Raw genomic sequence first — 42,211 nt, forward strand, 5'->3', positions numbered from 1 at the left:
TTCTTAAACAATAAAAACCCGCGCATCATGCACGGGTTTGGCGGATATTTTGTGATTAGGGATGCGGTTTATTGCCGAAAGGGATCACAAATGAAGCTCACCGCAGGTAAAACGTAAGGCCGGCTGCGCGTCGGCGGCCAGCCACGTCGGACCGTCGAGGTCGGCAAAGCGCACCAGCGGCGCCAACGGCAGCGCGGCGGCGATAGCGCGCGAGGTGCACAGCATGCAGCCGAGCATCAGCGCGAAGCCTTGCGCTTTGGCCTCCGCGGCCAGCGCCAGCGCCTCGGTAAGGCCGCCGGTTTTATCCAGCTTGATATTGACCATGTCATAGCGCCCGCGCAGCACCGGCAGGTCTTCGCGGGTATGGCAGCTCTCATCAGCGCAGATCGGCAACGGGTGGATAAAGTTATCCAGTGCCTCATCCTCACCAACCGGGAGCGGCTGCTCCAGCATCGCCACGTTAAGATCGGCCAACAGTTGGCAGCGCGCGGCCAGTCCGTCGCTGTGCCAGGATTCGTTGGCGTCAACAATCAGCGTGGCCTCCGGCGCCGCTTCGCGAATCGCCACCATCCGCTCGCAAATAAAGTGGTTATCGAGTTTCACCTTTAGCAACCGGGCACCGCTTGCAAACAGCGCCCGCGCACTGGCTGCCATCTGTTCCGGCGTGCCGATGACGACCGTTTGCGCCGTCGTGACCGTCGCTGGCAAGATAACGCCCAATTGTGTGACAACGTCACTTCCATTAAGCGCAGTTTCCAGACTCCATAACGCGCAGTCCACCGCATTACGTGCGGCCCCTGCCGGCAGCAAATGATTGAGCTGCTCGCGCGTGATGCCGTGCTCGAGCTGCTCGCCGATTGCCATAATCTGCGCCATCACCGAAGCGATGCTCTCGCCGTAGCGCGGATACGGCGTGCACTCGCCAACGCCTTTTACGCCATCTTGCTCAAGCTCGACCACCACGACCTTTGCTTCGCTGCGGCTACCGCGCGCAATGACAAACGGCGTATGCAGCGGCCAGGCCTCTTCGAACACTCGCAGCTTTCTCATCTTGGCTCCTTTCATTCAGGCACAAATAGGGTTTGCCGTGTTAACGCCTGTTGTCATACACTAGGGTCGACGTTAACTATATGTAAACAGGAAGATAATCATGCCGCAAACCGTACATTTCCAGGGCAATCCCGTTGCTGTTCAAGGTTCTATCCCACAGGCGGGCGATAAAGCTCAACCGTTTACGCTGGTGGCAAAAGATCTGTCGGACGTCACCCTCGGCCAGTTCGCTGGCAAACGTAAAGTTCTTAACATTTTCCCGAGCATCGATACCGGCGTTTGCGCGGCATCTGTGCGTAAATTCAACCAGTTAGCGGGTGAACTGGCTAACACCGTGGTGCTGTGCGTATCCGCTGACCTGCCGTTCGCCCAGTCACGCTTCTGCGGCGCGGAAGGCCTGAGCAACGTCGTCACCCTGTCCACCCTGCGTGCGCCGGAATTCCTGCAGACCTATGGCGTCGGCATTGCCGATGGCGCGCTGAAAGGCCTGGCGGCACGTGCCGTGGTGGTGATTGATGAAAACGACAACGTCGTATACAGCGAGCTGGTGAACGAAATCACCAACGAGCCGGATTACGATGCTGCACTGGCAGCACTGAAAGCGTAATACCGTTGTCCTGACCACAGCGTGGTCAGGACAATTTCTTATCCCTCAGCCTCTTAGACTATATGATTTGCGGTACTGGAGGGGGGTTTTTGCCATATATTTTCGAAAACTGGTGATAAACCAGGCATACTCCGTAAATCCCGATTGCTCCCCCACTTCTCTGACCGACAGCACGGCGCTGCCGGGTCAGTGTGGGAAAAGTGTTACTCTTCGCCCTTCTTATTGCTCAGGCCATATTCCCGCAATTTGTTCGCAATCGCCGTGTGCGATACGCCCAGACGCTTGGCGAGTTTACGGGTACTTGGATAGCTGCGGTAAAGCTGAGTCAGCACCGAGCGTTCAAAGCGGCGGGTAATATCGTCCAGCGAACCTTCCATCGCCTCTTCGCCGACCGCGGCGCTTGAAACGTCATGGTCCGGCAGCAGCACGTCCTGCGGACGCAGCTCGTAGCCTTCCAGTTGGGTCAGCGCACGGTAGACCGCATTCTTCAGTTGGCGAACGTTACCCGGCCAGCCGTAACGGGTCAGCACGGTGTTAAGGTCGGTAGACAGCTTCGGCCGCGAAATCCCTTGTTCATCGGCAAAGCGCGCGACAAACAGTTCGGTCAGCGGCATGATGTCCTGCGGACGATCGCGCAGCGGCGGCAAGTTGAGGGTCAGCACGTTAAGGCGGTAGTAGAGATCTTCACGGAACAGCCCTTTTTGCACCAGCTCCACCAGATTTTTCTGCGTCGCGCAGATAACGCGCACGTCAACGTGTACTTCGTGATCTTCACCAACGCGGCGGAAAGTGCCGTCGTTAAGGAAGCGCAGCAGTTTGGTCTGCATACGCGGCGACATTTCACCAATTTCATCCAGCAGCACCGACCCACCGTTGGCCTGCTCAAAGAACCCTTTTTTGCCGTCGGCAGCGTCGCCAAACAGCTCGCTTTCCACCGCGTCTTCCGGAATGGAGCCGCAGTTCAGCGCCAGATACGGCTTCGCCGCACGCGGGCTGGCCAGATGGCAGGCATGCGCCAGCAGGTCTTTGCCGGTGCCGGTTTCGCCGACGATCAGCAGCGGCGCGGTGAGCAGCGCCAGCTTGCGCGCCTGATCCACCACCTGACGCATCCGCGGGCTTACGGCGACAATCTGACTGAACGCGCTGACGTCCTGCGTGGTCATGGTTTGCAGCTGACGGCCCATGCGTAGCGTAGAGCGGAGCATCACTACCGCACCGGCCAGAATACGCGCGTCATTCTCACCGTTGAGATACACCGGCGTGGCCTCCAGCAGGAAGTTTTGCCCGTGGATCACCACATGTTCAGCATGTGACTCCACCGTATCGCTCTCCAGCCAGCGCTGGAAGTTGAAGCCGCTAATCAGTTGCGCCACGTTATGGTTGCGCATGCGCTCCTGGCTAAGACCAAACAGCTGGCAGCTTGCCGGGTTAGCGCGTTCAATTTTGCTGCGCGTGTCCAACGAGAGCACCGGCTCCGGCATCGCTTCCAGCAGCGCGCTCAACGCCAGATGTTCACGCTCTGAGGGCATCCACGGCACGGTGCGGACGTCGGTGACGCCAGCAATACGGCGGATCTCCGCCATCAGGCTGCTGAAGCTGGCGAAATCCAGCTCCGCGAAATTCAGGTAGATTCGGCCAACAGGGTCGATATCGATACCGCGCAGGTCAATACCGCGCAGTACCAATAAATCGAGCAGTTCACGTGTCAGACCGAGACGGTCTTCACAAAAGACTTCAAGACGCATGTGGGGGTTCACCCTTATAAGCCAAAGACGTATGAATCATAAGACACTTATTCGCTGGCGTGAAGATGACTGTCAACAATTATTGACAGTATGGCGGAAAAATAGCCGTTGCGCCGTAAAGTTATGCGTTCAATTAATAAACCGTACCCAACGGTCCCCTCGCCCCTTCCTGTCTCTTATACACAAATTCGTGGGACAGGCCTAATATCTGTCAGTAAGGTGAAGGGTTCCGTTCACTTTACGTCAGGCGGAACATGAGATCTTTTCACCGGTGAACGGGCCAAGGGGGGCGGCCGCGCCCCCCTTGACAATCCCCGCGGCCCCGCAGGGAAATCGGTGCTTCGCACTGCGCTCACCTACGAACTCCAGCCTGTGGCACGGCGAAACTCGACATCCTGTCTCGGTTCGCCTCAGTCCGCCATCCATGGCGTCCTGACCTTGTCTTCCATTCTCCGGCTCGCCGATTTCCAGCGGGGACTCATCGGTTTCAGTAGCTCTGGTTTTTGCTGTTAACTAAAAGACCGCACTGGTGTTGGTGGCGTCTAAATCGCCGAAGCGTTCCCTGAAGGCCGGGGCAGCCCACAGGGATGTGGGCTGAGGGCGCGGCTTTACAGGGATGTTACCTCGCGCCCGACCCGAAAGCCGTAAGGGATAAGCTGAGGGAACCGCGTAGCGGCGATTTTGCCGCCAGAGCCCGGGGGTGCAGGGGGCGGCGGCGACTGGCCGCCCCTTGCGCGCGCCCTGCGCCCGTGCAATTTATATGGCGAGAGCAGAATAAGGAGCGCAACGGAGTGATAAATCCCAAAACATATCCCTCTGGCTGCTCACTATCATCAGGGATTTGTGTATAAGAGACAGCGCCCCTTCGGGTAGAAGGGGCCAATTGCGCCTGGGGGAAAGCGTTACCCCATCCGGTGTTCGCCGCGCTCCAGCGCCGTACGATCAAAGAAGCGCTGAATCACCCCGCCGGCCATAAACGCCGCACGGTCGGACATGTGTGCAATCACATCCGCATCGTGGCTCACCAGCAGATAGGTCATGCTGTGTTCCAGCTTTAGGCGATTGAGCAAATTGAGGATCTCTGCCTGCACCGACATATCCAGCGCCGACGTAGGTTCATCGAGCAGCATAATTTTGGGCCGCACCAGCAGCGCTCGGGCAATAGCCACGCGCTGGCGCTGGCCGCCGGAAAGCTGATGAGGATAGCGGCTGGCGGCATCTGCGGGCAAACCCACCTGCTCCAGCGCCGTCTGCACCCGTGCTGCAATATCCGTTTCGCCGTGAATTTTCAGCGGTTCGGCCAGCGTGCGCCACAGCGTATGGTTCGGGTGCAACGACGCGTACGGATCCTGGAAAACCATCTGCACGTTACGGCGTCGTTCTCCCTGGAAACGTGATCCCGGCGTAATGCGCTGACCAAACAGCGCGACGTTACCGCGCCACTCGCGCTGAAGCCCGGCAATGACGCGTAAAATCGTCGATTTGCCGCAGCCTGATTCACCAATCAGGCTAAAGGTCTCTCCCTCATCGACGTGAAAACTGGCGGCAGACACCGCCGTTTTTTCACCAAAGGTCACCTGTAGCGCCTCAAGATTAACGATCGCCATGTGCTGCCTCCGTAAAATTCTGCGTGCGGTCCAGCGTCGGCAGCATCTGCCCGTAAGTTTGCGCGTTCGGGCGACAGGTCCATAGCGTGCGGGTATAAGGATGCGTCGCCTGTGGCAGCTCGCGGGCCGCCATCTCATCAACGCCGTTGCCCTGATACATCACCAGCACCCGATCGCAGTGCTGGGCCACCAGCGGAAGATCGTGGCTAATCAGCAACATCGCCATATGCCGCTGCTCGCACTGGGTCACCAGCAGCTCAAGGATCTGGTTACGCAACCGCGCGTCCAGCGCCGAGGTCGGTTCATCGGCAATCAGTACCTGCGGGTCGTTGATCAACGCAATGGCGATCATCACCCGCTGCCCCATGCCGCCGGACAGTTCGCCCGGATAGCGGCTCAGCACGCGTACGTCCAGCCCCATCGCCAGCACCGCGGCTTCAATTTTCTCCTGTCGTTCACGGCGGCTCAGTCTCTGATGCAGCGTTAACGCTTCTTCCAGCTGTGCATAAACCGTTTTCACCGGATTCAGCGCGTAGCGAGGATCCTGCAACACCATCGCAATATCGTTACCGCGCAGTGCGCGCCAGCCTTTAGCGTCCAGCGACAGCACATCGCGCCCCAACACGTTGAGACGCTTAGCGCTAACGATGCCGGGTTTGCGCACCAGCCCCATCAGCGCACGTGCGGTCATCGATTTGCCGGAGCCGGATTCTCCCACCAGCGCCAGCCGCTCGTTGCCGAGGGTAAAGCGCATCTGGTTGACGACCCGTGCGCCGGGATAATCAATATTCAGCCCTTCTACGGAGAGTCGTGGCTCAGTCATGTTGCGGCTCCAGTACGTCACGTAAACCATCACCCAGCAGGTTAAACGCCAGGCTGGCGATCAGAATCGCGGCCCCTGGCGCAGCGGCAATCCACCACTGGTCAAATATCACCTGCATGCCGTCGGCTATCATCGCGCCCCACTCCGCCATCGGCGGACGCGCACCCAGGCCGAGGAAACCGAGCCCGGCGGCGGCCAGAATGATCCCCGCCAGATCCAGCGCCAGCCGCACGATCGCCGATGGCAGACACAGCGGCAGAATATGGCCCACCAGCAACCGCAGACCACGAATGCCCATCATCTCAGCGGCGGCCAGATAATCGCTGTGCCGCAGGCGCTGAATCTCGCTGCGTGCCTGACGCGCGTAGGCGGGCCAGGTAGTTAGCGCCAGCGCCAATGCGCCGTTGACCAGCCCGGGGCCAAGCATCGCCACAAAGGCAAAGGCCAGAATCAACCGCGGCATCGACATCACCACGTCGGTAAAGCGCATCAGAATGCGCTCCAGCCAGCCGCCGTAATAGCCGGAAAGAATCCCTATCAGCAGCCCTACCGGCAGCGTAATTACCGTCACCAGCGCAACCAGCCCCAGCGCCGGACGGGTGCCGTAAATCAGCCTTGAGAGCAGGTCGCGCCCGTAGCTGTCGGTGCCCAGCCAATGCTCGGCCGAAGGCATTTGCAGGCGCATCGCGGCGTCCTGCCAGTTCGGATCCATTGGCGCGAGCCACGGCGCGAAAAGCGCAATCAGCAGCAGTAAAGCGATAACCATCAGCCCGCAGAAGGCCGCAGGGGAACGCAACAGACGGCGTAAAAATAGCGAAGCTGGCATCAGCGAACCCTCGGGTCGGTTAGCCGCACCAGAACATCGGTGAGGTTATTAATCAACACAAAACAAACGCCGATCAGCAGCGTTCCTCCCATAATCGCCGCCGTATCGCCAGCAAACAGCGCCGTCGTCAGATAGCGGCCAATGCCCGGCCAGGAGAACACCGTCTCGGTCAGCACGGCGCCTTCCAGCATTGAGGTATAGGCCAGCGCAATCACCGTCAGCAGCGTACCGCGGATGTTCGGCAGCACGTGGCGAAGCAGAATGCTCATCTCCCCGGAGCCCTTCGCGCGCGCCAGCAGAATGTACTCTTTGTTCATCTCGCTCAGGCAGGCGGAACGCGTGAGGCGCGTGATACTCGCGAGCGAATAGTAGGCCAGCAGCAGCACCGGCAGCACCAGATGGCTGAAGGCGTTGCGAAACGCCTCTTTGTCGCCGGAAAGCCAGGTATCAATCAGCGCGAAACCGGTTTTCGGCTCGATGGTGAACTGATAAATATCGTCCAGCCTACCGGGGCCAGGGCTCCACTGTAGCTTCGCGTAAAACAGCGCCAGCATCAGCAGCCCAAGCCAGAAAATCGGCACCGAGTTGCCCAGCAGCGTGAGCGTGCGCACGGCGAAATCCCACGGTGAACCGGCATAGCGGGCGCAGAGTACCCCGGCGATCACGCCGAAAACCGCGCCGATAATCAGCGCCAGCGTCGCCAGTTCCAGCGTTGCCAGAAACGCTGCCAGCAGATCGTGCAGCACCGGCTGCCCGGTCGCGCTGGCGGTGCCGAGATCGCCATGGGCCAGATTGACAAGATAGTGCCAGAACTGTACGGGCAGTGAGCGGTCAAGACCAAGCTGGTGACGCACCTGATCGTAGGTCGATTGACTGGCGTGATCGCCAACAATTTGCAGCACCCGGTCGACCGGAGAGAGCGCAGAGAGCGCGAAAGTGACCAGCAGCAGCCCCAGCAGGGTGAGCGCCAACGTGAGCAGGCTTTGCAATAGCGCCGACAGTAAACGCCGGGTGCCTTGCGCGGTGGGATTCGGTAAAGCGGCGGGCATGAGTATTCCGTATATCAACGATAAAACGAACGGCAGCGGCCCGACGAGTCAGGTCGTCGGGCCGCTGAAGCGATGGCGTTACTTAGTGACGCGGTCGTACCAGACCATATCGGCGTTAAGCCCCTGCTGATAGCCTTTCACGTTATCGCGAACCACAATCTGAGTTTTTCCCTGATCGATAAAGACGTACGGCGAATGACGCTGGAGCTCTTCCTGCATTTTTTTGTACAGGTCGAGGCGTTTCGCGGCATCCGGCTCGGCCACCGCCGCCAGCATCGCTTTGTTCAGTTCAGGGATTTTCCAACTGTTCAACCCGGCCACGGTGCTGGACTTACCATCGTTATAGGCGAAGGCGCTGGCGTTAGAGTGAGCATCGAAGTAATCCGGGATCCACAGGCGAATCGCCGCCTGATGCTGTTTCGCCCGCACCCGAGCGTAAACCTGGCTGCCGGCGGCAGGCAACAGCTCGACCTTCACCCCGCCCTGCGCAAAGCTCGCCTGCATCGACTGCGCGATGGTGATAAACGGCGGTTTATTTTCCACATCGAGGGTAAAGTGCGCGTCTTTGATGCCCGCTTTAGCCAGAATCTCTTTCGCCTTCGCCGGGTCAAATTTGAACGGCGTGTTATCCAGCGCGCCCGGGAAACCGACCGGCAGGAAGCTCTGATGCACGAAGTACTGGCCTTTAAGGAGATCTTTAGTGATGCCGTTATAGTCCACCAGCCAGCGGGCCGCTTCCCAGAACGCCGGGTTGGCCAGCAGCGGGTTGGTACTGTTGCCGGTGTTGAACACCAGGTAGTTTTGCTCGGCGGAAGGAATACTCAGCACCTGCAGGCCCGGTTTGCCCTGCAGAGCGTCAATCTGGTCAGCTCCCAGATCGCGCGCCACGTCGGCGTCGCCCTGCTGAATCAGCAGACGACGGGAGGCCGGATCGGGCACGTTTTTGATGATCACGCTTTTCAGCTTCGGCGCGCCGGTCGGCGAGGTTTCGTTCGCTTCCAGGACGATCGCCTGATGCGGTTGATAGACGCGCATTTTGAAGGCACCGCTGCCCGCCGAGTGCATTTTCAGCCACTCGTTGCCGAAGTCGCTGCCTTTGACGTTGGCGGCCACCAGCTTCTCATCCACAATCGAGGCAATCGGCGTGGACAGAATATTCAGCGCCACCGCCGGGCTGACGTCGGCGGTCCAGCTGAGCTGCAGGGTATGGTCATCCACTTTCTTCAGCTGGCTGGCGATGTTGTCCGGCTGCCAGCCGAGGACGTTGAGAATGAATGCCGGTGATTTGTTCAGCGTCACGGCACGGGTGTAAGAGAAGATGACATCTTCCGGACGCAGCGGGTTGCCGGAAGCAAATTTCGCGTCGCTTTTCAGCTTGATGGTCAGCGTTTTCGCTGCCGCATCGGCCTGCCAGCTTTCCGCCAGAATCGGCGTAATTTTTGCTGGATCGTTGCGGTCTGGCTGCACCAGACGCTGATAGAGGCTCGGCACCGTCTGGATGCTGGAGAGCTCGTTGGCCTCCGCCGGGTCGAGGCTGACAATATCGTCCAGCCCCTGAGCCACTACCAGCGTGTTCGGTGGGGTGGCGGCATACGCGGAGGCTGACAGCGCGGTCAGCACAAATAACGGCAGCAGTTTTCTGGTCATCGGACTTCCTGAGAGTGATCATGCAGTTGACGGTATCCGCTAAGTTAGCGCCGCATGTCACTTTCAGTAAAGTTAAGTATAGATATACCTTATGCCATTTTGGCATAAGGTTATTTATCTTCGCTTATTGATCCGACGTCGCTGCTGTCTTGCCTTTCTGCACCGTGGTCTTCAACTGCCCCACCAGCTCACGACGGAAATCGCCAAGACGCGGTTTGTCGTTATCGATCCACGGCAGCGGACGGCAAAGCTCCATCGCCTTGATGCCTAAACGCGCGGTCAACAGCCCGGCCCCGATGCCCTGCGCCGCACGCGTGGACAGACGTGCCGCCAGATCCTGCGACATCCAGTCCATGCCAATCTCACGCACCAGTTCGCTGGCCCCGGCAAAAGCGATATTAATCAGCACCAGACGGAACAGGCGCAGGCGGCTGTAGTAGCCCAGCTCAATGCCGTACAGGTTGGCGATGCGGTTGATCAGGCGCAGGTTGCGCCAGGCGATAAAGCCCATGTCCACCAGCGCCAGCGGGCTGACGGCAATCATCAGCGTCGACTCCGCCGCCGAACGGCTGATTTCACGACGCGCCTGAGCATCCAGCACCGGCTGCACCAGATGCGCGTAGAGGCTCACCACCTCGCGATCGCTCTGGGTTTCGTGGATCGCCGCGTACCAGCGTTGAAGCGCCGGATGCGACTGCTCCAATCCGGCCTGACGCGCCAACCCTTCGCAGAACGCACGCGCCTTACCCACACCGTGGCTGTGCATCAAGGTCCGCGCTTCATCGCGTTCCTGCGCGCGCTGGCGTAACCGCCATAGCCTGCGCCATTCGGTGGCGACCGAACCGACACCCGCACCCACGATAAGCGCGCCAGCAACGCAGCCGCCCAGCGCGGCCCAGTCCTGGGTTTGCCAGGCGTTGACCGTCCACTGCACGCCCTGCGCCACGACGCTGGCGCCAAACAGCGTCAATCCAGCGGTCACCATTTTGCGCCACAGGCTACGTTTTGGCCGCAGCGCCGCTTCCACGGTGGCTTCGGCCTGACCTTCCTGCTCACCGTCAGCATCGAGCGCGACGGGAGCAAATTTTTCCGCCGCATCCCCCTCAAACGCCTGTGCGGTTTTAAACTGTTCCGGCTTGACGTCGTCGAGCGGCCCGTCAAAATCGATTCGCGGTTTAAATGAGTCGGTCATCGCAGCTTATCTCCAATTAAAAACTCCAGCGCGGCATCCAGACGGATATGCGGCAGCGGCTGGTCAACGTCCATCGTCTGCGGGCGGAAAGCCTCAAACTGGAAGCCCTGTTTATCCCAGAACGCCTGCCCCGGCAGACGCGCTGGCACTTCGCCTGGATAGACGGTCAGCGGCTGACCGTCACTCAGTCGGTGTCCACGCAGCGCCGGAATCTTCTCGCCGTTCACCTCAATCAACCCGCTTTGCGTTGCCTGTACTGACGCCAGCCCCAGACAGTCCATGGTGATGCCTTCAAAGGCGGCGTTCTGCCAGGCGTCCTGAATCAGCTGTTGCAGCAGCGACACCATGTTGCCGTGCTGATCGACGGTAACGTGATCCGCCTTGGTGGCGGCAAACAGCAGCTTATCAATCACCGGCGAGAACAGGCGGCGGAACAGCGTGCGCTGACCGTAGTGGAAACTGTGCATCAGTTGCGTTAGCGCCAGGCGCATGTCGTTAAATGCCTGCGGCCCGCTGTTCAGCGGCTGCAGGCAGTCCACCAGCACAATCTGGCGGTCAAAACGCAGGAAGTGATCTTTATAGAAGCCTTTCACGACCTTTTCGCAATAGTAGTTAAAGCGTTCGCGCAGCATCCCGGCGTTGCTGTGTTTATCGGCCTGCGCCAGTTTCGCCTCTCCCACGCCGTCAACGTCCGGCCACGGGAAAAATTGCAGCGCCGGCGCGCCGGCCATATCGCCGGGCAGCACAAAGCGCCCCGGCTGAATAAAATGCAGCCCTTCCTGTTTGCAACGGTGCAGATAGTCGGTCCAGGCTTGGGCGATTTCCGCCAGCCGATTTTCATCGGCCGGTGCCAGCGGATCCAGCCCGGCGCACAGCTCGCGCCATTTGGCCGACCATTCGCCACGCTGGCCATTCAGCAACCCCGTCATCTGCCGCGACCAGGTCAGGTAATCCTGATTGAGCATCGGCAGGTCCAGCAGCCACTCGCCGGGATAATCGACAATCTCCAGGTACAGCGTGGACGTCTCTTTAAAGTGGCGCAGCAGCGAGTCATGAGATTTATAGCGCAACGCCAGGCGAATTTCGCTCACACCGCGCGTCGGCGTTGGCCATGACGGCGGCTGGCCGTACAGCTGAGCCAGCCCTTCATCGTAGGTAAAGCGGGGAATGCCGAGGTCACGCTGGGGTATACGTTTCACCCCCAGCAGGCGTTCTTCGCGCACCGCGCTCAACAGCGGCAGCCGCGCGCCGGTATGCACGTTCAGCAGTTGATTCACCAGGCCGGTGATAAATGCGGTCTTGCCGCTACGGCTCAGGCCGGTAACGGCAAGACGAAGATGCCGGTCAACGCCACGGTTGACCAGCGCATTGAATTCATTTTTGAGTCGCTTCATTGCTTATCAGACACTCCTGTCAACGCCGATAGCGCTATTTTGCCATGGGGAAATAGCGTTTAGCGAGGCGCGACAGCAGCGGTTCCAGCGCCACCGCCAGAAACATCTTCAGTGGTCGACGGGCGACGGACTTCACCGCCCACCCGGCAACGCCTGCCGGGCCATAGCGCAGTGCGGTCAGCAGGGCAAGCTTGCCGACGATTTTCAAACCGGGTTTCACCTTCTGCCCTGCCCGCTGCCATTTATTGCTCATTATTCACCTCTGTATCAGAGCTGACGGAAACGGCTGCGCAACGTAAAGGTATCGGACGTCACATAGCGTTCCATCTCGCGTAACCGCTGTTCACCGGCGGCCAGTTCCGCATCCACCGCATCCAGCAAATCGCGGCTGGAGGGCTGATGCGGGTTGTTCATCACCCCTTCCGGCATCGGGTCAAGGGCGAAGGTTAAAATCACATAGGCGACAACGACAAAGAAAAAGAGTCCAAACAGCATCGCCAGCACGGTAATAATACGAATCAGCTTCACCGGCACGTCGAGGTACTCGGCAATACCCGCGCAGACCCCTTTCACCATGCCCCGCTGCGGGATTCGCCACAGCTTTTTGTTAAAATCCAGCGCCATTATTTGTCCCTCCAGTTCGGATGTTCAGCATCCAGAATGGCTTCCAGCGCCTGAATACGCTCGCGCATCCGCTTTGCGTCATCGGTTAACTGCATCAACCGCTGCTGCTCGCCCTGTGACAACTCGCCAGAGCGGGAGCGATTGCTGTAGTGCAGCCACAGCCAAATCGGCAATACAAACAGGACAAATAACGTCAGGGGAATGCCGAGGAAAAGCGCGCTCATAGAAACTCCTTATATATTATGAGCAGCGGCACGGTGGGTGCCGCCGGAATCATTATTGGTTGTCCTGCTTCATTTTGGCTTTCAGCGCGGCTAGCTGCTCGCTGATTTCGTCATCGGCCTTCAGTTCGGCGAACTGCTGGTCCAGCGACGGTTGTTTGCCAAAACGATGGCTTTCCGCTTCAGCTTCCATATGGTCGATGCGGCGTTCAAAGGATTCAAAGCGAGCCATCGCTTCATCCAGTTTACCGCTGTCCAGCTGACGGCGCACATCGCGGGACGAATTCGCCGCCTGATGACGCAGCGCGAGAGACTGCTGACGGGCGCGAGTTTCGCTGAGCTTATTCTCCAGCTCGCCAATCTCTTTCTTCATGCGTGCCAGAGTTTCATCCACCAGCGTGACTTCATGTTCCAGCGTATCGATAACATCGGTCAGCTTCTGTTTTTCAATCAGCGCTGCGCGTGCCAGATCTTCTTTATCTTTACGCAGCGCCAGCTCGGCTTTCTCCTGCCACTCTTCCTGCTGCGCCAGCGCGCGTTCGACGCGGCGAGTCAGATCTTTCTTTTCCGCCAGCGCACGGGCGGAGGTGGAGCGCACTTCCACCAGCGTGTCTTCCATTTCCTGGATCATCAAACGGACCAGCTTCTGCGGGTCTTCCGCTTTTTCCAGCAGCGAGTTGATGTTGGCGTTCACGATGTCGGCAAAACGAGAAAAAATACCCATTGTTCAATCCTCATAGTTCTGTGTTTCGGGCTTAGCCCTGCGTAATGACTATTACAACTTCCGTGCCAACTTTTTATCTTATTGATTATAAACGATGTGATTGAATTTTGTGCCGCAAACGCCTACAGTGAAATGGCGAATTACACCAACAAGTGGCGAATTTCATCATGGCAGATTACAAAGACACCCTTCTCGGCGAGGCCAACCGTTTTATTGAAGTGCTGGAACAGGTTTCCCGCCTCGCGCCGCTCAATAAGCCGGTGTTGATTATCGGCGAGCGCGGCACGGGTAAGGAGCTTATCGCCAACCGTCTGCACTACCTCTCCTCCTGCTGGCAGGGGCCGTTTATCTCGCTCAACTGCGCGGCATTGAACGAAAATCTGCTCGACTCTGAACTGTTCGGCCACGAAGCCGGGGCCTTTACCGGCGCGCAAAAACGTCATCCGGGTCGCTTTGAACGTGCAGACGGCGGTACGCTATTTCTTGATGAGCTAGCCACCGCGCCGATGCTGGTGCAGGAAAAGCTGCTGCGGGTGATTGAATACGGCGAGCTGGAGCGCGTCGGCGGCAGCCAGCCGCTGCAGGTTAACGTCCGCCTGGTGTGCGCCACCAATGCCGATCTGCCTCAATTAGTGGAAGAAGGCGCTTTCCGCGCCGACCTGCTCGACCGGCTGGCCTTTGATGTGGTGCTACTACCGCCGCTGCGCGAACGCCAGAGCGACATCATGTTGATGGCCGAACATTTCGCCATTCAGATGTGCCGCGAGCTGAAGCTACCGCTGTTTCCTGGTTTTACCGACCGCGCCCGCGACACCCTGCTGCACTACCGCTGGCCGGGTAATATTCGCGAGCTGAAAAACGTAGTCGAGCGTTCGGTTTATCGCCACGGTTCCATCGACGAACCGCTGGATGACATTATTATCGATCCGTTCCGCCGCCAGCCCGCCATCGCCGACGAACCCGCAACGGAAATCACGGGCCCGGCGTTACCGTTGAACTTACGTCAGTTCCAGCTAGAGCAAGAAAAAGACCTGTTGCAGCAGAGTCTGCAACAAGCCCGGTTTAACCAGAAAAACGCCGCCGAACTGCTGGGGTTAACCTATCACCAACTGCGGGCGTTATTAAAAAAACACGCGCTGTAAACTTGCACGACCGTCTGGTGCTTTCATTCTGAGAGCACCACTCCTGGCTAATCCATTGTCTGATTTCAGACACACGGTATTCATTAACCTTTCGCGATAACTGCCTTACCATTTTATCCCCGTAAATCGCAAAGAAAGGCAAATGGAGTGAGCGAATTATCAATTCAGGAAACACATGAACAGAGCCTTGAGGTTACACGGCAAGTTCTACAGTCTTTTGGATGGTTCGGGATTTCTGTTGGCGTGCTAAGTGATGCGGAAAAAAGAAGACTGCAAAATGGTATTGAAACGAGCGTACTGAACTGGCCTTGGGCAATGGCACATTATGGCGGAAGTGCCGATGAGGGGATTTTAGATATCACGTTAAAAGTTTCTGACCACGCCGAACCCGACGGTTTGCATGCTGTAATCATTTGTAGATTTGACCCGCGCCGCGACGAGTTTGCTATCTGCATGTTAGAAAACCTCATCAACGACCAGACGACAGTATTGACGGGCAACGTATTAACTATCGCTCTCGTGTACGCAACAACCTTTTGTGACATGAGAGAGATAGAAGATGTCGGGATTCAAGACCCATCAGATGAAGCAAAACCGCGCTACCGCTCATATGGCTTTGCCGAAGACTTTACCCGGTTAAATCGAATGTCCTCCACCGTAGTGGACGTCAAACAGCGAATAAAAAGCAAGGTTCAGGCTATGGAGAACACCTTTGATGAATAATGCTGACTCCCGGCACTGTTTGTTATGTAATCAGCATTGGTGTAAAATTATAGGCAGCGGCAACTTGCCAGCGAGGAGGCGATATGACCAAACAACATAAGAAAATCGATAAAAACAAAGCGATGACCGCCGCCAAAAAATCGCTGGATTTCTGGACGGCAATTGATGGTAGCAAACTTGCTACGCTCGGCCATCGCGAAAAAGAGATGGATATCATCGGACCGACAAAGAAAGTTAAATTCGTAAATTACGGTTAGCGCACTCGTTTTTTAAAAACAATTAAGGCTCCAAATGGAGCCTTAATTGTTTTTAAAATCAGTGACAGAAAGCCGGAAGCATCAGTTTTTACGGCGACGCGGCAGCATCAGCGCGCTAACCGCAATGGCCCCCAGGCACAACATGCAGTTAAACCACAGCGCGTATTGTGCCGCTTTTGCCATGCCGTAGGGTAAAAACAGCGCGTAGAGTGATGCCGTCATCGCCAGGCCAAACGCGCCGCCCAGCGAGCTGCCCATTTTGTAAATCCCGGAGGCGACGCCCACCTTATTTTCCGGCGCGCTGGTGACGGCGGTGTCGGTGGAAGGCGTGGCGTAGCAGCCCAGCCCCAGGCCAAACAGGACGTTACTGAAAAAGACGGTCACGATATAGGTCCAGGTGTCGAGGAAAGTACAGGAGATCAGGAAAATCCCCGTCATCGCAATCGCCGGGCCGCCCATCATTGGCAGCCTTGCGCCGTAGCGTTGCAGCAGTTTCTCCCCCACCCGAATCATCAGCAGCACGGTCACCAGATAGCCAAGCGTCATCATGCCCGTCTGGAACGGGCTCAGGTGCCGCCCCTGCTGGAGCCAGATGCTGGTGATCATCATCGTGCCAATCGCGCCGTTCAACATCAGGTTCGACAGCACCGCCGCACTATAAGCGCGATTTTTAAACAGCGCGAAATCGATCAGCGCCGCCTCTTTTTTACGCATTCCGCTGCGCACAAAAAAGGTCATCGCCACAATAGCGCCTGTCAGCATCGTCAGCGACAGGCCGCTGGTCCATCCCCAGTGGTGACCTTTGGAGATAAACAGATTGAACAGCACCAGCGCCGCCACGAGGCTCAACAGGCCGCTGAGATCCATTTTATGCTGCACCGCGGTGGCGCTGCGACTCTCCGGGGTGCCGCGAATCAGCCAAAATGCTGCAAACGCCGCCGCGATGGAAAAGACAAAGATCCAGCGCCAACCCAGGCCAGTAGCGATCGCGCCACCCACAAACGAGCACAGGCCGCTGCCGCCCCACGAACCGATCACCCAGAAGCTGATCGCCCGCTGTCGCGCGCGCCCTTCATACCACGTTTTAATCAGCGCCAATGTCGCCGGCATGATGCAGGCAGCAGACAGTCCCTGAATTACCCGCCCGGTCAGGAACAACAGCGGCCCCTGAGATACCACCAGCAGCGCGCTACCCACCATGCTTAACGCCAGGCCAATCAGCGTCAAACGTACCCGGCCAAATTTGTCGGCCAGCCCACCGCTGGCAACCACAAAGCAGCCGCTGAAGAGTGCGCTGAGGCTCACCGCGAGGGTGAGCGTCTCCAGCGAAATATCGATACTGTTTTTCACTACCGGGACTACGTTAATCACCGACTGAGCAAACAGCCAGAAGGTCAATACGCTCAACACAATCCCCGCCAGCAGCCGGTCGGTGCCGACATACTGCGTTTCACTCAACGTCACGGTACTCATGGCTCGCCCTCATGTTGCGCGCGTCATTTATCCACGCAGATAGTGTTCCGTCAGGCCGCACCACAGCGCCGCCCCCGTCAGCAGGATGTTGTCGTTAAAGTCGTAGCCCGGGTTGTGAACCATGCAGCGGTCTGGTTCATCGCCCGCGCCGATGGTGAAATAGGCGCCGTTAGGGTTCTGCTCGAGCATAAACGCGAAGTCTTCGCTGCCCATAAACGGATTCACCGTGCCGATAGACTCCGCGCCGAACAGCGACGTCGCCACATCGCGCACCATCTGGTTTGCCTGGGGATCGTTTTTGAGGACCGGACTGCCGTTGACGTGGGTGAGCGTGGCGGTGGCGTTGAAGCTTTCCGCCTGCGCCACGGCGATGTCGTGAATACGTTGCAGTACGGTTTCACGGACCTGTTCGTTGAGCGTACGCACCGTCAGCTTCATCAGGACTTTATCGTTGATGATATTTGGCGCATGCCCCGCCTGAATGCTGCCAACGGTCACCACCACCGGGTCAAACGGACTGATATTGCGTGAGACGATGGTTTGCAGCGCCAGAGTGATATGGCAGGCAACAACGGTGGCATCGACGGTATGCTCCGGCACCGCGCCGTGGCCGCCCACGCCCTGCACTTCGATGTGCAACGTGTCGGAGGAAGCCATCATCGCACCGTCGCGCAGGCCAATTTTGCCCAGCTTCTGCCCCGGCATATTGTGTAAACCAAAAATGTGGTCGCAGGGGAATTTGTTAAACAGACCGTCTTCCAGCATCACCCGGCCACCGTACAACAACTCTTCCGCCGGCTGGAATATCAGGTGCAATGTGCCGTTAAACTGACGGGTGCGCGCCAGGTACTCCGCGGCATACAGCAGCGTAGTGGTGTGACCGTCGTGTCCGCAGCCGTGGAAACAGCCATCCGTTTCGCTGGCCCACGCTTTGCCGCTGCGCTCCTGCATCGGCAGCGCATCCATGTCGGCGCGCAGCCCCAGCGTTTTGCCGCCGTTACCCACTTTAAGCGTCCCCACCACGCCGGTCCCCGCCAGCCCATAGTCCACTTCATAGCCCCAACTGCTTAGCAGCTTCGCCACTTCGGCGCTGGTTTTGTGCTCCTGAAAACCAATCTCCGGCTGCTGATGGAAGCGGTGGCGTAGCGCGATAAATTCGGCTTCCTGACTCTGCAATGCTTCAACGATAGGATGTGTCATTTTTGTTATCCCTTTATTGCTCCACAGTGATAACGTCGAGTTTATGACGTCGGAGCGGTCACAAAAGGCGCTTTTTTGTTTTATATTGACGGAAAATGTAATGACTATTTTTCATACGGTTTAGTTATGACAAAAAACAGACCGTTATTTTTTGTCTTCGCTGGAGGGCGGAAAGGTGGCGCAGCAAATCAGTGATTTTTCTGTGGTGGTGCAGGACATTCGTCAGCAGGCATACAACGAACAGCAGACGTTAACGCTGATGTGGCTACTGCATGGCGAGGTCGTGCTGGAAAGTGCCGACGACACGCGTACGCTGCAAACCAACGCGCTGGCCATCATCAATCCCAACCAGCGCTGGCGTTTGCGCGGCGAACAGGCCAATGCGGTGATGACGCTGATGATAGCCAGCAGTTGGCTAACCCGGCTGGACGCGCATTTTTTTGCCTTTGATTATCAAGTTCCACACCCCACGATGGAGCACGAAGGACGGCTGCGCAGCCTGATGCGCCAGCTACTGGTTAGCCATGTGATCAACCCTGAAAACACCTCCCGGCTGGAGGCAAACCGCTGGCTCAGCGAAATTGCCCTGCTGTTGGCAACCCATTTTCAGCAGCCACGCAAAACGGGCGCATCACACAATAATGAGTCCACATGGAGCCACCGTATCCGCCAGGTGGTGACGCGGATTGAGTCACAATACAGCCAGCGCCTGTCGCTTGCTGAAATCGCCCGCGGCGAGCGGGTGTCGGAAGCCTGGCTTTCACGTTTGTTTCACAAAGAAGTCGGCGTCAGTTTTATGCAGTACATCACCGCGCTGCGTCTGGAGAAAGCCGCCGAACAGTTGTTGACAAGCACTTTACCGGTACAGCGAATTGCCCAGCAGCAGGGGTTTGCCAGCGCGCGCGTAATGAGCGATCTGTTTAAGCGCCGCCACGGCATGACGCCGCGCCAGTATCGTCAGCAGTCGACCACGGTGGCCCGTAACCGCACGCGCGAGAACCCGCCCGACCGCACGCTGCCGGTGGCCGCCGAGACGCTCTATGCCCTGCTCAATCACACGGGCAAACAGGACTGGGAAAGCCCGCCACCGCTCCAGCAGCCGCTCCAGGCGCGGCGGATTGTCCTCGACACGCTGCCGTCGCGTCGCGTGCCGCTGCGTCATAGCCAGCTCATTATTACGCTGCGCGAACTTGATGATTTGTTGCGTGAAGATGTCCGCCAGTCGCTGATGACGCTCCATGCGCAGATACCTATCCACGGGATCGATATCCATGAACCTTTCCTGAGCAGCCGTTTGTTCAGCGACGGCTGGGACGATCCGCAAATGGTCGGCTACGCCTGCTGGTACCATTTACAGCAGGTTTTTACTTTCCTTGCCCGTATGGGATGGCAGGTACTGCTCCACACCAGCCTGACCACGCGTCCCGATCTACTGCGGCAGTTTTTACGCCTTGCCGCGCAGCACTTCCCTCCGTCAACGCTGGCAAGCTGGCAGTTCGTCTGGCACTGGTCGCCACAGGCGAGCGCCGAGGTCTGGGCACAGCAAAAAGCGGCGATCCGGCAATGGTCGCCGGACTCGCAGTTGGGCATCTGCCACCGCTTTACCGTTACCGATGACGATACCGTAGACGACGCAATCCTCACCTCCCCGCTGCTGAGAGAGGCCGATTTTCTCGCCTGCTCGGCCAATGCCAACGAGCGTTTCCACCAGCAGCCATTCGACCGCACCCGACTGGCCGCCGCCGAAAACGACCCGGTACAGAAGGTGCGCCAGATCCAGCGCGCTCTACGCCAGCGCCAGCTCGCGTTACCCCTCTGGCTGCTGTCGTGGAACACGCTAACCGGCTCAACCCGGCGTACCAACGGCGAGTTCTTCCGCGGCGCGCTGCTGATGAATAACCTGCTGGGGCTGGCCGATCAGGTACAACTCACCGGCTTCTGGCTCAACTCCAGCCAGCAGGGTGAGGCGCGTAGCAACGGCACCTTCGATACCTCCAGCCTGGCGCTCTTCTACCATCACGGGCTGACGCGCCCCATCTACTGGGTGCTGTGGCTATGGCGACGCTTACAGGGCGAAGTGTTGGTCAACGATAAAAACGTGCTACTGCTGCATCAGCGCGGTCGCTACCAACTGCTGCTGCGCAACCCGGTGGTGTTTAATCCGTGGTTGTCCAGCGAAGAGGCTTTTATCCAGCGGTTTCGTCAGCAATACCCGGTGCAGCTTCAGGGGCTGAACGGTAAGTGGAAAATCAAACGCCACCTGTTCGATCAGCACAATGGCGCGCTTTTCCCGCGGCTGGAGGCGATAGAAAGCAGCAGCGGCCCGGACGAGGAGAGCTGGACATGGCTGGCGCACACAACCCGGCCCGCGCTCAGCGTGCGCGAAGAAACGCTGGAGGAAAGCTGGCAGGTGGTTGAGGCGCTGGAGAGCAATGCGCTGGTGTTATACGAGTTAACCCCACTGAGTTGATGACTTTTAAAGCAGTTGCACGCAGACATTTGTACCTGGTAGCCGTAAGTGCGATACACTTTGCAGATCAATCGAAAAAACAATGAAACTATGCGCCTGAATTTGTCACCTTTCCTGGCAGCGTTGGGGTTAATCTGCAGCCAGGCGATGGCCGCGCCGCAGCCGCTCGCCCCACCCCATGCCGACATTCGCGACAGCGGCTTTGTCTACTGCGTCAGCGGGCAGGTCAACACGTTTAACCCGCAAAAAGCCGGTAGCGGGCTGATTGTCGATACTCTCGCCGCCCAGCTCTACGACCGCCTGCTGGACGTCGACCCGTACACCTATCGTCTCGTGCCTGAGCTGGCGGAAAGCTGGGAAGTTCTGGATAACGGCGCAACCTACCGCTTCCACCTGCGCCCTAACGTACAGTTTCAAACCACCCGCTGGTTTAAGCCGTCGCGCGCGCTGAACGCCGACGACGTGGTATTTACCTTCGAGCGCATTTTCGATCGCCAGCATCCGTGGCATAACGTCAACGGCGGCGCGTTCCCCTATTTTGACAGCCTGCAGTTCGCCGACAGCGTGAAGAGCGTGCGCAAACTTGATAGCCACACGGTAGAGTTTCGCCTCAATCGTCCGGACGCCTCGTTCCTCTGGCATCTGGCGACCCACTACGCATCGGTGATGTCGGCGGAATACGCTAATCAGCTCACTAAACAGGATCGTCAGGAACAGCTCGACCGCCAGCCGGTGGGAACCGGGCCGTTCCAGCTCGACGAGTACCGCGCGGGGCAGTATATTCGCCTGCAACGCCATTCCGCCTTCTGGCGCGGCACGCCGCTGATGCCGCAGGTGGTGGTCGATTTGGGCTCCGGTGGCACCGGCAGGCTGTCCAAACTGCTGACCGGCGAGTGTGACGTGCTGGCCTGGCCTGCCGCCAGCCAGCTCACCATTCTGCGCGACGACCCGCGCCTGCGTCTGACGCTGCGCCCGGGGATGAACATCGCCTATCTGGCCTTCAACACCGACAAGCCGCCGCTAAATAATCCGGAAGTGCGCCACGCGCTGTCGCTGGCGATTAATAATCAGCGTTTAATGCAGTCCATTTATTACGGCACCGCAGAAACCGCGGCCTCTATTTTGCCTCGCGCCTCCTGGGCTTACGATAACGAGGCTAAAATTACCGAATACAACCCGAAAGAAGCGCGTCGACGTTTACAGGCATTGGGGCTGGATAAATTGACGCTGCGCCTGTGGGTGCCAACCAGCTCTCAGGCGTGGAACCCGAGCCCGCTGAAAACCGCCGAGCTCATTCAGGCGGACATGGCGCAGATTGGGGTGAAGGTGATTATCGTACCGGTAGAAGGCCGCTTCCAGGAAGCACGGCTGATGGACATGAACCATGACCTGACGCTCTCCGGCTGGGCTACGGACAGTAACGATCCGGACAGCTTCTTCCGTCCGCTGCTGAGCTGCGCGGCCATTACCTCGCAGACCAACTTCGCCCACTGGTGTAACCGTGAGTTTGACAATGTGCTGCGCAAAGCGCTGGACTCGCAGCAGCTGGCCTCACGCATTGACGCGTACGATGAAGCCCAGCAAATTCTGGCGCGCGAGCTGCCGGTGCTGCCGCTGGCGTCTTCGCTACGCCTGCAGGCCTATCGTTACGATATTAAAGGGCTGGTGCTGAGTCCGTTTGGCAACACCTCATTCGCCGGCGTGTCGCGGGAAAAAGAAGATAAGGTGCAAAAACCATGATTATTTTCACCCTTCGTCGCCTGTTATTGCTGCTGGTTACCCTCTTTTTCCTGACCTTTGTCGGCTTCAGCCTGAGCTATTTTACGCCGCACGCGCCGTTGCAGGGCGCGTCGCTGTGGAACGCCTGGGCCTTCTGGTTTGACGGCGTCATGCACTGGGATTTCGGCGTATCGAGCATTAACGGCCAGCCGATTTCCGAACAGCTGCGCGAAGTGTTTCCGGCGACCATGGAGCTGTGCATTCTGGCGTTTGGCTTTGCGCTGCTGATAGGTATTCCCGTTGGCATGCTGGCGGGCATCACCCGCAATAAATGGCAGGATAAAGTGATCAGCTTCTTCGCCCTGCTCGGCTTCTCGATTCCGATTTTCTGGCTGGCGCTGTTACTGACCCTCTTCTTCTCGCTGACGCTGGGCTGGCTGCCGGTTTCCGGGCGCTTCGATCTGCTGTATGAAGTGAAAAGCGTCACCGGCTTCGCGCTGATTGATGCCTGGCTCTCCGACTCGCCGTGGCGGCATGAAATGATTATGAGCGCTGTGCGCCATATGGTGCTGCCGGTGTTAACGCTGGCCGTCGCGCCCACCACCGAAGTGGTGCGCCTGATGCGTATCAGCACCATTGCGGTCTACGACACCAACTACGTGAAGGCAGCGGCCACGCGCGGCGTTTCGCGTCTGACCATTCTGCGTCGCCATGTGCTGCACAACGCGCTGCCGCCGGTGATCCCACGTCTGGGGCTGCAGTTCTCCACCATGCTGACCCTGGCGATGATCACCGAAATGGTCTTTAGCTGGCCGGGGCTGGGGCGCTGGATGATTAATGCCATTCGCCAGCAGGACTATGCGGCGATCTCCGCCGGAGTGATGGTGATTGGCGCGCTGGTGATCATTGTGAACGTGATATCCGATATTTTGGGTGCTATGGCTAACCCGTTGAAACATAAGGAATGGTATGCCTTACGATAGCGTCTACCTCGAGAAACGCCCGCCGGGTGCGCTGCGCACCGTGTGGCGCAAGTTCTATGGCGACACCACGGCGATGATCGGCCTGTACGGCTGCGCCGGGCTGGCGGTCGTGTGCATTCTGGGCGGCTGGTTTGCGCCCTACGGTATCGATCAGCAGTTCCTCGGCTATCAGCTTCTGCCGCCGTCATGGTCGCGCTACGGCGAAGTCTCTTTCTTTCTCGGTACCGACGATCTGGGGCGTGATGTGCTGAGCCGTCTGCTTAGCGGTGCCGCGCCCACCGTCGGCGGCGCGTTTGTTGTCACGCTCGCCGCCACCGCCTTCGGGCTGGTGCTGGGCGCATTTGCGGGATCAACCCGTGGCCTGCGTTCGGCGGTGCTGAACCATATTCTCGACACGCTGCTGTCAATTCCGTCGCTGCTGCTGGCGATTATCGTTGTCGCTTTTGCCGGGCCGCATCTCAGCCACGCGATGTTTGCCGTCTGGCTGGCCCTGCTGCCGCGCATGGTGCGTTCAATCTACAGCATGGTACACGACGAGCTTGAACGCGATTACGTGATTGCCGCCCGCCTCGACGGCGCCACCACACTCAATATTCTGTGGTTTGCCATTCTGCCGAACATTGCCGCCGGGCTGGTCACCGAAATTACCCGCGCGCTATCGATGGCGATCCTCGATATCGCCGCGCTGGGTTTCCTCGATCTTGGCGCGCAGCTGCCGTCACCGGAATGGGGCGCGATGCTCGGCGATGCGCTGGAGCTTATCTATGTGGCGCCGTGGACGGTGATGCTGCCGGGCGCGGCAATCATGATTAGCGTGCTGCTGGTCAACCTGCTGGGCGACGGTATTCGCCGCGCCATTAACGCGGGGGTGGAGTAATGCCGTTACTTGATATACGCAATTTAACCATCGAATTTAAAACCAACGAAGGCTGGGTGAAGGCCGTTGACCGCGTCAGCATGACGCTGGCCGAAGGCGAAATTCGCGGCCTGGTGGGGGAATCCGGTTCAGGCAAAAGCCTGATCGCCAAAGCGATTTGCGGCGTCACCAAAGATAACTGGCGCGTCACCGCCGACCGTATGCGTTTTGACGATATCGACCTGCTGCGCCTGTCCAACCGCGAGCGGCGAAAACTGGTCGGCCACAACGTCTCCATGATTTTCCAGGAACCGCAGTCTTGTCTGGATCCTTCTGAACGCGTGGGCCTGCAACTGATGCAGAACATTCCCGGCTGGACCTTCAAAGGCCACTGGTGGCAGCGTTTTGGCTGGCGCAAACGTCGCGCGATCGAACTACTGCACCGCGTCGGCATTAAAGATCACAAAGATGCGATGCGCAGCTTCCCGTATGAGCTGACGGAAGGCGAATGCCAGAAGGTCATGATTGCCATCGCGTTGGCTAACCAGCCGCGCCTGCTGATTGCCGATGAGCCAACCAACGCCATGGAACCGACCACCCAGGCGCAGATCTTCCGTTTGTTAACCGGCCTCAATCAGAATAACAACACCACCATCCTGCTGATTTCTCATGATTTGCAGATGCTGACCCACTGGGCGGATAAGATCAACGTGATGTACTGCGGGCAAACGGTAGAGACCGCGCCGAGCGAAGAGCTGGTGACCATCCCTCATCACCCGTATACCCAGGCGCTGATCCGCGCGATTCCGGACTTTGGCCGCTCAATGCCGCATAAAAGTCGCCTGAATACCCTTTCCGGCGCCATTCCCCTGCTGGAACAGCTGCCGATGGGCTGCCGTCTGGGGCCACGTTGCCCGTACGCGCAGCGTAAATGTATTGAAACCCCGCGTCTGACGGGAGCGAAGAACCACCTGTTCGCCTGTCATTTCCCGCTGAATATGGAGAAAGAGTGACATGGTCGAAACGCTGCTTGAAGTGCGCAACCTGAGCAAAACCTTCCGCTACCGCACCGGCTGGTTCCATCGCCAGACGCTACAGGCGGTGAAGCCGCTGAGCTTTACCCTGCGTGAAAAGCAAACGCTGGCGATTATCGGCGAGAACGGTTCGGGCAAGTCGACGCTGGCCAAAATGCTGGCCGGGATGGTGGAACCGACCACCGGCGAACTGCTGATTGACGATCATCCGCTGGAGTTCGGCGACTACTCATTCCGTAGCCAGCGCATTCGCATGATTTTCCAGGATCCGAGCACCTCGCTGAACCCACGTCAGCGCATTTCGCAAATCCTTGATTTCCCGCTGCGTCTGAACACCGACCTTGAACCCGAGGCGCGACGTCAGCAGATTATCGATACCCTGCGCCTGGTCGGCCTGTTGCCGGACCACGTCAGCTACTATCCGCACATGCTGGCGCCGGGGCAGAAACAGCGTCTGGGCCTGGCGCGTGCGCTGATTTTGCGCCCGAAGGTCATTATCTGCGATGAAGCGTTGGCCTCGCTCGATATGTCGATGCGTTCGCAACTGGTAAACCTGATGCTCGAACTGCAGGAAAAACAGGGTATCTCGTATATTTACGTGACTCAGCATTTGGGCATGATGAAGCACATCAGCGACCAGGTGCTGGTGATGCACCAGGGGGAAGTGGTCGAGCGCGGCAGCACCGCCGACGTGCTGGCCTCCCCGCTGCACGACTTAACCAAACGGCTGATTGCCGGTCACTTTGGCGAGGCGCTGACCGCCGATGCCTGGCGTAAAGACCGCTGATCGCCGCAATCACCATCAAGAGAAGGATGATTACGCTATGGGTTTTCTTACTGGCAAACGTATCCTGATTACCGGTGTCGCCAGCAAACTGTCCATCGCCTACGGCATTGCCCAGGCGATGCACCGCGAAGGGGCCGAACTGGCGTTCACGTATCAGAACGACAAACTGAAAGGCCGCGTGGAAGATTTCGCCGCCTCGCTGGACTCGCACATTGTGCTGCCGTGCGACGTGGCGGAAGACGCGAGCATTGAAGCGCTGTTCAGCGAGCTGGTAAAAACATGGCCACAGTTTGACGGTTTCGTTCACTCGATTGGCTTTGCTCCCGCCGACCAGCTCGACGGCGACTACGTCAACGCCGTCACCCGTGAAGGCTTTAAAATCGCCCACGACATCAGCTCATACAGCTTCGTGGCGATGGCGAAAGCCTGCCGTGGGATGCTGAACCCCGGTTCAGCCCTGCTGACGCTTTCCTACCTCGGCGCAGAGCGCGCCATCCCCAACTACAACGTGATGGGCCTGGCGAAAGCTTCGCTGGAAGCTAACGTCCGCTATATGGCTAACGCCATGGGGCCGGAGGGGGTTCGCGTCAATGCTATCTCCGCAGGCCCGATTCGTACGCTGGCCGCCTCCGGTATAAAGGATTTCCGAAAAATGCTCGCCCATTGCGAAGCGGTTACGCCGATTCGTCGCACCGTGACCATTGAAGACGTCGGTAATTCCGCCGCGTTCCTGTGCTCAAACCTGGCCGCCGGTGTTTCCGGTGAAGTACTGCACGTTGACGGCGGCTTCAGCATTGCCGCCATGAACGAGCTGGAGCTGTAGCCCCGATTCCAGGCCAGATAAGCGCAGCGCCATCAGGCAAATTGGCGCATATTGCCGGATGGCGGCGTAAACGCCTTATCCGGCCTGGAGCCCCCTCCCGCCTTTGTTATTCCAGTCAGTTATTAATTATCGCCGAACAATATTTTCTCCCTCGTCACGCATGCGCCAGGATATTTATCCATAACGATCCGGCAACATCTCCTTCGACGCTGCTGGCTCGCCACCTTCAGATCAAGGAACTCCCATGGAGCCACGCCGCGTTTCCGGCAAAAACCACTGGTATCACGAAACCCAGTCGAGAACCCAACACAGCGACGTGATGCCGCTGGTTCCTGAAGCTGCGCACGTTGACGACCGTTTTTTACTCGACCTCGTCCTGCCTGATGCGCTGCTTAATGCCAATCAGCGCTGGCTGAACGCTGGCCGTAAGCTGGCTAATTTACTGTTCCCGGATACCGTTCCGGTGAATCGTCTGCGCACGTTCAGCGATTACGACCGCCTGAGCACCGCCCTGACCGTGGCGCAGGTTTCCGGCGTTCAGCGGCTGTGTAACCACTATGCCGCGCGTCTCGCCCCTCTACAGGGGCCTGACTCATCGCGAGAAAGTAACCGTCGGCTGGCGCAAATGACCGAATACGCACGTCAGCTTGCCAGCTCGCCGTCCATCATCACCCCGCGTGCGCGCCAGCAACTGGACGGCGTAGGGCTCACGCTGCACGACATCATTCTGATTAATCAGATTGTGGGCTTTGTCGGCTTCCAGGCCCGTGTCGTCGCCCTCTTCCAGGCGCATCTGGGCTTTCCGGTGCGCTGGATCCCCGGCATGCCGGTGCAGGAGGATTCAGACGCCGATCGCTTTAGTAATGAAAGCGCGCAGTGGCACACCGATCTGGAGGTTATCGAAGCCCACCAGGCCAACACCCCGCAGGGTGAAGCGCTCTCCCGCTGGCAAAATCTGCCAGAACTGCACGCGCTGGCGCCGGTGCTGGCGCACGAGGAGACGCTGTTGGCCGGGTTCGGCGAACTCCTGGATGCCCTGACGTTTACGCATCCGCTGCTGCCGCTGTCGGCGCTCATTCCCGCGCGCATCAACGGCAGCGTGAGCTGTTTCAACTACAACAGCGGATTATGGCAGGGCGCCAGCGGCCTACCCGAGGCGGTACGCAACGGTGAACGGGCGATTCTGGCGTGGAGCCACCATTTCCCCTGCGAACGCGCGCTCGCTCAGGCCACACAGTTACTGACCCGCGCGCCGGACCGCTTTAGCGCCGCGCAGCTGAACCCGCTTATCGAGCATGGGCTATCGACGCCTGACGCTATCACCCTGCTCACCTGGAGCGCATTGAGCGGTTGGTTAAATCGCCTGCACATCGCGCTCGGAGCCGCACAACAAGTTACGTAAAAGGTGAAACAGCGCTTGCTGCGTCCTATGGATTCGCGTAAAAATGACAGCCGCTCTTTTGGCCACGAAAATAGATCAATATGCTTCAGGACAACCCGCTGCTTGCGCAGCTAAAACAGCAACTCCATTCCCAAACGCCCCGCGCGGAAGGGGTCGTCAAAGCCACGGAAAAAGGTTTCGGTTTCCTCGAAGTCGACGCACAGAAAAGCTACTTTATTCCGCCGCCGCAGATGAAAAAAGTGATGCACGGCGACCGTATTATTGCGGTGATCCACTCTGAACGCGAAAAAGAGAGTGCAGAGCCGGAAGAACTGGTCGAGCCGTTCCTGACCCGCTTTGTGGGCAAGGTGCATCGTAAGGACGATCGTCTGTCTATCGTGCCTGACCATCCGCTGTTGAAAGACGCCATTCCTTGCCGCGCCGAACGCGGCGTAACGCATGATTTTAAAGAGGGTGACTGGGCCGTTGCTGAAATGCGCCGTCATCCGCTGAAAGGCGATCGCAGCTTCTACGCCGAGCTGACCCAATTCATCACCTTTGGTGACGACCACTTTGTGCCATGGTGGGTTACCCTCGCCCGTCACAACCTGGAAAAAGAAGCGCCGAACGGCGTCGCCACCGAGATGCAGGACGAAGGCCTTGAGCGCCGCGATCTCACCGCGCTGGATTTTGTCACCATCGACAGCGCCAGCACCGAAGATATGGACGATGCGCTGTACGTGGAAGAAGCCGCCGATGGCAAGCTGCTGCTGACCGTCGCCATCGCCGATCCTACCGCCTGGATCGTGGAAGGCAGCAAGCTGGACAACGCCGCGAAAATTCGCGCGTTTACCAACTATTTGCCGGGCTTCAACATTCCGATGCTGCCGCGCGAGCTGTCTGACGACCTCTGTTCGCTGCGCGCTAACGTGGTGCGCCCGGTGCTTGCCTGCCGCATGACGCTGGCCGCCGATGGCACCATCGAAGACAACATTGAGTTCTTTGCCGCCAGTATCGAGTCGAAAGCCAAGCTGGTGTACGACGACGTCTCCAACTGGCTGGAGAACACCGGTAGCTGGCAGCCGCAGAGCGAAGCAATCGCACGCCAGATTACCCTGCTGCAGCGCGTATGCCAGGCACGTAGCGAATGGCGTCAAACCCACGCGCTGGTGTTTAAAGACCGTCCGGACTACCGTTTTGTGCTGGGTGAGAAAGGCGAAGTACAGGATATCGTCGCCGAGCCGCGCCGCATTGCTAACCGCATCGTTGAAGAGTCAATGATTGCGGCGAACATCTGCGCTGCTCGCGTGCTGCGCGATAAACTCGGTTTCGGCGTTTATAACGTCCACACCGGGTTCGCGCCGGATAACACTGAAGCGTTGGCGGCCCTGCTGAAAACGCATGATGTGCACGTCGATCCGCAAGAGGTGCTGACGCTGGCCGGTTTCTGCAAGCTACGCCGCGAGCTGGACGCACAGCCATCTGGCTTCCTCGACAGCCGTATCCGTCGCTTCCAGTCATTCGCTGAAATCAGCACCGAGCCGGGTCCGCACTTTGGTTTAGGTCTTGAGGCCTACGCCACCTGGACCTCACCGATTCGTAAGTATGGCGATATGATTAACCATCGTCTGCTGAAGGCGGTGATTAAAGGTGAAAGCGCCTCACGTCCGCAGGATGACATAACCGTGCAGATGGCCGAACGCCGTCGCCTGAACCGCATGGCAGAACGCGACGTCGCTGACTGGCTGTATGCGCGCTACCTGAGCCCAATGGCAGGTACAGAGACGCGCTTTGCCGCTGAGATTATCGATATCAGCCGTGGGGGTATGCGCGTGCGCCTGGTCGATAACGGCGCGGTCGCCTTTATTCCAGCGCCGTTCCTGCACGCCGTGCGCGACGAGCTGGTCTGCAGCCAGGAGAGCGGAACCGTGCAGATCAAAGGCGAAGTGGTCTATAAGGTCACCGACGTCATTGATGTCACCATCGCGGAAGTCCGCATGGAGACGCGCAGCGTGATTGCCCGCCCAGCGGCGTAATCTTCGCCAAACGGCCCCTTTCGGGGCCGTTTTTTTATCTACTGCTCACCGACTCTCTTTTTTCTCAGCGAAAAAGCCGAAAAACGTTCACACTGAATACCATGGCATCCGCACGCAGATGGACGAGAGGAAGGTATGGTCAAGTCTCTGGCACAAAATCTGCTCGACCCAAACTCCAGCGAAACCAGCCTCTACTGGCGTTTGTCGCGTGCCGAACCGACGCTGCTTTTAGGGACGGATCCCGATGCGAATGCCGACTTTGCCGTTCCGTTAAGTGACGAAAACGCCAGCCGTATTCGCGCCATGAGCGTCACCACGTCCAGCATCGCCCTGAATATTCAGCTTAACGGCTACGACGTCCCTCTACATTTAATTGGCCGCAAGGTCAGTGGTACCGAATGGGCCGGTACCGCGTCTTCGTGGTTTGATACCTCTTCCGTCGCTCGCGATCTGTTACAAGGCCTGCTGTTTGCCGAACAGGTGGTATCGGAAGCCAACGCCGTGATCGTCATTCTCGACAGAGAAGGCAAAATTCAGCGCTTCAACCGCTTATGCGAAGAGTATACCGGCCTCAAAGAACAGGACGTCATCGGCAAAACGGCGTTCGAATTGTTTATGTCGGCCCCGGAAGCCGCAGCGGCGCGGGAAAACGTCAGCCGTTTTTTTACCAACGGCGGGCCGTATGAAGTTGAGCGCTGGATCAAAACGCGTAAAGGCTCACGCCTGTTTTTATTTCGCAACCGCTTTGTGCACAGCGGCAGCGGCAAAAACGAGATCTATCTCATCTGTTCCGGAACCGATATTACCGAGGAACGCAAAGCCCAGGAGCGCCTGCGGGTGCTGGCCAATACTGACACCATTACTGGCCTGCCCAATCGGCACGCGATCAATGAACTGATTGGCCGCGCGATGGATAACCGTCAGGGCGACCATCAGGTGGGTCTTGTCTATTTCGACCTCGACAACTTCAAGAAGGTGAATGATGCCTACGGCCACGTCTTTGGCGACCAGCTGTTGCAGTCTGTCGCGCTGTCGATTTTAAGCTGTCTGGAAGACGGCCAGACGCTGGCGCGGCTCGGTGGCGACGAGTTTATCGTCCTGGCGGTGAATACCTCGCAATGCGCGCTGGAGGCGATGGCATCACGGGTGCTGACCCGCCTACGCGATCCGTTTCGTATCGGCCTGATTGAGGTCTACAGCGGCTGTTCACTCGGCATTTCGCTCGCACCGCAGCACGGGGAAGACCGTGAGAGCCTGATTCGCAATGCCGACACCGCGATGTACACCGCGAAAGAAAAAGGCCGCGGACGCTTCAGCGTCTTTTCCCCCGAAATGAATCAGCGGGTGTTCGAATATCTGTGGCTGGATACTAACCTGCGCAAAGCGCTGCAAAGCGATCAACTGGTCATCCATTATCAGCCCAAAGTGGCGCTAAACGGCGAAATTCAGAGTCTGGAAGCGCTGGTACGGTGGAATTCGCCGGAGCGCGGGTTAATTCCGCCGCTCGACTTTATCTCTTACGCCGAAGAATCCGGGCTGATTGTGCCGCTGGGGCGCTGGGTCATGCTTGAAGCCATCCGTCAGTTGGCTTACTGGCGAGACCGCGGTATTCATCTGCGCGTGGCCGTCAACGTTTCGGCGCGGCAGTTGGTCGATCAATCCATTTTTAGCGACCTTAAACAGGCGCTTAAGGCTCAACACTTTTCTGAATGCCCGATAGATATTGAGCTGACCGAAAGCTGCCTGATTGATAATGCTGACCAGGCTCTGGAGGTCATTCAACAGTTTCGCTCGCTCGGCGCGCAGATTCATCTCGACGATTTCGGCACCGGCTACTCGTCGCTGTCGCAGTTGGCCCGTTTCCCCATCGATACTATCAAGCTGGACCATAGTTTTGTGCATCATGTGCATAAACAGTCGGTTTCCCAGTCGCTGGCGCTGGCGATTATTGCCGTCGCCCGTGCGCTTAATCTGCGCATTATTGCCGAAGGGGTGGAGGATGCTGACGACGACGCATTCCTGGTGCAAAATGGCGTTGACGAGCGGCAAGGCTACTATTTTGCCCGCCCTATGCCCGCTGCCGAACTGGAACGCTGGCTGGAGGCGCGTCAGGGGTTATAAGGTAAGCCTTTTTTTCACTTCTCTTTTGTCTGTAAATTTTGCATCATTGATTTCAATCGAATTTATCAACAGGATCCCACCATGTCCGAGCTCGATGCGCGTCAGGTAGCCCAACGTATTGATACCGTATTGGATATTCTGGTCGGCGGTGACACCCACTCCGCCATCAACAATCTGGAAATATTAAAAGCAGAACTGCTGGCTCACGCCGCGGACGAACGCGACAACAGAACAGGTCAGCCTAAATCCCCGTGGGAAATCTGACGTCCTTTGCCCAGCGAACAGCGGTGCTCAGCCTGACAGCCGCCTTCGCGTAGAGAAATTGATCGATTTATTATGAATGCCCGACAGCAAACAATTTTACAACTGGTCATCGATAAAGGCCGCATGAGCGTTGCCGACCTGGCAAAAATGACCGGCGTTTCGGAAGTGACAATTCGTCAGGATCTGAATCTGCTGGAGAAACAGAGCTATTTGCGGCGTACTCATGGTTACGCGGTCCCGCTGGATAGCGAAGACGTTGAAACGCGCATGATGAACAACTTCGCTCTCAAGCGCGAGCTGGCCGAGTTTGCCGCGTCTCTGGTTCAGCCCGGCGAAACGGTGTTTATCGAAAACGGCAGCAGCAATGCCCTGCTGGCGCGTGCGCTGGCGACGCAACCAGACATCACCATTATCACCGTCAGCAGTTATATCGCCCATCTGCTGAAAGAGACGCCGGGAGAAGTGATTCTGCTGGGCGGCATTTATCAGAAGAAAAGTGAAAGCATGGTTGGCCCGCTGACGCGTCAGTACATTCAGCAGGTACACTTCAGCAAAGCATTTATCGGTATCGACGGCTGGCAGCCGGAAACCGGGTTTACCGGCCGCGACATGATGCGCGCAGATATCGTCAACGCGGTCCTGGAGAAAGGTAGCGAAGCGATTGTCCTGAGTGACAGCTCGAAATTCGGCGCCATTCATCCGTATGCACTGGGGCCGATGAACCAGTTCAGCCGGGTGATTACTGACGATAATCTGGCAACGGAAAAGCAGCTACAGCTTGAGCAGTCCGGTTTGACTGTGAATATTGTGCCACGTCCCTGATTGACCCAACCCGGTGTGTCGCCGCATCGGGTTTCTTGTTTCCCCTTCCCGCCTCGCTATGAGAGTTTTCCGACCCCGGAATTAAGACTTTTTACCTGTCAGCGACATCACAAAATCGTAAAATTAATGTTAGCGATATAACAGGAAGTAACTATCACTTACGTGACTTTTAGCAATAAAATTTACAACCTGCGCAACAAGCTTCACAGGAGAAACCTCTGGCAATGGCTATACTTAAGGTGCTCTTCCGTGAATAGAATATTCAGGAGAAATAAAATGACTTCAATGAGCAAGAAAATGGCTGCCGCGATGGTAGCAGTAACGCTGGTCATGTCGCTGAGCGCATGTTCTAACTGGTCCAAACGCGATCGTAATACCGCGCTGGGCGCCGGTGCAGGTGCCATCGGTGGCGCTGTGTTAACCGACGGTAGCGCGCTGGGTACTCTGGGCGGTGCGGCGGTCGGTGGGATCATCGGCCACCAGGTTGGTAAATAAGCTAATTCAGAAAGATTATCAGGGCCCCGACAATGTTCGGGGCCCTTTTCATTGGTCGTTTGGCAATCTGACCAGGAGGACGCCTTAACCGCCTGCCAGTTTCACCTTCATACCTTTTGCTTCCAGCAGCGTTTTCAGCAGGTCGCGTTTGTCGCCCTGAATTTCAATCACGCCATCTTTCAACGCGCCGCCGCAGCCGCATTTTTTCTTCAGCTCAGCCGCCAGTTTCGCCAGCGCGTCGTCATCCAGGTCAATCCCGGTAATCAGGCATACACCCTTTCCTTTACGCCCGCTGGTCTGACGTTGAATGCGTACGATGCCATCCCCCCTGGGGCGCTCCGCAACGGCTTTAGGTTCGTCAATACGCCCGGTTTCCGTGGAATAAACCAGACGGCTGTTAGAATCGCTCATTACGCCCCCAGATTTAATGATGCGTTAATGTCGCGCAGTGTCTGCGCCGGATCGGCAGACTGCGTCACCGGACGGCCAATAACCATATAGTCAACGCCCGCCGCCAGCGCCTGCTCCGGCGTCATGATACGGCGCTGATCGCCCGCCGCGCTGCCCGCCGGACGAATCCCCGGCGTCACCAGTTTGAACGCCTGCCCCAGCTCCTGCTTGAAGCGAACCGCTTCCTGCGCCGAGCAAACGACGCCATCCAGGCCGCAGTTTTTGGTCAATGCCGCCAGCTTCGTCGCGTAATCCGCCGGCGCCAGGGTAATGCCCAGATCCTGCAAATCGCTGGATTCCATGCTGGTCAGCACGGTGACCGCAATCAGCAGCGGCGCGTCGTTACCAAAGGGCACCAGCGCTTCACGCGCGGCGGTCATCATCCGCGCGCCGCCGGAGGCATGCACGTTTACCATCCACACGCCGAGATCGGCCGCTGCCGCAACCGCGTGCGCCGTTGTGTTTGGAATATCGTGGAATTTCAGGTCCAGGAAGATATCAAAACCGCGCTGCTGTAAATCACGCACCAGCTGCGGGCCAAACAGCGTAAACATCTCTTTGCCGACTTTCAGGCGGCAATCGCGCGGGTCGATACGGTCAACGAAGGCCAACGCCTTGTCACGATTATCATAGTCGAGGGCGACAACAACGGGAGAAGATGTGGTAACACGAGAAGAAGATGAAGCAACGGACATGACTGGACCTTCTTGTTGATGGGCACGCGCGGTGCAGAAAAGGTAAACGGGCAGCATTCTACCTGCGTGACCCCGCAGGCACAATGGCAGAGACGGCAACGGTTGGGGAAATTAAAGGATGTTGTAACTAAGTGGATAGTTTTTTATAAATTACTGACCATCAAGTCCGCGAATCGGTTTAATGGTCGACCACGCGCGGCACGACGGGCAGTGCCAGTACAGCGTATAGGCGGTAAAACCACATTTCTGACAGCGGTAGCGCGGTTTGCTGCGCACCTGTTCGCCGACCATATCGCGCAGCACCATCAGGCTCTCTTTCGCGCGCCCTTCTTCCGCTTCGTTGAGATGGTAGTCCATCAGTTTGTGGAACACGCGCATCGTGGGATGACGCTGGAGCTGGCGGGTGACGTAGGTTTGCGCCGCGTCACCGCCTTTGCTCTGCTCAACCACCTGCGCCAGCATCAATTCTGCCGTCGCACCGGTGTTTTCTTCCACACAGCGCTGAAGGAAATGTTCCCACTCCTTCTCTTTACCCAACTGTTGATAGCAGGTTTGCAGCATTTCCAGCGTTTCGCTGACCAGCTCTTTATCCTGGTCAATCACCCGTAGCAGGCTGTCCATCGCTTTGGCGTAATCACCTTTCGCCATCCACGCTCGCCCCATCATAATAGAGACGCGAGCGCTGGAAGGGTCCGCCGCCGCACCGCGTTTGAGCAGCGACATGGCTTTATCCAGCTCGTCGTTACCCATCTGCTGAAGCGCCAGTTCGCACCAGAAATGCGCGATTTCGCCACGATGCTTATCTTTACCCAGCTTCACCAGGCGTTCGGCGGTATCAATCGCCTTCTGCCAGTCGCTGGTCGCCTGATAGATTTGCAGAAGCTGCTGAAGCGCGCTGATACGGAAATCGGTTTCGTCGACCAGTTGGTTGAACATGTCTTCCGCCCGATCGTACAGCCCGGCGGCCATATAGTCGCGGCCAAGCTGTTGTACCGCCAACAGGCGCTGGTCGTAAGTGAGAGAGGCGCTTTCCATCAGCGTCTGGTGAATGCGGATAGCCCGGTCAACCTCGCCGCGCGAGCGGAACAGATTGCCCAGGGTCAGGTGCGCTTCCACGGTACCGGTGTCCTCTTTGAGCATATCGAGGAACAGGTCAACCGCTTTATCCTGCTGGTTGCTTAAAAGAAAGTTCACCCCTGCCACGTAATCACGTGACAAGCGGTTCGCTTCGTCCTGTTTGGACTGTTGCGCACTTCTGCGGCCCATATACCAACCGTAGGCGGCGGCGACGGGTAAAAGCAGAAACAACAACTCCAGCATAGATGATTATTCCTTCGCCGCCGGAACTTCCGGCGCTACCGTAGTGGCCGTCTCAGGGGCAAGTTGATGTTCCAGACGTTTGATTTTACGTTCGGCACGCAGCAGCGAAACGCGCACGCGCAGCCAGAACAGGCCGCAGACCAGCCAGCCAATGGCGAAGCCCACGGCAAACAGCACCGCCAGCAGCGTTGAAATTCGGAATTCACCCTGTGCCAACAGATAATTGAAGGTCACAAGCTGATCGTTTTGCGCACCCAGCGTCACTGAGATGACGAAAATCGCTAACACCAATAAAAAAATGAGTAGGTATTTCACATTACTTCCCGTTATGCGGCTTCTGCAGTGTCGACACAGCACCTAGCCTTATAAAATAACATCTTCACCGCGACGACGAAATGGAAAAGCGTTCCGCAAGCCTTAGATCTGTGGGTTAGCGTGCGGGAAATCAACCCTTTTCCCCTTTTCATCGTATCGCGCCCTGTTTTTATGTCTCTTTTTTCCACGGTCCACAGTACCGCACCGCCAGCCAGCTGGCGAGCGTCGCCAGCAGCCACGACATGACCGTTGCCATCATCAGGTCCAGCGGCCAGTGCATTCCCAACAGCAGGCGACTGCCCATCACCGTGACCGCCCAGGCCATCAGGAATGCCACCGCCAACGCCCGACGACGCGACCACAGCAACCCAACCGCCAGCAGTGCCCAGGTTGCGGCAAACATGGTGTGCCCGGACGGAAAGGCAAAACCGGTCTCTTTTTGCCAGTGATGACGCAAAAAACCCGGTATATCATGCTGTTGTGCCAGCTGTTCTTTCACCAGCGCCGAACGTTCGCCCCGCTTTAAAGTGTAGAACTGCTCGACCGGAATTTGCTGCGTTTTTTCCAGCCAGATAACAAACGGTCGCGGCTCTTGTACTACCCCTTTAACCAGCGATTTTGCACCCTGCCCCAAAAGTACTGCCGCGCTGAGAATGATCACCAGAATGATTGCCCCACGAAGGCGTGGCCTCAGCGCCCAGAGAAACAGCGCACACAGCAGCAGATGAGTGATAATTCCCCACGGCTGGGTGACCGTTTCCGTCACCGCATACAGCGCCTGCAGCCACCAGCCGCTCGGCCCCGGCAGCCACTGCCAGCCGGAGAGCCAGACCGTCAATGGCATCAGTAAAAGCAGGATGGCGCCAATAAGCGTTCGTCGGGCGATGGTCGACATTTTTCTTCCTTTTTTCAACGAGGTTACCGCGCGAAAACCTCATAAATGTTCAATTTTGTGCGCTTTACCGGCGGTCACCCGTGCACGATTAGGTGAAGTAAAGCACGTTGTGGCAAAATAAGGAAAACAGAAGGCGTCGCTGACGCTAACATAATCTGGAGAATCACATGCAGCTTAAACGTGTGGCAGAAGCCAAACTGCCAACCCCCTGGGGCGATTTCCTGATGGTGGGCTTTGAAGAACTGGCAACCGGGCACGATCACGTCGCACTGGTTTTTGGTGATATTACCGGGCAAACGCCGGTGCTGTCGCGGGTACACTCGGAATGTTTAACCGGCGACGCGCTGTTTAGCCTGCGCTGTGATTGTGGTTTCCAGCTTGAGGCCGCGCTGTCGCACATTGCGGAAGAAGGCCGTGGGATTCTGCTTTATCATCGTCAGGAAGGCCGTAACATTGGCTTGCTGAATAAAATTCGCGCCTACGCACTGCAGGATCAGGGCTACGATACCGTGGAGGCCAACCACCAGCTCGGTTTTGCCGCCGACGAACGTGACTTCACCCTGTGTGCCGATATGTTCAAACTGCTGGGCGTCGACGCGGTGCGTCTGCTGACCAACAACCCGAAAAAAGTCGAAATTCTGACCGAGGCGGGCATCAATATTGTGGAACGTGTGCCGCTGATTGTCGGGCGTAACCCGAAAAATGCCCACTATCTCGATACTAAAGCGGCGAAAATGGGGCATCTGCTGAGTAAGTAATGCCGTGGTTGCCGTTTTGCTTTAAAACGGCAACCTTTTCCTGCCTTACAGCGAGATATTCTGCTCGCTCTGCGCATCAAAGATGTGACACTTCTCCATCTCAAAACGGAACCATACCTGGCTATGCAGGCCAGCGTCGAGAATCCCTTTAGCCTCGTCCGAGGGCATCCGCGCCGTCATCTCAAATTCGCCTACCTGCAGATAGAGGAAGAATTCGTGCCCCATATTTTCCGCGCGAATCAGCGTCCCGCGTCCACAGCCCTGAGCAAACGGCTGAGTGGAGACGGTAACATATTCCGGACGAATGCCGAAAAAGACGTCTTTATCAACGTAGTTTGCCACTTTACTCTGCTGCTGGGCGCTCAGAGGCAGTGTGTCATGGCCCACAGTAATATGCAGGCCGTCGTCTTTTATGACGATTTTCGCCGGTTTGATGTTCATTTCCGGCGCGCCGATAAAGCCAGCCACAAACATATTTTGCGGATAATGGTATAGGTTGTCCGGGGTATCTACCTGCATGATGTGGCCAAGCTTCATCACGCAGATACGGTCGCCCATGGTCATCGCTTCGGTCTGATCGTGGGTAACGTAAACGGTGGTGGCCGGCTTGCCGGATTTCTTCAGCTGCTTGTGCAGGTCGGAAATACGGATACGCATGGAGGCACGCAGCTTGGCGTCCAGGTTAGACAGCGGTTCATCGAACAGGAACACGTCCGGCTTTTTCACAATCGCGCGGCCTACGGCCACACGCTGTGCCTGACCACCGGAGAGCTGACGCGGCAGACGATCCAGCAGTTCTTCCAGCTCGAGGATTTTCGCCGCTTCGTTCACCTGGGCGTCGATCTGATCTTTCGGCATTTTGCTCAGCTTCAGGCCAAACGCCAGGTTCTCACGCACGGTCATGTGCGGGTACAGCGCGTAGTTCTGGAACACCATTGCAATCCCACGCTCTTTCGGCGCGAGGTTGTTGACGATCTTCTCGCCGATACGGACTTCGCCGCCGCTGATGGTTTCCAGGCCAGCCAGCATACGCAGAGTGGTGGATTTGGCGCAGCCGGACGGACCGACGATAACCATAAACTCCCCTTCTGCGATTGAAAGGTCGATACCATGTACCGCTTTGAAGCCGTTGGAGTACACTTTTTCCAGTTTGTTAAAAATCACTTCAGCCATGATATTTCCTCTTAGCCTTTAATTCCGCTGCTGGACACGCCCTGGACGAAGTAGCGCTGCGCCAGGAAGAACACAATGATGGAGGGCAGAATGGAGATGCTCGCCATTGCCAGAATTTCGTTCCACGGCGCCCCTTCGGTGACGTCGATGGACATTTTCAGTGCCAGTGCAATCGGGTACTTATCAACGCTATAGACGTAGATCAGCGGGCCGATAAAGTCGTTCATCGACCACATGAACTGGAACAGAGCGACGGAGATAATCGCCGGTTTCAGAATTGGCACCACCACGTACCACAGCACCTGCCACGAGTTGCAGCCGTCGATCTGCGCCGCCTCTTCCATATCGCGCGGTACGCCGCGCAGGAACTGAATCAGCATAAAGACGAAGAACCCTTGCGTGGCAAAAGCGGTTGGCAGGTACAGCGGCAGATAGCTGTTCAGCATGCCCATTTCGCGGAACATCAGATACTGCGGGATCAGCAGTACGGTGCTCGGCAGTAGCATGGTGGCAATCAACGTAGCAAACCAAAACTTCTTCCACGGGATCTCGAAGCGGGCAAAACCATAGGCGACGACGGTGGAGGAAATGATGGTCAGAATGACTTTCGGGATCACATACTTAAAGGTATTGATCATGTAGTGACCGAAATTGTACTCGGTACCGGTTTTCCAGCCGTTAATAAAGCCGTCCCAGGTGGCGTGCGACGGCCAAAGATTCAGCGTGGTGAAGATTTCGTGGTTCGGTTTGAACGATGCCGAGAACATCCACGCCAGCGGGTAAAGCATCATCAGCCCCACGACCAGCAAAATAACGTAACGCACGGTCCGGCTGATTTTTTCACGGCGCAGCGTACGGGCTACTTCGCGCGCAGCTTCCTCTTTGGTAGATAAAACGGATTGCAACTCAGCCATTTTTGCCTCCCTTATCGGCAGAGTAGAACACCCAGTATTTCGAAGACTTAAAGGCAATCGCCGCAAAGACGGCTACCACCAGGAACAGCACCCACGCCAGCGCTGCGCCGTAGCCCATATCAAAGTATTTGAAAGCGGTATCGTAGATGTAGAGCGAGAACAAGTAGGTGTAGTAGGTTGGGCCGCCGCCGGTGATCACATAGGGGCCAGTGAACTCCTGGAAGGTCCCGCTGGTCTGCATGATAAAGTTGAAGAAAATGACGGGCGTAATCAACGGCACGGTCACCTTGAGGAACATTTGCCACTTCGTCGCGCCGTCGATCATCGCCGCTTCGTACTGCGATTGCGGTACGTTTTGCAGCGCCGCGAGGAAGATAACCATCGCCGAGCCAAACTGCCACACGCGCAGCAGCGTGACCGAAATCAGCGCCAGCGACGGTTCGCCCAGCCAGTTGATCGGATCGACGCCAATCACGCCCAGCATGCTGTTAAACAGGCCGTCGATGGCGAACAGCGCGCGCCACAGTACCGCGATAGCCACCGAACTGCCGAGAATCGACGGGATGTAGTACGCGGTGCGGAAAAAACCAATGCCCCGCAGTTTAAAATTGAGCACAAAGGCAATACCCAGCGCAAACGCCAGTTTCACCGGAATGGTCAAAAAAACGTAGACAAAGGTCACCGCCATCGATTTCCAGAACAGTGAGTCTTCCGTCAGCATATACCGATAGTTTTCGATGCCGGTAAATTGCGGAGGACTCATCAAATCATACTGGGTAAAACTTAATAAAAATGACGATATAAACGGGAAAGCGGTAAACACCAGCAACCCGATTATGTAGGGTGATATCCATGCCAGACCTAATAACTTATTCTCGTTCATAGATTCCTCTAATATAATAAAGACGTACTGTATCGCGCATCGTCGCGATGGACGAGGCAGTGATCTTTATCACATTCAATATTAGCTAATAAAAATTAGCTGTGAACTCTCGCAAATTAATGAAAAAACATTTCATTTCTTTGTAATAAAATCCTATAGTCGAGAAATAATCTCAACTTCCATGAAGGCTATTGCCATGGCACTACGTCGGCACGCAACCTATTCACCGGATAACGCGTCATTGATGATCAAGCACATCGCTGACCAGGACATCTGCCCGCTGCACGCCCATGACTTTTACGAAATGGTCTGCGTCTCCTCAGGAAGCGGCATGCACGTCATTGACGGTATCTCCTGGCCCATCAGTCGTGGTTCGGTGTTCGTGGTGGCGCCTCATGAAGAGCACTATTTTGAGAAAGTAGAAAAACTTTCCCTGCTCAATATTTTGATCCGCCCCGCCTTTCTCACTGACACGCTGCTGACGCTGCTTGCTGACTTTGCGCCTGAAAAACAGTTTATGGCCACCCACCAGACCATTGTGCACAGTACATTTTACACCAACCTATTAAATGAAGAATTAAGCCATAATTTGGCGCATCAACCACTCATGCTGGAAACATTGTTTACTCAGCTGGCGATATTTTTGCAGCGCGGCCATATTAGCCAGGCGGCTGATAATTGCGTAAAAGAAGATTCAATCATATATTTATTGA

The 42,211-nt window shown here is 57.2% G+C and carries 42 protein-coding genes; 19 read left to right on the forward strand and 23 right to left on the reverse strand.

Features of this window, described 5'->3' with window-relative positions; genetic code table 11:
- Positions 1-84 precede the first annotated feature (84 nt).
- A complete protein-coding gene (gene ycjG, locus NNN71_RS08510; RefSeq protein ID WP_271458311.1) occupies positions 85-1,050 on the reverse strand; it encodes an L-Ala-D/L-Glu epimerase in 966 nt (321 codons plus the stop codon).
- A 100-nt stretch (positions 1,051-1,150) separates the two neighbouring features.
- Between ycjG and tpx the strand changes: the two genes are divergently transcribed.
- Entirely contained in the window at positions 1,151-1,657 is a 507-nt protein-coding gene (tpx, locus tag NNN71_RS08515; protein WP_271458312.1) for a thiol peroxidase, read from the forward strand.
- A 203-nt stretch (positions 1,658-1,860) separates the two neighbouring features.
- Here tpx and tyrR read toward each other — a convergent pair whose 3' ends face one another.
- The 12 genes from tyrR to pspA form a co-directional block, all read right to left on the reverse strand.
- On the reverse strand, positions 1,861-3,402 hold the full coding sequence (gene tyrR, locus NNN71_RS08525) for a transcriptional regulator TyrR (RefSeq protein WP_064545901.1): 1,542 nt from the start codon (positions 3,400-3,402) through the stop codon (positions 1,861-1,863).
- A 902-nt stretch (positions 3,403-4,304) separates the two neighbouring features.
- Positions 4,305-5,009 carry an ABC transporter ATP-binding protein gene (locus NNN71_RS08530; protein ID WP_271458313.1) on the reverse strand — a complete coding sequence of 235 codons (705 nt, stop codon included), beginning with the start codon at positions 5,007-5,009 and terminating at the stop codon, positions 4,305-4,307.
- A complete protein-coding gene (locus NNN71_RS08535) occupies positions 4,996-5,832 on the reverse strand; it encodes an ABC transporter ATP-binding protein (RefSeq protein ID WP_271458314.1) in 837 nt (278 codons plus the stop codon). Before NNN71_RS08535 ends, NNN71_RS08530 begins: the two co-directional genes overlap by 14 nt.
- A complete protein-coding gene (locus NNN71_RS08540; protein WP_271458315.1) occupies positions 5,825-6,658 on the reverse strand; it encodes an ABC transporter permease in 834 nt (277 codons plus the stop codon). Before NNN71_RS08540 ends, NNN71_RS08535 begins: the two co-directional genes overlap by 8 nt.
- Complete coding sequence (locus tag NNN71_RS08545) at positions 6,658-7,707, reverse strand: ABC transporter permease (protein WP_271458316.1); 1,050 nt, start codon at positions 7,705-7,707, stop codon at positions 6,658-6,660. The genes NNN71_RS08540 and NNN71_RS08545 overlap by 1 nt, the downstream gene beginning before the upstream one ends.
- A gap of 78 nt (positions 7,708-7,785) precedes the next feature.
- Positions 7,786-9,354 (reverse strand): ABC transporter substrate-binding protein, encoded by a 1,569-nt coding sequence (locus NNN71_RS08550; RefSeq protein WP_271458317.1) that lies wholly within the window; start codon positions 9,352-9,354, stop codon positions 7,786-7,788.
- 124 nt (positions 9,355-9,478) lie between these two features.
- Positions 9,479-10,546 carry a YcjF family protein gene (locus NNN71_RS08555; RefSeq protein ID WP_271458318.1) on the reverse strand — a complete coding sequence of 356 codons (1,068 nt, stop codon included), beginning with the start codon at positions 10,544-10,546 and terminating at the stop codon, positions 9,479-9,481.
- The gene (locus NNN71_RS08560) at positions 10,543-11,940 is read right to left on the reverse strand and encodes a YcjX family protein (RefSeq protein WP_163447369.1); all 1,398 of its coding nucleotides are present in this window, start codon (positions 11,938-11,940) and stop codon (positions 10,543-10,545) included. The genes NNN71_RS08555 and NNN71_RS08560 overlap by 4 nt, the downstream gene beginning before the upstream one ends.
- Before the next feature lie 34 nt (positions 11,941-11,974).
- A complete protein-coding gene (gene pspD / locus NNN71_RS08565; RefSeq protein ID WP_064545936.1) occupies positions 11,975-12,193 on the reverse strand; it encodes a phage shock protein PspD in 219 nt (72 codons plus the stop codon).
- Between the two features lie 14 nt (positions 12,194-12,207).
- Positions 12,208-12,567 (reverse strand): envelope stress response membrane protein PspC, encoded by a 360-nt coding sequence (gene pspC, locus NNN71_RS08570; RefSeq protein ID WP_163447468.1) that lies wholly within the window; start codon positions 12,565-12,567, stop codon positions 12,208-12,210.
- Positions 12,564-12,788, reverse strand: a complete 225-nt coding sequence (gene pspB, locus NNN71_RS08575; protein WP_035894063.1) for an envelope stress response membrane protein PspB — start codon at positions 12,786-12,788, stop codon at positions 12,564-12,566. Before pspB ends, pspC begins: the two co-directional genes overlap by 4 nt.
- Before the next feature lie 52 nt (positions 12,789-12,840).
- Positions 12,841-13,509, reverse strand: coding sequence for a phage shock protein PspA (pspA, locus tag NNN71_RS08580; protein ID WP_163447367.1), 669 nt, complete (start codon positions 13,507-13,509; stop codon positions 12,841-12,843).
- A 167-nt stretch (positions 13,510-13,676) separates the two neighbouring features.
- Between pspA and pspF the strand changes: the two genes are divergently transcribed.
- The 3 genes from pspF (at position 13,677) to NNN71_RS08595 (ending at position 15,631) form a co-directional block, all read left to right on the forward strand.
- Complete coding sequence (gene pspF, locus NNN71_RS08585) at positions 13,677-14,651, forward strand: phage shock protein operon transcriptional activator (RefSeq protein WP_271458319.1); 975 nt, start codon at positions 13,677-13,679, stop codon at positions 14,649-14,651.
- 147 nt (positions 14,652-14,798) lie between these two features.
- Positions 14,799-15,374: a hypothetical protein gene (locus NNN71_RS08590; RefSeq protein ID WP_167576030.1), complete on the forward strand. Its 576-nt coding sequence runs from the start codon at positions 14,799-14,801 to the stop codon at positions 15,372-15,374.
- Positions 15,375-15,457: 83 nt separating this feature from the next.
- On the forward strand, positions 15,458-15,631 hold the full coding sequence (locus NNN71_RS08595; RefSeq protein WP_164092385.1) for a hypothetical protein: 174 nt from the start codon (positions 15,458-15,460) through the stop codon (positions 15,629-15,631).
- A gap of 81 nt (positions 15,632-15,712) precedes the next feature.
- Here the strand turns inward: NNN71_RS08595 and NNN71_RS08600 are convergent, their stop codons facing one another.
- Both NNN71_RS08600 and NNN71_RS08605 read right to left on the reverse strand, forming a co-directional pair.
- Positions 15,713-17,104: an MFS transporter gene (locus NNN71_RS08600; RefSeq protein ID WP_271458320.1), complete on the reverse strand. Its 1,392-nt coding sequence runs from the start codon at positions 17,102-17,104 to the stop codon at positions 15,713-15,715.
- A 27-nt stretch (positions 17,105-17,131) separates the two neighbouring features.
- Positions 17,132-18,304: a M20 aminoacylase family protein gene (locus NNN71_RS08605; RefSeq protein WP_167576032.1), complete on the reverse strand. Its 1,173-nt coding sequence runs from the start codon at positions 18,302-18,304 to the stop codon at positions 17,132-17,134.
- A gap of 175 nt (positions 18,305-18,479) precedes the next feature.
- On the opposite strand from NNN71_RS08605, the gene NNN71_RS08610 reads away from it, so the two are divergent.
- The 13 genes from NNN71_RS08610 to osmB all read left to right on the forward strand — a co-directional run bounded on the left by NNN71_RS08610 (position 18,480) and on the right by osmB (position 34,095).
- Entirely contained in the window at positions 18,480-20,774 is a 2,295-nt protein-coding gene (locus tag NNN71_RS08610; RefSeq protein WP_271458321.1) for a helix-turn-helix domain-containing protein, read from the forward strand.
- A gap of 90 nt (positions 20,775-20,864) precedes the next feature.
- A complete protein-coding gene (gene sapA, locus NNN71_RS08615) occupies positions 20,865-22,514 on the forward strand; it encodes an ABC transporter substrate-binding protein SapA (RefSeq protein WP_271458322.1) in 1,650 nt (549 codons plus the stop codon).
- Positions 22,511-23,476, forward strand: a complete 966-nt coding sequence (gene sapB / locus NNN71_RS08620; RefSeq protein ID WP_064545958.1) for a putrescine export ABC transporter permease SapB — start codon at positions 22,511-22,513, stop codon at positions 23,474-23,476. The genes sapA and sapB overlap by 4 nt, the downstream gene beginning before the upstream one ends.
- Positions 23,463-24,353, forward strand: coding sequence for a putrescine export ABC transporter permease SapC (gene sapC / locus NNN71_RS08625; RefSeq protein WP_064545959.1), 891 nt, complete (start codon positions 23,463-23,465; stop codon positions 24,351-24,353). The genes sapB and sapC overlap by 14 nt, the downstream gene beginning before the upstream one ends.
- Complete coding sequence (gene sapD, locus NNN71_RS08630; protein ID WP_163448933.1) at positions 24,353-25,345, forward strand: putrescine export ABC transporter ATP-binding protein SapD; 993 nt, start codon at positions 24,353-24,355, stop codon at positions 25,343-25,345. The genes sapC and sapD overlap by 1 nt, the downstream gene beginning before the upstream one ends.
- Before the next feature lies 1 nt (position 25,346).
- Entirely contained in the window at positions 25,347-26,153 is an 807-nt protein-coding gene (gene sapF, locus NNN71_RS08635; protein ID WP_064545963.1) for a putrescine export ABC transporter ATP-binding protein SapF, read from the forward strand.
- A 37-nt stretch (positions 26,154-26,190) separates the two neighbouring features.
- The gene (fabI, locus tag NNN71_RS08640; RefSeq protein WP_271458323.1) at positions 26,191-26,976 is read left to right on the forward strand and encodes an enoyl-ACP reductase FabI; all 786 of its coding nucleotides are present in this window, start codon (positions 26,191-26,193) and stop codon (positions 26,974-26,976) included.
- A 244-nt stretch (positions 26,977-27,220) separates the two neighbouring features.
- Positions 27,221-28,378: a CMD domain-containing protein gene (locus tag NNN71_RS08645; protein ID WP_271458324.1), complete on the forward strand. Its 1,158-nt coding sequence runs from the start codon at positions 27,221-27,223 to the stop codon at positions 28,376-28,378.
- Positions 28,379-28,458: 80 nt separating this feature from the next.
- Positions 28,459-30,393, forward strand: coding sequence for an exoribonuclease II (locus tag NNN71_RS08650; RefSeq protein WP_163448930.1), 1,935 nt, complete (start codon positions 28,459-28,461; stop codon positions 30,391-30,393).
- 135 nt (positions 30,394-30,528) lie between these two features.
- Positions 30,529-32,514 carry a cyclic di-GMP phosphodiesterase gene (gene pdeR / locus NNN71_RS08655; RefSeq protein ID WP_163448929.1) on the forward strand — a complete coding sequence of 662 codons (1,986 nt, stop codon included), beginning with the start codon at positions 30,529-30,531 and terminating at the stop codon, positions 32,512-32,514.
- An 81-nt stretch (positions 32,515-32,595) separates the two neighbouring features.
- Positions 32,596-32,778, forward strand: a complete 183-nt coding sequence (locus tag NNN71_RS08660) for a YciZ family protein (protein ID WP_163448928.1) — start codon at positions 32,596-32,598, stop codon at positions 32,776-32,778.
- Positions 32,779-32,850: 72 nt separating this feature from the next.
- Positions 32,851-33,600, forward strand: coding sequence for a DNA-binding transcriptional regulator YciT (gene yciT, locus NNN71_RS08665; protein WP_163448927.1), 750 nt, complete (start codon positions 32,851-32,853; stop codon positions 33,598-33,600).
- 276 nt (positions 33,601-33,876) lie between these two features.
- A complete protein-coding gene (osmB, locus tag NNN71_RS08670; RefSeq protein ID WP_064545993.1) occupies positions 33,877-34,095 on the forward strand; it encodes an osmotically-inducible lipoprotein OsmB in 219 nt (72 codons plus the stop codon).
- 84 nt (positions 34,096-34,179) lie between these two features.
- Here osmB and yciH read toward each other — a convergent pair whose 3' ends face one another.
- The 5 genes from yciH to pgpB form a co-directional block, all read right to left on the reverse strand.
- Positions 34,180-34,506, reverse strand: coding sequence for a stress response translation initiation inhibitor YciH (gene yciH, locus NNN71_RS08675; RefSeq protein ID WP_163448926.1), 327 nt, complete (start codon positions 34,504-34,506; stop codon positions 34,180-34,182).
- Positions 34,506-35,240, reverse strand: coding sequence for an orotidine-5'-phosphate decarboxylase (gene pyrF, locus NNN71_RS08680; RefSeq protein WP_271458325.1), 735 nt, complete (start codon positions 35,238-35,240; stop codon positions 34,506-34,508). The genes yciH and pyrF overlap by 1 nt, the downstream gene beginning before the upstream one ends.
- Positions 35,241-35,390: 150 nt before the next feature.
- Positions 35,391-36,560 (reverse strand): lipopolysaccharide assembly protein LapB, encoded by a 1,170-nt coding sequence (gene lapB / locus NNN71_RS08685; protein WP_163448924.1) that lies wholly within the window; start codon positions 36,558-36,560, stop codon positions 35,391-35,393.
- Positions 36,561-36,566: 6 nt separating this feature from the next.
- Positions 36,567-36,875 carry a LapA family protein gene (locus NNN71_RS08690; RefSeq protein ID WP_163448923.1) on the reverse strand — a complete coding sequence of 103 codons (309 nt, stop codon included), beginning with the start codon at positions 36,873-36,875 and terminating at the stop codon, positions 36,567-36,569.
- Positions 36,876-37,044: 169 nt separating this feature from the next.
- Complete coding sequence (pgpB, locus tag NNN71_RS08695) at positions 37,045-37,770, reverse strand: phosphatidylglycerophosphatase B (RefSeq protein WP_271458326.1); 726 nt, start codon at positions 37,768-37,770, stop codon at positions 37,045-37,047.
- A gap of 167 nt (positions 37,771-37,937) precedes the next feature.
- Here pgpB and ribA point away from each other — a divergent pair, with 167 nt between their 5' ends.
- Positions 37,938-38,528, forward strand: a complete 591-nt coding sequence (ribA, locus tag NNN71_RS08700; protein WP_035896308.1) for a GTP cyclohydrolase II — start codon at positions 37,938-37,940, stop codon at positions 38,526-38,528.
- Between the two features lie 45 nt (positions 38,529-38,573).
- On the opposite strand, the gene NNN71_RS08705 is transcribed toward ribA, so the two are convergent.
- From NNN71_RS08705 to NNN71_RS08715, 3 genes are read right to left on the reverse strand one after another with little or no spacing between them, the layout of a single operon-like run.
- Entirely contained in the window at positions 38,574-39,701 is a 1,128-nt protein-coding gene (locus NNN71_RS08705; protein WP_163448921.1) for an ABC transporter ATP-binding protein, read from the reverse strand.
- Between the two features lie 11 nt (positions 39,702-39,712).
- Entirely contained in the window at positions 39,713-40,615 is a 903-nt protein-coding gene (locus NNN71_RS08710) for a carbohydrate ABC transporter permease (protein ID WP_163448920.1), read from the reverse strand.
- Positions 40,608-41,498 (reverse strand): carbohydrate ABC transporter permease, encoded by an 891-nt coding sequence (locus NNN71_RS08715; protein WP_163448919.1) that lies wholly within the window; start codon positions 41,496-41,498, stop codon positions 40,608-40,610. Before NNN71_RS08715 ends, NNN71_RS08710 begins: the two co-directional genes overlap by 8 nt.
- 196 nt (positions 41,499-41,694) lie before the next feature.
- Here NNN71_RS08715 and NNN71_RS08720 point away from each other — a divergent pair.
- Positions 41,695-42,211 (forward strand): AraC family ligand binding domain-containing protein (locus NNN71_RS08720; RefSeq protein ID WP_271458327.1); only part of this gene is annotated, 517 nt, incomplete at its 3' end.

It is taken from the genome of Kluyvera sp. Awk 3, assembly GCF_028069715.1.
In the GTDB taxonomy this organism is placed as follows: domain Bacteria; phylum Pseudomonadota; class Gammaproteobacteria; order Enterobacterales; family Enterobacteriaceae; genus Kluyvera; species Kluyvera georgiana_A.

What these genes read in the sequence shown, in the direction of transcription:
- fabI (WP_271458323.1), top strand. Translation starts at nt 26,191, where the DNA reads ATGGGTTTTCTTACTGGCAAACGTATCCTGATTACCGGTGTCGCCAGC.
- yciT (WP_163448927.1), top strand. Translation starts at nt 32,851, where the DNA reads ATGAATGCCCGACAGCAAACAATTTTACAACTGGTCATCGATAAAGGC.
- NNN71_RS08540 (WP_271458315.1), bottom strand. Translation starts at nt 6,658, where the DNA reads ATGCCAGCTTCGCTATTTTTACGCCGTCTGTTGCGTTCCCCTGCGGCC.
- NNN71_RS08645 (WP_271458324.1), top strand. Translation starts at nt 27,221, where the DNA reads ATGGAGCCACGCCGCGTTTCCGGCAAAAACCACTGGTATCACGAAACC.
- NNN71_RS08705 (WP_163448921.1), bottom strand. Translation starts at nt 39,701, where the DNA reads ATGGCTGAAGTGATTTTTAACAAACTGGAAAAAGTGTACTCCAACGGC.
- NNN71_RS08530 (WP_271458313.1), bottom strand. Translation starts at nt 5,009, where the DNA reads ATGGCGATCGTTAATCTTGAGGCGCTACAGGTGACCTTTGGTGAAAAA.
- sapC (WP_064545959.1), top strand. Translation starts at nt 23,463, where the DNA reads ATGCCTTACGATAGCGTCTACCTCGAGAAACGCCCGCCGGGTGCGCTG.
- NNN71_RS08555 (WP_271458318.1), bottom strand. Translation starts at nt 10,546, where the DNA reads ATGACCGACTCATTTAAACCGCGAATCGATTTTGACGGGCCGCTCGAC.
- NNN71_RS08600 (WP_271458320.1), bottom strand. Translation starts at nt 17,104, where the DNA reads ATGAGTACCGTGACGTTGAGTGAAACGCAGTATGTCGGCACCGACCGG.
- NNN71_RS08715 (WP_163448919.1), bottom strand. Translation starts at nt 41,498, where the DNA reads ATGAACGAGAATAAGTTATTAGGTCTGGCATGGATATCACCCTACATA.
- ribA (WP_035896308.1), top strand. Translation starts at nt 37,938, where the DNA reads ATGCAGCTTAAACGTGTGGCAGAAGCCAAACTGCCAACCCCCTGGGGC.
- pspA (WP_163447367.1), bottom strand. Translation starts at nt 13,509, where the DNA reads ATGGGTATTTTTTCTCGTTTTGCCGACATCGTGAACGCCAACATCAAC.
- pspF (WP_271458319.1), top strand. Translation starts at nt 13,677, where the DNA reads ATGGCAGATTACAAAGACACCCTTCTCGGCGAGGCCAACCGTTTTATT.
- NNN71_RS08545 (WP_271458316.1), bottom strand. Translation starts at nt 7,707, where the DNA reads ATGCCCGCCGCTTTACCGAATCCCACCGCGCAAGGCACCCGGCGTTTA.
- pyrF (WP_271458325.1), bottom strand. Translation starts at nt 35,240, where the DNA reads ATGTCCGTTGCTTCATCTTCTTCTCGTGTTACCACATCTTCTCCCGTT.
- sapF (WP_064545963.1), top strand. Translation starts at nt 25,347, where the DNA reads ATGGTCGAAACGCTGCTTGAAGTGCGCAACCTGAGCAAAACCTTCCGC.
- sapD (WP_163448933.1), top strand. Translation starts at nt 24,353, where the DNA reads ATGCCGTTACTTGATATACGCAATTTAACCATCGAATTTAAAACCAAC.
- pgpB (WP_271458326.1), bottom strand. Translation starts at nt 37,770, where the DNA reads ATGTCGACCATCGCCCGACGAACGCTTATTGGCGCCATCCTGCTTTTA.
- NNN71_RS08550 (WP_271458317.1), bottom strand. Translation starts at nt 9,354, where the DNA reads ATGACCAGAAAACTGCTGCCGTTATTTGTGCTGACCGCGCTGTCAGCC.
- pspB (WP_035894063.1), bottom strand. Translation starts at nt 12,788, where the DNA reads ATGAGCGCGCTTTTCCTCGGCATTCCCCTGACGTTATTTGTCCTGTTT.
- NNN71_RS08560 (WP_163447369.1), bottom strand. Translation starts at nt 11,940, where the DNA reads ATGAAGCGACTCAAAAATGAATTCAATGCGCTGGTCAACCGTGGCGTT.
- NNN71_RS08595 (WP_164092385.1), top strand. Translation starts at nt 15,458, where the DNA reads ATGACCAAACAACATAAGAAAATCGATAAAAACAAAGCGATGACCGCC.
- NNN71_RS08710 (WP_163448920.1), bottom strand. Translation starts at nt 40,615, where the DNA reads ATGGCTGAGTTGCAATCCGTTTTATCTACCAAAGAGGAAGCTGCGCGC.
- pspD (WP_064545936.1), bottom strand. Translation starts at nt 12,193, where the DNA reads ATGAGCAATAAATGGCAGCGGGCAGGGCAGAAGGTGAAACCCGGTTTG.
- NNN71_RS08605 (WP_167576032.1), bottom strand. Translation starts at nt 18,304, where the DNA reads ATGACACATCCTATCGTTGAAGCATTGCAGAGTCAGGAAGCCGAATTT.
- yciH (WP_163448926.1), bottom strand. Translation starts at nt 34,506, where the DNA reads ATGAGCGATTCTAACAGCCGTCTGGTTTATTCCACGGAAACCGGGCGT.
- sapB (WP_064545958.1), top strand. Translation starts at nt 22,511, where the DNA reads ATGATTATTTTCACCCTTCGTCGCCTGTTATTGCTGCTGGTTACCCTC.
- lapB (WP_163448924.1), bottom strand. Translation starts at nt 36,560, where the DNA reads ATGCTGGAGTTGTTGTTTCTGCTTTTACCCGTCGCCGCCGCCTACGGT.
- NNN71_RS08650 (WP_163448930.1), top strand. Translation starts at nt 28,459, where the DNA reads ATGCTTCAGGACAACCCGCTGCTTGCGCAGCTAAAACAGCAACTCCAT.
- NNN71_RS08660 (WP_163448928.1), top strand. Translation starts at nt 32,596, where the DNA reads ATGTCCGAGCTCGATGCGCGTCAGGTAGCCCAACGTATTGATACCGTA.
- tpx (WP_271458312.1), top strand. Translation starts at nt 1,151, where the DNA reads ATGCCGCAAACCGTACATTTCCAGGGCAATCCCGTTGCTGTTCAAGGT.
- ycjG (WP_271458311.1), bottom strand. Translation starts at nt 1,050, where the DNA reads ATGAGAAAGCTGCGAGTGTTCGAAGAGGCCTGGCCGCTGCATACGCCG.
- sapA (WP_271458322.1), top strand. Translation starts at nt 20,865, where the DNA reads ATGCGCCTGAATTTGTCACCTTTCCTGGCAGCGTTGGGGTTAATCTGC.
- pdeR (WP_163448929.1), top strand. Translation starts at nt 30,529, where the DNA reads ATGGTCAAGTCTCTGGCACAAAATCTGCTCGACCCAAACTCCAGCGAA.
- tyrR (WP_064545901.1), bottom strand. Translation starts at nt 3,402, where the DNA reads ATGCGTCTTGAAGTCTTTTGTGAAGACCGTCTCGGTCTGACACGTGAA.
- NNN71_RS08535 (WP_271458314.1), bottom strand. Translation starts at nt 5,832, where the DNA reads ATGACTGAGCCACGACTCTCCGTAGAAGGGCTGAATATTGATTATCCC.
- osmB (WP_064545993.1), top strand. Translation starts at nt 33,877, where the DNA reads ATGACTTCAATGAGCAAGAAAATGGCTGCCGCGATGGTAGCAGTAACG.